Raw genomic sequence first — 57,671 nt, 5'->3', positions numbered from 1 at the left:
TATGTTGGTGATGAAGTTTTTGAGCTAATAAAAAATAAAGAAATGCCAAAAGGTGATCCAATAACCTTGGCGGAAGTGTCTGCGGTTTTAGGAGTAAAAAAAACAAGTGAATTAATACCACTTTGCCATCCTTTAACAATTGATCACACCGCAACAAAAATTATCATGAATGAAGAAGACAAATCTCTAGAAGTTTATTGTGTAGTTTCAACCTATGCAAAAACCGGGGTTGAAATGGAAGCTATCATGGGTGTTAATGCTGCTCTAATTACAATCTATGATTTAAGTAAAATAATTAATCCACACCTCAAGATAGATAATGTAAAATTATTAATCAAAGAAGGTGGAAAAAATGGGTTGTGGAAAAATCCTGATGGTCTACCAATTTTTTTAAAAGATTTATTTTAAAAATATAATGAAAGTGAAAATTGAGTTATTTGGTGCTGCAAGAGATTTCAGTGAACAAAATTTGTTAGAATTTGATTTAGATCAAAAATCAACAGTAAAGGACATTCGAAAAAAAATAATTCAATATTTAGATGAAAAATTTAATGGAAATGAAAACTATAAAAAAATTGTCAATTCTTCAGCATTTTGTACAGAGAAAAATAATATTGTTAGCGACAATTATAAAATAACAAATAACGAAAAAATCGGTATCATACCTCCTATAGGAGGAGGTTAATGCTTTATACAAAGATTGTAGATAATAAAGATAAAAAACTCTCAATAAAGGATGCAGAAAGATTTATATCTTCTGTTGAATTTGGGGCATCAATATTTTTTACTGGTACAGTAAGAAATCATAATAATAACAAAAGTGTAATTGGTATTACCTACGACAGTCATGATGAGCTCGTGATAAAAAGTTTTGAGGAAATATATGAAGAGGCAGATAAAAAACTTAATATTGAGGATAAATCTGTTTTTATAGAACATGCTAAAGGCTATTTAAATCTTGGAGAAATAAGTATTATAATTGCTGTTGCATGCAAACACAGAGATCAAGCATATGTTTTGTCTAGATATATTATAGAAGAAATTAAAAAAAGATCTCCTATATGGAAAAAAGAACATTACACAGACAATCAGAGCGATTGGTTAAAAGGTAACCCTCTAGTTCATGAAAAGATTTAAATACTCAGAAATAACACCAGAAAAAATTTATAAAAATAGAAGATCGTTTATTAAATCTATTGGATTAGGAGCAAGTTCTCTTGCAATCTCAACTATACCATTTGCAAATAAATCTTTTGCAAATGATAGATATAAATTAACAAGTTATAAAGATATAACCACATATAATAATTACTATGAGTTTGGCACATCAAAAAGTGATCCATATAGAAACTCAAAAATATTTAAAACTACACCATGGGAAATTAGTATCGAAGGTGAGGTTGAAAAACCAATTAAACTATCTATGGAAGAAATTTCTGAAATGTTTGTATCTGAGGAAAGAATTTACAGATTAAGATGTGTAGAGGGATGGTCAATGGTAATTCCATGGATGGGTTTTTCTTTGAGTGAATTGCTATCAAAAGTTAATCCAACTAATAAAGCAAAATTCGTTGAATTTGAAAGTGTATATGATCCTGCACAAATGAAGGGTCAAAGATACCCTGTTTTAAACTGGCCATACAATGAAGGTTTAAGAATTGATGAGGCAATGCATCCTTTAACTACTGTAGTTACAGGTTTATATGGCAAAAAACTTCCAAATCAAAACGGAGCGCCATTTAGAATTTTTATTCCTTGGAAGTATGGTTTTAAAAGTGCAAAAGCGATTGTAAAAATTAAATTTGTAGAAAATATGCCTACTTCGTCATGGATGTGGGCATCACCTAGAGAATATGGATTTTATTCGAATGTCAATCCAAATGTAGATCATCCTAGATGGTCACAAGCAACTGAAAGAATAATTGGCGAGGGAGTTTGGGCGCCAAGAGTAAAAACACTAATGTTCAATGGCTATGGAGATGAAGTTGCAAGCCTATACACTGGTATGGATCTTAAAAAATATTTTTAATGAAAAAATATTTAAAACCAGGTGTATTTATTTTATGTTCAATTCCATTTTTAATAATTTTATATAAAATTTTTTTAAATAATCTTGGCCCTGAACCAGTAAAAGAAATAACCCATTTTACGGGTGAGTGGACTTTAATATTTATTTGCCTAACATTATTAATGAGTCCACTCAAAAGATTTACAAAATTGTCTGTATGGATAAGTTTCAGAAGAACATTGGGTCTTTTTGTTTTTTTTTATGCAACACTTCATTTATTAACTTATGTGGGTTTAGATTATAGATTTAGTTGGTCTCCTATATTAGATGACGTTGTAAAAAAGAAATATATCTTCATTGGTTTTGCAGCATGGTTACTTTTGCTTCCTTTGGCTATTACATCTTCTCAGAAAATGGTTTTATTACTAAAAAATAATTGGAAAAAATTACATAGATTAATTTATGTAATCGCGATTTTTGGATCCCTTCATTATATATGGTTATCAAAAACTATTTTTTTTAGACCTTTGGTTTATTTAATAATTATACTTGTTTTGTTAGCTTTAAGAATTAAGATTAAAAAAAGGATTATAAATTATGGATGAAAATTTAAAAAAAGAAATTCAATCAGCTACTCTTGAAAGATTAATGAGTCATTTAGATGAAAGAAAAGATGTTCAAAATATTGATCTAATGAATTTGGCTGGTTTCTGCAGAAATTGTTTATCTAGATGGTATAGAGAAGAGGCGGAAAAAAAAGGAGTAGAGATATCTGATCCTGATGCCAGAGAGCATATATATGGAATGCCTTATTCTGAATGGAAAGAAAAATATCAGAAATAATTATTTTTCTTTAAGTCTTGGAAATAATTCAACAAAGTTACAAGGTTTGTGATTTATATCTAATTGATGTTTTAAGATTCCATCCCATGCATCAGTTACTCCTCCAGAAGATCCTGGTAATGCAAAGATATATTTGCCATTTGATAAAACTGCACATGCTCTTGATTGTATAGATGATGTTCCAACTGTTTTTAAACTAATTGTTCTAAAAACTTCACCAAATCCAGGTATTTTTTTATCTGCAATTTCTTCAATTGCCTCAGGAGTTATATCTCTACCAGTTAAACCTGTGCCTCCAGTTGTAATAATCACATCTATATCTTTATGATTAGTCCACTCTTTTAAAATTGAGACGATATCCTCTTTATTGTCTTTGCAAATTTTTCTCTCAATTAATTTATGATTAGCCTCAGCAATTTTATTTATAAGGATAGCACCTGATTTATCGTTATCAATTGTCCTAGTATCTGTTACAGTTAATAAAGCTATATTTACAATCATAATTAAAATTTAAGATGATTATACTTACAATATTTTTTTTTATAACTGCAATATTATATTCCAGTATTGGTTTTGGGGGCGGATCTACTTACCTCGCTTTGATGTTAATTTGGGATGTTCCCTTCTATATTTTTCCAATTATAGCATTAATTTGTAATATTATTGTTGTAACTGGTAATTCAATAAATTTTTTAAGAACAAAAAACATTAATATAAATTTACTCACACCTTATTTAATTGGATCTGTTCCATTTGCTTTTCTTGGAGCTTCTATTTCAATTGATAAAGATTTATTTGAGATTTTGCTGTTCTTTATTTTATTAATCGCGGGAATTTTTTTATTATTAGAGAGTAAATCCTTCAATGAAGATGAGATTGGAATTAAACAAGTTTCAAGATTTGTTTCTATTTTTATTGGTTCTATTATCGGGTTTATATCTGGATTAGTAGGAATAGGTGGAGGAATATTTTTAAGTCCAATTTTATTTCTTCTTAAAGCTGGTTATCCAAAACATATAACCAGTACCGCATCTCTATTTATATTAATTAACTCTATTTTTGGTGTAGCAGGACAATTAACTAAAGATATTGTTTTGTATGAATTTTTAAAATATTGGCCTCTTTTTATTACAGTATTAATTGGTGGGCAAATTGGAAGTTTTTTAAATATAAAATTTTTATCAAATAAAACCCTAGCTTTACTAACATCTTTATTAGTAATTTTTGTAGCTATGAGAATAGGAATTAGAATATTTATATAATTTTATGGTTTCCACCTTTTTTAACAAAGTAAATACCGATGCAAACAGCAATTAAAGCAATTAAAACTTTTGTAGTAATTAATTCTTTTAAAAATATGTAACCTAAAATAATTCCAAAAATTGGTATCAAATAAGAAACTTGAGATTGAAAAATTAATCCATTTGTTGTCAAAATTTTGAAACGTAACAACCAAGCAATACCTGTTGGAACAATTCCTAAATAAATAGCTGATATTAAAGAGTCTGTTCTTGGCATAGTTTGAAATGGTTGTTCAATTAAAAATGTTAATGGTAACAAAATAATTATTGCCCAAATTAAAATAGATCCAGTTACATTTTCATTTTTTTTCTTACTTATTTTTAATGTTAGCACTCCGCCTACAACATAACAGGTTGATCCAAGTAATATCAATAAAGCTGAGATAAAATTATTTTCATCTATTAAAAGATTATCAGAAAATAAATAAACTATTCCAGAAAACCCAATCAAAATTCCAATAGTTTTAACAAAATTGAATTTTTCATTTGTTGTATAAAAATGAGCGAGTACTGTGGAGCTTAAAGGAGTAGTTGACATTAATATAGCTGCCAAATTACTTTGAACTGATTTAACTCCATAAGCGATTAAGAAAAATGGTGCTACTAAATTAATAAACCCGATCATTGCAAACCAATGCCAATCTTTAGAAAAAGCTTCAACTTTAATATTTTTAAAATAACATAAAAGTAAAACTGGAATTGCTCCAAAAAATACTCTCAGAAAAGCAATTGTAACTGGGCCAAAAGAATAAGTTGCTATTTTAATATTAAAAAACGCAGAAGCCCATATAAGAGACAATATTGTTAATAAAAAGTAATCAATTAATTTTGGTTGTCTCATTCTGTTATCTCTTTTATCTCACCAGAAGTTAATGCAATTAAATCTTCAAAATTTATTTCGAAAACTGCATTAGGATGACCTGCGGCCGCAAAAATAGAAGAAAACCTATTTAAAGTTTCATCAATAAAAATTTTTATTTTCGTTAAATGTCCAGTTGGAGATACTCCACCTATTGTATATCCAGTAATTTTTTTAACTTCTACTGGGTTCGCCATTGAAACATCTTTTTCATCTAAAATTTTTTTTAATTTATTTAATGAACACCTTTTGTCTCCAGAAACTAGACATAAAACAAAACTATCTCCTGCTTTAAAAAGTAAACTTTTGACAATGGCCCCTACTTTGCAACCTAAAGCTGTAGCTGCATCGTTAGCTGTTCTAGCAGTTTGCTCCAAAACAACCACTTTAAGATCTGGGTTGAATTGTTTTAGCGATTTTTCTGCTCTTAAAACTGGCTCTTTGTTTAATATTGAATTCACAAGTTTAATAAATTTATAATTTTAGTGACTAATTACACTACTTATGTGAAAATTGCATAGGTGTTATTTATTAAATAAGCAATATTTTTAAGTATTTTTTTGCTAATTAGGCCAAACAAAATTACATAGGAGATAAAATGAGTGCAGCAAACGTTTTAAAATTTATCAAAGAAAAAGATGCAGAGTTTGTAGATCTAAGATTTACTGATCCGAGAGGAAAATTGCAACATTTAACAATGGATGCCTCAGTAGTTGATGAAGGTATGTTAAATGAAGGAGTCTTTTTTGACGGTTCGTCTATAGCTGGTTGGAAAGCAATTAACGAGTCTGATATGATTTTAAAACCTGATACTGCAAGAATGTTCATGGATCCTTTTACGTCTCATAATACTGTAGTATTGTTTTGTGATATTCTAGATGCAATTAAAAAAGATCCCTATGAAAGAGACCCGAGAGGTGTTGCTAAAAAAGCTGAGGAATATTTAAAAGCCTCAGGTATTGGTGATAAAGCCTTTTTTGGACCTGAGCCAGAATTTTTTGTATTTGATGATGTAAAAATCAAAAATGATATGAATGAGTGTGGATTTAAATTAGACAGTAAAGAAGGTCCTTACAATTCAGGTAAAGAGTATGAAAATGGAAATATGGGTCATAGACCTCAAATTAAAGGAGGATATTTCCCAGTGCCACCAGTTGATAGTGAACAAGACATGCGTGGTGAATATCTTAAAAATTTAAAAGAAGTTGGTATTAAAGTTGAAAAACATCACCATGAAGTTGCTCCTAGTCAGCACGAACTTGGCATGTATTTTAATACTTTAGTAAACCAAGCTGATAACGTGCAATTATATAAATATGTTGTTCAAATGGTTACACATTCATTTGGAAAAACTGCAACTTTTATGCCAAAGCCAGTTGCTGGTGACAATGGTTCAGGTATGCACATTCACCAATCTATTTGGAAGGGTGATACTCCGGTGTTTTCAGGCGATGCGTATTCTGGATTAAGTGAAACCGCATTACATTATATTGGTGGAATTCTAAAACACGCTAAAGCAATTAACGCTTTTGCTAACTCTACAACAAACAGTTACAAAAGATTAATTCCAGGTTTCGAAGCTCCAGTTCTCCTTGCATATTCAGCAAGAAATAGATCTGCTTCTTGTAGAATACCGATCACATTAAGCAAAAAAGGTGCAAGATGTGAGATTAGATTCCCAGATGCTGCAGGAAACCCATATTTAACTTTCGCAGCCATGTTGATGGCTGGAATTGATGGAATTAAAAATAAAATTCATCCTGGTGAGTCTTTTGATAAAGATTTATATGAATTACCACCTGAAGAAGTTAAAGCTATCCCAACAGTTTGTGGTTCTTTAAGAGAAGCAATGGAAAGTTTAGATAAAGATAGAGAGTTTTTAACTCAAGGCGGTGTCTTTACTGACGATCAGATTGATGCTTACATTGCTCTTAAGTTTGAAGAGATACACAAATTTGAACATGCACCTCATCCTGTAGAGTTTGAGATGTATTACAGTAGCTAATAAACTTTATTACTGTCTAGTAGTTGCAATTGTATCTTTGTTAACACCTTTTTTAACTACGTAATCCTGTGTGCCGTTCGCACCGGTTTCAACTTCTTTACGTAGTTCTTTAAAGAATGTTTTTTCCTTTAAAGAGTCTTTTAAGTTTTTAACAAGATTTTTAAACTCAAATTTGTTCATAAAGTATCTATACATTAGATATGCATATAATGCAATACAGATATGCGAATAATGGGAAAATGCAACCTATGATATTTTGAAAGACTCTCCGCAGCCACAACGCTCGGTTTCATTAGGATTATTGAATACAAATGAAGAGGACAATTCCTCCTTTTTATAATCCATTTCAGTTCCAAGCAGGTACATTATAGCGGCTGAGTCTACGAATACTTTCACGCCCTTATCTTCTATAATTTCATCATTAGGATTTAACTCTTTTGTGTACTCCATCACGTACGACATACCTGCGCAACCACCAGATTTCACTGATACTCTAACTCCGATAGAATCTTTTTCAGCATTAGACATTATCTCTTTTATTCGTAATGCTGCCTTATCACTTAATTTAATTATAGGGTTCATTATAAATTCAATTCCAATTTTGCTGCTTCTGACATCATATCTTTATTCCACGGTGGATCCCAAACTAACTCAAGATCAACGTCCTCTATACCTTCGACTTGCATTGCACCATCTTTTACTTCTTTAGGTAAACTTTCAGCTACAGGGCAATTTGGTGTAGTCAAAGTCATTTTAATTTTAGCAAACTTATCGTCCTCAACCTTAATATCATAAATCAAACCCAATTCATAGATATTCACAGGTAACTCAGGGTCATAAATTTTTCTTATTTCTTCAATGATCTGTTCTTTTTTTGACATAATTTAATTTTCCGTTTTTACTTCCTCTGTTTTTTCATCAAAAGCTGAAACCATTGTATGCCAAGATAAAGTTGCACACTTAACTCTCATTGGATATTGCTTGACACCAGATAAACACATTAGTTTAGTTTTTTCATCTTCACTCAAATACTTAGATTTTAATTCAGGATTTTCCTTAATCATTCCTAAAAAATCCTCAACTATCTCTTTAGCCTCATGCTCATTTTTTCCTTTAATTAAATCTGTCATTATAGAAGCTGAAGCCATTGAAATCGCACAACCACTCCCTTCGAAGGATGCATCTTCTACAATTTTTTGTCCATTTAGTTTTAAATAAATATGAACATTATCACCACAAAGTGGATTATTACCTTTAGCGTCTTTATTAAAACCTTCTGTCTTTCTAAGATTTCTAGGATTCTTACCGTGTTCTAATATAATTTCTTGATAAAGTTCTTTTAAATTCATTATAAATTAAATATTTTTTTACAGTTGTTAATTGACTCATTCAACTGATCTAAATCCTCTTTTGTATTATATATACCAACTGATGCTCTTGCACTTGCTGGAATATTTAATTTGTCATGTAGAATTTGACAGCAATGATGTCCGGCTCTTATTGCAACCCCGTCTTCATCCAAGATAGTTGCTATATCATGAGGGTGAACTCCTTCTATAGTGAATGATAAAACCCCTCCTTTATTTTTTGGATTTCCGATAAGTTTAACTGAATTATTTTTTTGTAATAGTTCTTGCCCATATTCAACTAAATCAGCTTCATGTTTCATGACATTTTCGATGCCAATGCTTTCTAAAAATTTTATTGATTGGTCAAAAGCAATTACTTGTGCTGTAGCCATAGTACCAGCCTCGTATTTATTAGGTAGTTCACCATAGGAAATCCTATCTTTTTTAACTTCATTTATCATTCCTCCACCACCTTGGTATGGAGGTAATTCTTCTAACCATTTTTTTTTGCCATATAGAACTCCCAAGCCTGTAGGTCCATACATTTTGTGACATGAAATTGCATAGAAATCACAATCTAAATCTTGCATATCTAGTTTTAAATGTGGTGCTCCTTGGCATCCATCGACTACAACAATTATTCCTTTTGAATGTGCAAGTTGTGTAATCTCTTTTACAGGTAAAATTGCACCTGTCACATTTGATAAATGGGTGATTGAAATTAACTTTGTTTTTGCAGTTATTTTCTTTTCTATTTCTTCAAGAGTAATTTCACCTTCTTCATTTATTTCAGCAAAATTAATTTTTATATTTTTTGACTTTCTTAAGAAATGCCATGGTACGTAATTTGAATGATGTTCTAGTTCTGTAATTAATACTTCATCACCTTCCTGTAAGTAGCTTTGACCCAATGTATTAGCAACTAAATTTAATGCTTCAGTAGCACCTTTTGTAAAGACAATTTCATTTTTATCTTTAGCGTTAATATATTTTTGAACAGATGTTCTTGTATTTTCATACAAATTAGTAGCAGCAACTGCAAGATAATGAACACTTCTACCAACATTTGAAAATTGTTTGGTATAAAATTCATTAATTCTATCCACAACTATCTTAGGTTTTTGAGATGAATTCGCACTATCTAAATAAACTAGATCATTATTTTGAATTTTTTCATCAAAAATTGGAAATTCTTTTTTTATCTGATCAATATTCATTCTTTAATTCCAATCATATTTTTTATTAAGTTTTTTATTTCTGAGTCAGTAATTTTTTCAACAACATCAAGAAGAAAACCATTGATTAATAGCTCTCTTGATTGCTGATAACTCAAGCCTCTAGACATTAAATAAAATATAGAATCTTCATTTAAACTGCCTGAAGCTGAACCATGCGAACATTTAACGTCATCAGCATAAATTTCTAGTTCTGGCTTGGCGTTAAACTCCGCTTCTTTATTTAACAATATTGCTTTACTCAATTGATATCCATCTGTTTTCTGGGCATCCGAATTTACAAATATTTTTCCTTGATACACTGCTTTAGAACTTTCATCTAAAACACTTTTAATTAGTTGATAACTTTTTGTATTTTCAGTTAAATGATTTATTATTGATCTGATTTCGTGATGCTTGTGATTATTCAATGAAAAAATACCATTTACAAAAGCCGATGCGTAAACTCCATTTAAATTACAATTTATCTCATTTTTAGAAAAATTTGATCCAGAGGATAAAATAAATGTTTCAGAAACACTGTTCTTATCTTGATCAATATTGTTAAAAGAGTACTTGATATTTTTATTTTCAAATTTATCTACTTTATAATTTTTTAAAATTGCATTTTCCTTTAATTCAAAGTTATAAAATATATTTAAAAAATTCTTTTCAGAAGTATCATTAAACAAATCAACTAATCTTAATGAGCTATCTTTATCTAGTTCAAAATTAAGTCGTAAATTAATGTTTTTAGACCAAATTTTTGTATTTGTTGTATGATAGATAATTAGAGGTTTTACTAACTGATAACCTTTTTTAACCAATATTTTAAAACATTTATTAGTAAAAGCATTGTTCAAGTCAGATAATGAATTACTATTTTTAAATTCATTAATAGTTTCTGATTGATCAATTATTTCTATTTGATCTTTTTTTTCATATTCAAAATCAATTTTTTCAATTCTACCATTTATAAAAACTATTTTGTTGTGCTCTAATCCATCTACAAATACAGATGTATCAACTTTATTAGTAGATGTTTGGTCATTATAGAAACTAAGTTCTCCAATATTATTTTTTATTATTTGATTCAAATCTGAAAATTTCCAATCTTCCTCTTTTCTATTTGGAAAACCTTTGTCTATGAAATTTTCTAAACAAAATTTTTTTATTTCAATATCTTTTTGGGATAAACTTAAATTTTTTATACTATTATCAAAATCTTTTTGTAATTGTTCTTTCATTTAATTAAAATTTTCATATCCTTTTTTTTCTAATTCCAATGCTAAATCTGGACCACCAGATTTCACAATTTTTCCATTCATTAAAACGTGAACAAAGTCAGGTTTTATGTAATCAAGTAATCTTTGGTAGTGTGTGATAATTAAAAATGAATTGTTTTTATCTCTCAACGTGTTAACTCCATCTGCAACAATCTTCAAAGCATCAATATCTAAACCAGAATCAGTCTCATCTAAGATCGATAGTTTTGGAGCTAACAACGACATTTGTAAAATTTCGTTTTTCTTTTTTTCTCCTCCAGAAAAACCAACATTTAGTTGTCTATTTAGTTTTTCTTCATCAAATTTTAATTCTTTAGATTTTTCTTTAACTAATTTTAGAAATTCAATAGCATCCAACTCTTTCTCTCCTCTCGCTTTTCTTACAGCATTCAAAGAAGTTTTTAAAAATATATTTGTATTTACGCCAGGAATTTCTAAAGGATATTGGAAAGCTAAAAATATACCCTTGTGTGCTCTTTCCTCTGTTTCAAGTTCAAATAAATCTTTTTCTTCAAAAAGAACTTCACCAGAAATTTCATAACCTTTTTTTCCAGATAGAATATTTGATAATGTACTTTTTCCAGATCCATTAGGACCCATAATTGCATGAACCTCACCAGGATTTATATCTAGCGATAGCCCATTTAAAATAGACTTTTTATCAATCGTTGCATTTAAATTATTTATTTTAAGCATTAGCCTACACTTCCTTCTAGACTGATACCTACAAGTTTTTGTGCTTCTACAGCAAATTCCATAGGCAATTGTTGCAATACTTCCTTACAAAAACCGTTAACAATCAAGCCAACAGCTTCCTCTGGATTTAATCCTCTTTGCTGACAATAATGTAATTGCTCTTCACTAATCTTGGATGTGGTTGCCTCATGAGCAATATTAGACTCAGAATTTTTATTTTTAATATAAGGAACAGTGTGGGCGCCACATTTGTTACCCATTAATAAAGAGTCACACTGAGTATAATTAGTTGAATTTTTGGCTTTTGAAGAAATATCAACTAAACCTCTATAAGTCATATCTGAACTTCCAGCCGATATTCCTTTCGAAATTATTTTACTTTTAGTATTTTTACCTAGATGTATCATTTTAGTACCTGTATCAGCTTTCTGATGGTTGTTAGTAATTGCTATTGAATAGAACTCGCCAATAGAATTATCTCCTTTAAGAATACAACTAGGATATTTCCAGGTAATTGCGGAACCTGTTTCAACCTGTGTCCACGAAATTTTTGAATTTTTTCCTTTGCACAAACCTCTTTTTGTTACAAAATTATAAATTCCGCCTTTACCATCTTTATCACCTGGATACCAATTTTGAACTGTTGAATATTTTATTTCCGCGTCATCAAGTGCAATTAATTCCACATTAGCAGCATGTAATTGATTTTCATCTCTCATTGGAGCCGTACATCCTTCTAGGTAACTTACATAACTTCTTTTATCTGCAATAATTAAAGTTCTTTCAAATTGACCTGTGTTTGATGCATTAATTCTAAAATAAGTTGATAGTTCCATTGGACATCTAACACCCTCTGGAATGTATACAAAAGATCCATCTGTAAAAACTGCTGAATTTAATGTAGCAAAAAAATGATCACTTGTTGGGATTACAGAACCTAAATATTTTTTAACCAACTCAGGGTGATTTTGAATTGCCTCTGATATAGGGCAAAATATAATTCCTTGTTTAGTTAATTCATCTTTGAAAGTAGTAGCTACAGAAACTGAATCGAATACAGCATCAACTGCTATTCCATTTAATCTTGCTTGCTCTTGCAAAGGAATTCCAAGTTTTTTATAAGTTTCTAAAAGTTTAGGATCCAGTTCATCTAGGCTTTTTGGTTTATCTTTCATACTTTTAGGAGCAGAGTAGTAATATAAATCTTGATAATCTATTTTTGGAAATTTAGGTTTCTGCCAATCTGGTTCTTTTAATACCTTAAATCTTTCAAAAGCTTTTAGTCTAAACTCAAGCATCCATTCAGGTTCTTTTTTTATATTTGAAATAAATTTAATAACATCTTCATTCAAACCTTTTGGAGCTTGAATATTTTCTATATTCGTAGAAAAACCATATTTGTAGTCTTTTAAATTATTTATTTCTTTTTGTCTGTTATCCATTCTAAACTCTTGTTTCTTTGTTGTTGTTTAATAAATCTTTCAGGCTTTTATTTTCAAAGAATGTGTTTATGTGTATCTCTAATTCGTCCCATAAATTATGAGTAATGCACTTTGTGGCTTTACCGTTACATCCTTTTTTAGACTCTTTTTTACATTGAACAGTTTTTACTTTTTCATCAACTGCATGAAAGATATTTGTTAATTTAATATCGTTCGGGTTTTTATTAAGAACATATCCTCCTTGAGTTCCTCTAATGCTTTTAACAATTTCATTTTTTTTTAATTTAGAAAAAATTTGTTCTAAATAATCTAAAGATATGCCTTGCCTTAAAGATATGTCTCTTAGTGATACTGGATTGATGTTATCAAACCTGGCTAAATCAACTAAAGCCATTACAGCATATCTTCCTTTTGATGTAAGTTTCATTTTTTACCCTTAAATTGTGGGTTTTTATATATACTTGACCAAAATGGTCAAGTTTAGAGTATAAAAAAAAACTAACATATTGTCGCTGACTTATGATAAACGTACATTTTTTTTGAGAATAATAATCAATATCGCTTATGGATAACAAAATTTTAGAAATATTTATACCTGGTCCTGCAGGAAGACTTGAGGCTAAATATTATAAAAGTAAAAAAAATACATCCCCAATTGCTTTAGTATTGCAGCCTCATCCTCAATATGGAGGAACTATGAATAATAAAGTGGTAGTAGATACTTTTCATACATTTATGGATAACGATTTTTCTGTTTGCAGAGTAAATTTTAGAGGTGTTGGAAAAAGTGACGGAGAATTTGATAATGGTCAAGGTGAACTTGCTGATGCTGCAGCGGCTTTAGATTGGTTAGAAAGAGAAAATTTCGACAATTCACAATGTTGGGTTTCAGGTTTTTCATTTGGATCTTTAATTGCAATGCAATTATTAATGAGAAGACCAGAAATAAACAGATTTGTAGCTATTTCACCTCAACCAAATGTTTATGATTTTTCCTTTTTATCTCCATGTCCAACTTCAGGCTTAGTTGTTTATGGTAAAAAAGATGAATTGGTACCAGTAGAATACCTTGCAGAGTTAGATAAAAGATTAAGTGCTCAAAAAGGAATTAAAGTAGAATTTAATGCAATATCAGAAGCTAATCATTTCTTTTCAAAAACAAGTGATGCTTTAGTTAAGAATCTTGATAAATATATTAAAAAAGAAACAGCACTTTATTAATTAAAAATTTTCTACTAATTTTCCACCAACCGTAAAATCTTTGCATCCAGTTGTTTTGCTAAAAGAGATTGGTAAATTTAAATATGATCTTATAGCTAAAAATGCAAATGCTTGAGACTCAATATAATCACCTTTTAAATTGTAATTATCTATAATTTCTAAAGTAATATTATGTTCATTAAACAGATATTTTTTAATACAATCAATTAAATAAATATTTTTTCTACCACCGCCACATAGTAAAAATGTAATACTATTTTTTTTACTGATATGTTTTAATCCTTCCGCAATCAAATATGCTGTAAAATTTGTTATAGTAGCACAACCATCTTCTAAAGATAAACCTCTAACAAAGGATACATCAAAATTTTTAACATCCAATGACTGGGAGTAAGAGTCTGTTTTAAAATTATCTATTGCCTGATTTAGAATTAATTGATCAACTTTCCCTACTTTAGATAGTTCACCATTTTCATCAAATTTTTTATTGGAATTGTTTCTTACCCATTCGTCAATTAAACAATTACCTGGACCTATATCAAAAGCAGAGAGGTTATTTTGAAAATTATCTGAACCATTACTAATTTTTGTGACATTTGCGATACCACCAATATTCAAGAAACCTATTGGAAATTTAATATTAAAATTTTTATTAATTTTTTTCGATAAAATATGATGAAAAATTGGTGTTAAAGGCGCACCTTGACCATTATTTTGAATATCTGCTTGTCTAAAATCATATATGACTTTTTTTTTGACTATTTGCGATAACAATTGCCCATCACCTAATTGATTGGTAATTTTCTCATTTGGGTTATGAAAAATTGTTTGTCCATGAAAACCTATCAAATCAATGGGATCTCTATACTTTTTTAATGATTGATTGACTGCATCTGCATGAAAAAGAGTTAAATTACGCTCTAATTCTCTTAATTTTTCTGAATTTTGTAAAAGATCTTTCTTTGTTAAAACTAAATCTCTTAATCGAACTAACTGATCCTGAAGATTTTTATCATACTCATAATAATCATCTAAAACGTTTGAAAATTCATTGTATCCATCTGAACTAATTATAGATAAATCAATACCATCCATAGATGTTCCGCTCATTAGTCCAATTGCAGTATATAATTTTTTTTTCATTGATATGTTTTTTAAAAAAAATTTGTATATTGTAACTATAAACTTATGAATAAATTTTTAAAAGAATTTAAAGATAGAGGTTTTTTCTATCAATGCACAAGTGAAGATGAACTATCTAAACAATTAGATGAAGAAAAGATAAAAGGTTACATAGGTTTTGATTGTACAGCTGAAAGCTTACATGTGGGTAGCTTACTGCAAATAATGTGTTTACGACTACTTCAAAAAAATGGACATCGACCAATAGTTTTACTTGGTGGAGGAACTACAAGAATTGGGGATCCGTCTGGTAAAGACAAAACTAGAAAAATATTAAGCGAGGATGAGATTGAAAAAAATATTAAAAATATCAAAAATATTTTAAAAAAATTTTTAGATAATGATGATCCGAATACTAAGCCAATTTTTGTAAATAATTATACTTGGCTTAAAGATTTAAATTATATTTCGTTTTTAAGAGATATCGGAAAACATTTCACGATAAATAGAATGCTAACATTTGATAGTGTGAAACTCAGATTAGATAGAGAACAATCTCTAAGCTATATGGAGTTTAATTATATGATTTTACAAGCGTATGATTTTCTTGAATTAAATAAGAAAGAAAATTGTGTCTTACAAATTGGAGGCTCAGATCAATGGGGAAACATTGTTAATGGTGTTGAGCTTATTAAAAGATATTCTAATAATCAAACCTTTGGTTTAACAACTCCATTAATTACGCTAGCAACTGGTGCTAAGATGGGAAAAACTGAAAGTGGAGCTATTTGGTTAGATGAAAAATACTTATCAGCTTATGATTATTGGCAATTTTGGAGAAACGTAGATGATAGAGATGTAATCAAATTTTTAAAAATGTTTACTGAAATTGAAATTAAGGAAATAGAAACAATTAAAGATAAAGACATAAATGAATTAAAAATACTACTTGCGAATAAAACCACAGAAATGTTGCATGGAAAGGAAGCAGCTAAAAATTCTGAGCAAGCAGCAAAAGAAGCTTTCTCCGGAAACACTCTAGGTTCGAACTTACCTAAAGTTTATATTCAATCAAATAAAATAGAAGAAAAAATAAATATAGTAGACCTTGTTTTTTTGTCTCAACTAGAAAACTCGAAAAGCGAAATCAGAAGACTTGTAAAAGGGAATGCGGTAAAAATTAATGACGAAGTTATTTCAGATGAAAAATTTGAAATCAATAAAAATTTATTTAAAGATAATTATCTTAAACTTTCCCTTGGAAAAAAAAGACATATTAAAATAGAATTAAATTAATTTTTTATTTTCTCTAAAGTTCTAGTAATAAACCTGGGTGTTAGAGTTTTTATAGGATTTACAGTAGTTTCTAAATCTTTAGGTGGGCCTTTAATTTTAAAACTTACTCCAAAAACACCATCTCCCACTTTCTTTCCAATCAATAGATCTCCAAGTAAAGGTATTGAAGCAATAGATCTATTAATTGTTGTCGCTGGAACCAAGGTTCCTCTTAAACTGATTAATTTATCCTTCTCAATGTATCCCTCCAATAAAATAGATATTGCTGGACCAATTGCATATAACTCTTGAATTTTCATAAGTTTATCTTGATTGGTAAAATTCATTTCGAAATCTGTAAATCTAATTCCCTCTCCTGTAAGTAAGTCTGCTATTCCTTGAAGAGATGCAAGAGCCAATAACTTGGCTAGTGCTGGAATTTCTTTAACTTTAAAATTATCAATTACTAATTTAGAAGTTGATACTCCATTTTTTTTTAAAGAGTAAAAATCCAGATATCCTTCCCTATCATCTTTAAATCCTTTAATAAATTTATATCTATCTACTAGTGGTTTTGCCTTAGATGAGAAAAGAGTAGTAATTTTCTCACCTTGCTCATTTGTTTTAATCGTAAATTTTATATTTTGTGAATTGTTATAAAAGGCCAAAATATCTGCCTCTTCTATTTTATTATTAATAATATTTATCTTACCATTTAAATCCTTAACAAAGTGTATTTTATCTAAGTAAACTTCTTCAAAATTTAATTCCATACGTACGTTATTTTCAAAAAGATTGTTTTCTTTTTTATCACTGGCATCTAGTAAATTCGAAATTAAAGAATTTGCATTAAATGAGGTACCATTAATTAAATAATTTTGGCCTTCTACTTTTTTTATGTTGTAATTATTTTTTTTGTTTTCTGTATCTAGATAATTAAAATTTGCCTGATCAATTTTTATTATTTGATTAGAATCGTTAAGAAATAAATTCTTAATTTTAATGTTATTATTTTCTTCATTAATAATAAAGCTATTTATATTAAGATTTTTTTTATTTTTTATTTCTCCATTAATTTGAAGATTCATTTTACTTTTATCTCTTTTTTTATAATTAATATTATCAATTTTAAATTTGGTATTTTTTAAATTTAAATTAGTATTAAAGCTTATTTTATTTTCATTTTTCTCAACAAAATAATCAATTTCTTCAAAAACTTTATCTATTTTAAATTTTCCAGAACCTGAAAAAGTTAGATTATTATTTTTAAAATTAATTTTTAATTTTTGATTATTTAAATTTATATTTTCATTAGTTTGAGGGAAGAAAATTTTTAAAAAATCTTGCTGCTCTAAAACTATATTTTTTAAAAATAATTCTGTATCTATACTTAAATTCTTATCTTTTTTATTTATAAAATATTTAATTTCATCTACTTCTCCGGTATCTAACTGAATTTGTCCCTCACCGTTAATTGATAAATTTTTGTCCTTATAATTTAAATTTAATTTATGATTATCTAGTAAAATTAGATCATTAACTTCTGGTAAATATTTATTAATTATTTTTAAATTTTTATATTTTAACTGAGTAATATTTATATCAGAATTTAAAATAATATTTTTAACTTTGAATTTTTCATCTATTTCAAAAGAAAATTCATTATTTGTTTTAAATTTAGCATCATCAACTATTATATTTTCAAAACTTAAATTAAATAATTTTAATATATTTGAATTTAAACTTGATTGATCGTTTTCAATAATAGCATCAATTAAAAAGCTATTTTTTTTCTTTTTAACATTAAGTTTTTTTGAAATAAAATTTACTTCTTCTGCTTTAAAATTTATTTCATCAAACTGATAATTATCTTTTTGAAAATTGAAATTAAAATTTATATTTTTAAAGTTACCCCTGTTTAAAAAATTAATACTTGCATCCTTTATCAAGCCTTCAATTATATAATCATTTTTAAGTTTGCCATTTTCATCAATGTTCAAACTCAGATTTATAATTACATGACCTCTTTTTACAATTTTTTCTAATATAAATAATTCAGGTTTATTATTTGTGGTCCGTATAAATTTAATTAAATCATTTAATAATATAGACTTAGTTGTTACCTCTATATTTGACGATGAAATCTTATTTTTAATTAAAGAACTTAAAGAAACTTGAGTTTTTATACTTTCTAACGCTAAAGGTGTTTTTGAAAAATATACTGTAGTGCCAACCGTTTTTGCATAAATTTTTAGTTTTAAAGGATCTAGAATTAATTTAATTTTTTTTAAATCTATATCGATATTTTTATTTATTAGTGAAATTCTTTTTTTAATTTGATTGTTAAATTTATCTGTCTCTATACCAACAATACTAAGGTAAACTGTCAAAATAACTAACACTGACAGAGGTAGTATAAAATATTTTAAAATATTATTTTTCATTTAGTTTATAAAGCGATTGTTCTAAAAATTCGTCGATATCACCATCTAATACTTTATCAGGACTAGTACTTTCAAAATTAGTTCTATTGTCTTTTACAAGTCTGTAAGGTTGAAGAACATAAGATCTAATTTGATGCCCCCACCCTATTTCAGATTTAGAACTTTCAACATTTTGATTTTCTTCCTCTCTTTTTTTAATTTCATAATCATATAATCTTGCTTTCAACATATTCATGCATGTTTCTTTGTTTTTATGTTGAGATCTCTCATTTTGACATTGGACAACAATTTTTGATGGAATGTGTGTTATTCTAACTGCGCTATCAGTAGTGTTAACGTGCTGACCGCCTGCTCCACTGGAACGATAAGTATCTATTCTTAAATCTTTTTCTAAAATCTCTATATTTATATTTTCATCTACAACTGGATAAATCCAAACACTTGCAAAACTTGTATGTCTTCTTGCCCCGGAATCAAATGGAGAGATTCTAACTAACCTGTGTATTCCCGACTCTTTTTTCAACCATCCAAAAACATAGTCACCATCTATTTTAATTGTTGCAGACTTTATACCAGCCTCGTCACCTCTATGTTCACTAATCAAATTTGACTTAAAATTTTTTTTATCAGACCATTTTAAATACATTCTTCTTAACATATCTGCCCAATCTTGACTTTCTGTACCTCCGGCACCAGCATGTATTTCTATGTAACAATTTAAAGGGTCTGCTTCATTAGATAAAAAACATTTAATTTCATTTTTTTTAACTTCATTTCTTAAATCTTTAATATTTTGAAGAACTTCTTTTTGAACCTGTAAATTTTCTTCTTCAAACGCCAGTTGATTTAAATCATCTAGATCTTTAAGTTTTTCAACATTATTATTTAAAGAGTTAGTTAAATCTTCATAAAATTTCTTTTCTTTAATTACTTTTTGAGAGTTATTTTTATCTTGCCAAAAATCGGCACTCAGCATTTGTGAATTTAAAGATTGCAGTTTTGAATGGATATTGTTTTTTTCAAAGATACTCCTGTATTTTTTGATTTATCTTTTCAACTTCTTCTTTAATATTTTGATAATTATTATCCATTAGTAAAACTTTAATATATTATTTGAATCTAATCTATCTGAATTTGTATAAAGTACTTTTCCATCAATCACATTTTCTTTTTTAAAAACCTCAATAATAGTATTCTTTGAGTTAAATTTTGCTTTTTGACCTGTTAAAGGGTCAACAACCATCATCAAAGTACCTTTAGCAGCCTTAAATGGTCTTGCATCATTTTTTTTAATAGAATCACTTATAAAACTTTTGAATATTGGCAAAGCCGTTTTAGATCCTGTTTCATATTTTCCTAATGGAGTTGGGTTATCTGAACCAACATAAACACCAACTAGTAAATTTGAGGTAAAACCTATAAACCAAGTATCTGTATTTTTATTTGTTGTTCCAGTTTTACCTGCAATATTTAAATTTAAATCTTTTAGTTTTTTAGCTGTACCTCTTTGAACAACTCCTTCTAAAATTGATGTTATTTGAAAAGCTGTTTCTGGAGAAAAAATTTGAGTATAGTTATTTTTAATCTCTGGATAATCGTTTGTTAAATAAGAAATTTGATCACAATTAATACATTTTCTTTTATCATTATTAAAAATAGTATTTCCTTCACTGTCCTGAATTCTATCAATCAGTATTGGTTCAACAAGTTTTCCTCCATTAACAAAAACTGAATAAGCAGATGTAAGTTTTAATAAAGTTGTTTCAGCAGATCCCAAAGATATGGATAAAAGTTCTTCTGGATTATCATAAATTTTTAATGCTTTTGAAAAATCAACTATTTTTTCTACACCAAGATTTTGGGCTATTCTTACTGTCATTAAATTTCTAGATTTCTCCAAGCCAACTCTTAAAGTCGAAGGTCCGTAAAATTTTTTTCCATAATTTTCTGGTTTCCACATTTTTAAATCATCCCCCTGATCTAAAACCAGTGGTGCGTCTAGAACTAATGATGTTGGTGTAAATTTATTCTCTAAAGCTAATGCATAAACAAATGGTTTAAAAGCTGATCCAGGCTGTCTTTCAGCTTGAGTTGCTCTGTTAAATTCACTTTGTTTAAAACTAAAACCACCACTTAGTGCTAAAACTCTTCCAGTAAATGGATCCATCACAACAATTCCACCATTTACCTTTGGTAATTGTTGTAAGTTAAAAATATTTTCTTTAAGTTTTTTAACATAAATAATATCACCAGGTTTTAATAATTTATTAAATTCTTTTTTTGTCCAAGAAATACTCTGATATTCAATAACACCTTCGATATTATCTTCTGTTTCTATTTCTGCTGAAAATTTATTTATCTTTTTGACTATTGCTAATTTCCAATTAATTGAATTTTCTAATTTATACTTTCCTAAACCTTTTTTCCATTCTGAATTATAAATCTTGTTAGTAAGTGGTCCTCTCCATCCCTTTCTTTTGTCATATGCTATTAATCCATTTCTAAGTGATTTTGTTGCGATTGTTTGTAAACTTAAATCTATTGGAGTATTGATATTAAAACCTTGTTTGTAAACTTTATCATAGCTCAAAGTTTCAATTACACTTTTTCTCACATCTTCAATAAAATATTGAGCATCTTCTAAATAAATTTTTTTATTTTTTTTTAAAATTATTTCCTCTTTTGTAAGTTTCTCATACCATTCTGAAGTTAAATAATTATTATCTAACAAATTTTTTAAAACTAAATTTCTTCTAAATTTTGCTATATCTGGATCTCTATAGGGATTATATCTGCTGGGTGCTTTTGGCAAAGCTGCTAATAAAGCAGCTTCTGAATAATTTAAATCTTTAATAGATTTATCAAAATACTCTAGGCTTGCAGCAGCTACTCCATATGCTCCACTTCCAAGATAAATTTGATTTAGATAAAGTTCTAGAATTCTTTCTTTAGATAAAGCTCTCTCTATTCTAAAAGCTAGAATTGCTTCCTTAATTTTCCTATTTAAACTTACTTCATTTGTTAGTAAAAAGTTTTTTGCTACCTGTTGAGTAATTGTGGATGCTCCCTCTAACCTTTTAGATGATAAAATATTTGAAATATTATTTATTACAGCTCTAATAACACCTTTAGCATCAACACCTGGATGTTTGAAAAAATTTTTATCTTCAGCAGATAAAAATGCGTTAATTACATTTTTTGGAATTGAATTAAATGGAACAAATACTCTTTTTTCCTTTGAAAAATCTGCCACCAAATCACCATTACCAGAGTAAACTTTGCTGGAAACAGGAGGTTTGTAACTTTTAAGAAATTTATAATCTGGTAAATCATTAGAATAAGTCCATAAAACACTTATTATCGAAATTGCTGATAATAGAATAAAAGAAGTAATTAAAACAAAGATATTTCTTAAAAATTTATTCATTTTAATTTCATTATATCTTGGAATTTGTTAAAGATATGGCAAGAAAATTAAACAAAATTTTAATATTAAATTACTAATGAAATCAACATTCACAAAATTATGGAAAAAAATTTATATATCGATGCTTCGCATCCTAACGAAACTAGAGTTGTTCTTAAATCAGGCGAAAATATTGAAGATTACGAGTACGAAGGTTTAAAAAATAACTTAATTAAAAATAATATTTATTTAGGTAAAGTAAGTAGAATTGAACCCTCTTTGCAAGCAGCCTTTGTTGATTTTGGAAGAGAGAGGCATGGGTTTTTGTCTTTTAATGATATTCAATCAGATTATTATCAGATACCAAAAGCAGATTTAGAAAGAATTAAAGAGGAGGAGGAAAAAGCAAGAGAAGAACTTTCAAGAGAAGTTGAGGCTAAAGAAGAGGAAAACATTGCTGAAGGAAAACTAGAAATTGATGATCCTATAGAGAAGATATCAGAGGAACAAATAGAAGAAGATTCAAGTAATAAAGAAAATATTACTGAAAAAGAAAATTTAGATGATGGAAAAGAAAAAAAGAAAGAGCACAGATTTAAATTTAAAAGATATAAAATTCAAGAAGTAATAAAACCTAACCAGGTAATTCTTGTACAAGTTTTAAAAGATGAAAGAGGTCAAAAAGGTGCTGCATTAAGTACATTTATTTCAATTGCTGGTAAATATATAGTATTAATGCCAAACACTCCTAAAGGAGGAGGTATATCAAGAAAAATATTTAATCCTGCTGATAGAAAAAAAATAAGAACAATTTTAAATGAAATTGAAATACCTAAGGAGATGGGATTAATTGTAAGAACTGCTGGAAGCAATAAAACAAAAAATGAAATAAATAGTGATTTAACAACTTTGATCAATTCTTGGAGTCAAATAAAGGAAAATGCAATCAACTCTATCGCTCCCTCTTTAATTCATCAAGAAAGTGAAATAATTAAAAGAACTTTAAGAGATATGTTTGATGAAAATACCCAAAATATAATTGTAGAGGGTAACGACGGTTATAAAAAAGCTCAATCGTTCATGAAAACTATGATGCCATCAAATGTGAAGAAAGTAAAAAAATATAGAGGAAAAATTCCACTATTTATTCAAGAAAATATTGAACAAAAATTAAATCAAATATTTGAATCTGAAATTAAACTTAAATCAGGAGGATATTTGGTTATTAACCCAACAGAGGCTTTAGTTTCTATTGATATAAATTCTGGAAGTTCAATAAAAGGAAAAAATGTTGAAAGCACTGCTTTAGATACGAATATCGAGGCTGCTGAAGAAATTGCAAGACAAATTAAAATAAGAGATTTGTCTGGTTTAATCATTATAGATTTTATTGATATGCTTGGTTACGGAAATAGGAGATTAGTAGAAAGAAAACTAAAAGAAAAATGCAGATCAGATAGAGCAAGAATTCAAATTGGAAGAATAAGTAATTTTGGTCTTTTGGAAATGTCAAGACAAAGGCTAAGAGAAAGTGCAATTAAATGGAAAGTTACATTAACTGATGAATCTTTTGCTCAAAAACTACTAAAAATTGTTGAATTAAAAGCAGTTATTAATAAAGCTAAATTTGTTGAATTAAAAGTATGTGAAAAAGTTTCAGATTTCCTTAAAGAAAATTTTGTTGAAGATTTAACTTATTTTGAGAAAAAAAATAAAATGAAAATAGATATTATTAGTGACAATTCTTTGATTATACCCGAGTACATCATAGATATTAAAAATAAATCAAAAAAAACAATTGAATTAATAGAATATTATGAAAAATTAAAAAATTTGGAAATACAAAATAAAGAAAGTAAGTTAGCAGTAAATAAAGTAAAGAAAAAAATTAATAAAAAAACTTTTAAGAAAAAAAGATATTTTAAAAAAACTAAATAATTCCTTTGGATGGAGAAGATGGATTGCCCATTAAAATTTTATCTATTCTTCCAGATTTAAAAGATTGTCTTCCAGCAATGACTGCATTTTTAAATGCAAGTGCCATCTCGAAAGGCTTTTTAGCTTTAGCAATTGCAGTATTAACCAGAACTCCGTCACATCCTAATTCCATTGCAATTGTAGCATCTGAAGCTTGACCTAAACCAGCATCAATGATTAATGGAAGTTTTGTTTGTTTTCTAATTATTTGAATATTAATTTTGTTTTGAATGCCTAGTCCTGATCCAATTGGCGCAGCTAAAGGCATAATAGCATCAGCACCTGAATTCTCTAAACGCTTAGCCATTAAAGGATCATCATTGCAATAAACCATAACCTTAAAACCCTCCTTAGCTAAAACTTCTGTTGATTTTAAAGTTTCTATCATGTCAGGAAATAAATTTTTTTTATCTCCTAAAACTTCTAATTTAACTAACTTCCAACCACCTATTTCCCTAGCTAATCTCAAAGTTCTCAAAGCTTCTTTTGAATTAAAGCAGCCTGCTGTATTTGGTAAATATGTAATTTTTTTTGGATCAATATAATCCATCAATAAAGGCTTTTTTTTATCTGAAATATTTACCCTTCTTACAGCAACTGTTACGATTTCTGCTCCAGAAAGTTTAATTGCTTTTGCGCACTCAGTCATGCTTTTATATTTTCCTGTTCCAACAATTAATCTGGAATTAAATTTTTTATTCGCAATAATCAGACTATCTTTTTTCAAATTAACCACCTCCAATAAAATGAACTATTTCAATTTTATCATTTTTATTCAAATTAATTTTGTTAATTTTTTTTTTATCTATTATTTCTTCATTAAGCTCAATAGCTACTTTATTTAAAGGAATTTTTAGATTTTTTAACACTTCAGAAAGGTTGGAATCTTGCTTTATAGATTTGATTTTGCCATTTATTTTAATTTTTATTTTTTTTATTTTTTTCATCGTATATAAGTGCTGAATGAATAATAAAATAATTATTATTAATGGTCCAAATCTTAATCTATTAGGAGAAAGAGAACAATCACAATATGGATCAATTACTTTTGATCAACTTAAAAAAAAATGTTCAAAAAAAGCAGGAGAAATCGGTATTGATGTTGAATTTGCTCAATCTAATGTTGAAGGAGAGCTTGTTAATATAATTCAAGATGCTAGGAAAAAATTTGATGGCATGATAATAAATGCCGCTGCATTTACTCATACCTCTGTGGCTATAAGAGATGCTTTAGATTTATTCAAAAAACCAATAATCGAGTTACATTTATCTAATATTTATAAAAGAGAGGAATTTAGACATAAATCACTTATAAGTGGTGTCGTTACTGGGGGAATTTTTGGATTGGGTGCTGAAGGATATATTTTGGCCATAATTTCATTACAAAAGACTTTGCAAAATGAAAATAGATAAAAAAATAATTAAAGAATTAAGTGATTATTTAAAAGAATTTAATCTTACTGAAATAGAGATAACTGAAAAAGATACAAAAATTAAAGTATCAAAAAATAATGTTTCAATTAGTAACCAGCCACAAGTTATTTCGCCCTCAACATCCACAACAGGTTCGCCACCTAATCAAACTCAAAATATTAAATCAGGAATTGAAATTACCTCACCTATAATTGGAACAGCCTATCATGCACCAGAACCTGGTGCTAAAAAGTTTGTTGAGATTGGAAAAAAGATTAAAAAAGGTGATACAATAATGATTGTTGAGGCAATGAAAACAATGAACCATGTCCCTTCAACAGCAGATGGCGTAGTAAAAGAAATTTGTGTTGAAGATGGTCAACCCGTAGAATTTGGTCAAACTATTATTATCCTTGAATAAATAATGTTTAAAAAAATTTTAATTGCAAACCGTGGGGAAATTGCGGTTAGAATTATTAGAGCCTGTAAAGAATGGGGAATATCTACAGTAGCTGTTCATTCAGATGTAGATAAAGAAAGTATGCATGTCAGAATGGCTGATGAAAGTGTGTGTATTGGTTCTCATCAACCTGCAAATAGTTATTTAAATATTCCAGCATTAATGTCAGCAATAGAACTTACAAATGCTGATGCTGTTCATCCTGGCTATGGTTTTCTTTCGGAAAATGCGAATTTTGCAAGAATTTTAGAAGAGAATAAAATTAATTTTATAGGAGCTTCATCAAAACATATTGAAATGATGGGTGATAAAATTCAAGCAAAAAGAATAGCTAAAGAAAATGGATTGCCTGTTATTGAGGGCTCTGAGGGAGGAGTAAAAAATGTTTCTGAAGCAAAAGAACTATGTAAAAAAATTGGTTTTCCTTTGTTAATCAAAGCCTCAGGTGGAGGTGGAGGTAAAGGTATGAAAATAGTTTATAAAGAAGAAGAATTTGAAACGTTGTTTTCAACTGCAAAATCAGAAGCACAAAAATACTTTGGTAATGATGAAGTTTATATTGAAAAATTTTTTCAAAATCCAAGGCATATTGAGGTTCAAATATTAGCTGGAAAAAATAGAGCAGTTCACCTACATGAGAGAGACTGTTCGGTTCAAAGAAGACATCAAAAATTAATAGAAGAAACACCAAGTCCAGTTTTAAATGATGAAATAAGAAAAGATTTATTTGAAAGAACAGTCAAAATGGTAGCAAAAATAGGTTATATGGGAGCTGGGACTGTTGAATTTATATATGAAGATGGGAAATTTTATTTCCTTGAAATGAATACAAGAGTTCAAGTTGAACATCCTGTAACCGAGATGGTCACTGGTATTGATATAATTAAAGAGCAAATTTGGATTGCTTTTTCAGGAGAAACAGCTTTAAAACAAAGTGATGTAAATCCTAGAGGACATGCAATTGAATGTAGAATAAATGCTGAAGATGCTAGTAAAAACTTTCAGCCTTCCCCTGGAGTTATTAGTATGTGTCATCAACCATCTGGTTTTAGAACTAGAGTTGATGGTTCAATATTCCAAGGATATAAGGTAACACCTTATTACGATAGTATGGTTTGTAAGTTAATTTGTCATGGTAGAAACAGAACAGAAGCAATTCAAAGAATGAATAGATCTTTAGATGAGTTTGTAATAGAAGGCATTACCACGACTATTCCACTTCATAAAAAATTGCTAAATCATAAAAAATTTATTAATTCAAATTTTAATGTAAGTTGGTTAGATAAAGACCCGATAGTTTAATAACAACTAACAAGCCAAACATCATAAACAGGATGATCGAAAGGTGTTATTGAAGGGCTGGATGAAAACATCCAACCATTAAAAACAAAAACCTCATCATTACTTTTATTTGTTAAATCCCTAACCTGAATATATGCAGTTATTTCTGGATTATCATCAAATTCTGAATTTTTACACTTGAGGCTTTTAATAGATAAATCTTTAAATTTTTTTAATTCTCCATTTTTTAGTTTAAGCAAGGTATTTTTAGAACTTATTTTGTCTAAAATTTTTATATCAGTAAAATTTCCCTCTAAATTAATTTTTGAATTTGAACTAAAAACTAAACAAAAATAAAATAAAAAAACTAAATAAATTAATTTAAAATTATTCTTTCCAACTTGAGTATTTCTTTTTAACACCATCTTTATTTTTATTTGGATAATATGCTGCGTCAGTTCCAGTTAAATTTTCTTGATGCGGTTTTTGCCAGTTATATTTTTCTAATGTGTGTTTTTTCTCAATTTTATTAGGCGTAAAATGTATCCAAGAATACCATTCTACTGGAATTTTTGATGCATCAATTGTGTTTGAATAGATAACCCATCTTTTACCGTTTTTACTCTCATAGTATTTATTACCTAACTCATCAGTACCTACTAGTTTTCCAAAAAAAATAGTTTTTAGTCTTGTTCCAAAGGTATCTTGATTCCACCATGTGAAAATTTTTTTTAAGAGTGTCAACATAATATTTTTTTATTTATTCAATTAAAAATTGTAAAATTTAAATTAGACTAAAATATGAATATGTATATAAATTAATTGATTCATTATTCAAATTAAAATTATAATTGAGGTCAAATGGCAAAGTATTTAGTTGAAACTTATTATACCTGTACATTTAAAGTAAATCATTATTTAGATGATATTAATGAGGTAGAGTTAAAAAATTTAGAAAAAAGAGATGATGGCAAATTTGAAGTTTTAGACGTAAAACTTGATAACAGAAAAACAAAAAGTTTAGACCCTAAAAACAATAATGTCCTTAAAAATAATAAAGTAGATGCAGTTTCTGAAATAGACAAAAAAAGCCCAATAAATAAAGAAAATATAATAACAAGTATTAACACTGCTAACGAGAAGTCCGGCAAAAGGTTTAGCATGCCTGACAGAAGAAAAGGATATATTCAAAAAGCTACTATTGGTGATCACAAAGTTTACCTTCATACGGGAGAATATGAAGACGGAAAAATTGGAGAAATATTTATTGATACTAGTAAAGAAGGTGAGCTTGTAAAAGCTTTAATGAATAATTTTGCAATTGCTGTTTCTCTTGGACTTCAATATGGTGTTCCGTTAGATGAGTTTATAAGTGCATTTGTAGGTACAAAATTTGAACCATCTGGAAAAGTCCATGGAAATGATAGAATTTTAAGCGCTACATCAATTTTGGATTATATTTTTAGAGAATTAGCTATTTCATATCAGAATAGAGAAGATCTGGCCCATACTCCAGCTATTGGAGGAAATGATGCCATCAATGCAGAAGATCAAAGCTCTGAAGATCAAAATCAATTATTGAAAATTGTAAAAGACATTACCAGTAAAGGTTTCGTTAGAAATAATTATAAAAAAAATCTAGTTGATCTTTCAGATGTAAAAATAAGTTTAAAAGGTAAAAAATAAGTTATTTTTTTGTTTTTAAAGCTAAGTTTAATTCTTTCAATTGATCTGGATTTACCTCAGATGGTGAATTCATCATCAAATCTTGTGCATTTTGGTTCATTGGAAACATAGTTACTTCCCTAATATTTTTCTCATTAGCTATTAACATTACGATTCTGTCAATACCAGGTGCTATTCCTCCATGTGGTGGTGCGCCATAACTAAGTGCATTAATCATACCACTAAATTTTTCATCTACTTGCTTTTTATCATATCCCGCAATCGAGAAAAGTTTATACATGAGTTCTGGTTTATGATTTCTAATTGCTCCTGAAGATAATTCTATACCATTACAAACTATATCGTATTGATAAGCAAGTATATCTAATGGGTTTTCAAAATCTATTTCCCTTAAATCACCTTGAGGCATTGAAAATGGATTGTGACTAAATTCAATCTTGTTTGTTGATTCATCTTTTTCAAACATTGGATAATCTACAATCCAGCAAAATGCGAAAACATTTTCATCTATTAAATTTAAATCCCTTCCGATTTTATCTCTTGCTAGTGCAGTAATTTTTTCTAATTCATCTTGTTTTCCACAAGCCATGAAAATACTATCCCCTATTTCACAGTTTGTTTTTTTCATGATTTCAACCAATGCATCTTGAGAAAAGAATTTTCCTATAGGTCCTTTTGCTGAAATATCTTCATCTTTTTCAAAAGTAAAATAAGCTAAACCAGAAGCTCCTTCTTCTTTTGCCCATTTATCAATATTATCAAAAAAACTTCTTGGCTTATCTTTCGTATTTTTTGTAATAATACATCTTACTTTAGATCCAGATTTTACTAATTTTTTAAATATTTCAAATGAAACATCTTTTCTTGTAAAAATTTCAGTTATATCATTTACAATGAGTGGGTTTCTTAAATCTGGTTTATCAGTACCATATTTAAGCATTGCTTCCTTGTATGAAATCTTTGGAAATTTATCAAACATCAGTTTTTTAGTTGAAAAATTTTTAAACGTATTAACCATTAATTTCTCAACTACATTAAATACATCTTCCTGCTCAACAAATGACATTTCTAAATCTAATTGATAAAATTCTCCAGGACTTCTGTCCGCTCTAGCATCTTCATCTCTAAAACAAGGTGCAATTTGAAAATATCTGTCAAAACCTGAGACCATTATTAGTTGTTTAAATTGTTGAGGAGCTTGAGGTAATGCATAAAATTTTCCAGGATTTAAACGACTTGGCACTAAAAAATCTCTAGCACCCTCTGGGCTAGATGAGGTTAAAATTGGTGTTTGAAATTCTAAAAAACCCAATTTAGTCATTTCATTTCTGATGTATGAAATAACTTTAGATCTTAAAATAATATTTTCATGAATTTTTTTTCTTCTTAAATCTAAAAATCTATATTTTAATCTTATTTCTTCAGCATATTCTTGATCACTAAAGATTGGCATAGGTAGTTCTTTACAAGTCCCTAAAACTTCATACTTCTCAATAACAATCTCTATTTCACCTGTGTCTATTTCTGAATTAATTGTTTCTTTAGATCTATTAACTACTTTTCCCTCAACTTTAATTACAGTCTCTAATTGCATTTTTTCTAAATCAGAAAAATATTTATTATCTTTATCAATTATACATTGGGTAACTCCATAATTGTCTCTCAAATCAATAAATAATATATTCCCATGGTCTCTTTTTTTATTTATCCAGCCTGAAAGAGAAATTTTTTTATCTACATCCTCTTTTCTTAATTCATTACACTTGTGTGTTCTGTATTTATTCAATTAAACCTCTAACGCTTCTTTTATAATTTTAAAATCGATTGGTTTCTTTCTTTTTAAACTAATTTCGTCGATTTTATATATGAAATCAGAAATTTTGCCATAAGTTCTATCAATTCTCTTAATTATAAATTCAATAAGTTTTTGGTCTATAGATATTTGACGATCAGAAAGATTTTTTAATATTAATGCATAAATCAAATCGTCACCAGGTTTTTCAATTTGAGATAAAATAAAATTGGCAGATCTTGAATTAAGATCATTTAATTTAAATTTAAAGTCAACTATTGGTATTTTTGAAGTTACTATTAAATACTTATTATCCTGATCTATTATATTTATAAGTGTAAATAATAAGTTTTCATTTATTTTTTTAGTTAAATCCTCAACAATAATATTTTCATATATTTTAATTTGTTGAAGAAAGTCATTATTAATATCTTCTGCATTAATTTTAATTCCTCTATGCTTTTCTAAAAATATATTTATTAAATGACTTTTTCCTGAAAACTTTTCACCTATTAAGTTTATAAAATTTTTATCCCATTTTGGCCAACTATTTAAAAGATTAAAAGAGTGTTCGTTGCTGTTTGAAACATAAAAATCCTGATCTTTAAAATTTTGATCATAATCAAATTTAAGTATTTGCTGATTAAGATTTGTCATTTAAAACCCAAATTTTATTTTTAATTTCAAAATCATAATTTTGATCACGCATAACTTCCAAAAACTTATCAGGTGTTCCGTTGAAAATAACTTTATAAAAATTATTTCGATTATCGAACTTATAAATTGAAAAATTATATATCAAATCCATCTTAGATAAAATTTTTTCAAATTTATTAATTTTTATATTATTAGAATTATCAATAGAAATATTTAAAGATAACTTTACTGAAGTATTGATTTGATTTTGTGATTTCCAAAAATCTTCGTAGACTAATTTTAAATTATCAATAAATTTAAATAACTCTTTTTCATCATCAAAATTAACCTCATTATAATTTAAATTTTTTAAGTTATTATTTTGATTAAAAAAAATTTTGTTAAATACTCTTATTTTATTATTATTCTTAAACACAATCATTATAATCTGATCATTTATATTGTATTTATTTATAATTTCTTTGAAGTCATAATTTTCTAAATTATTAACATTTTGTTTTATCAATCTAAAATCATCTAAATCTTCAGTAGGTAAAATATAATTTAAAAGACTGTATTTTTTATTATTTAAATTCCAAGCAGAAAATAACTTATTCTCAGAGAACATTAAAACTTGGTTTTTATTTTGATCAACAAGTACGGGGATGAATAAAAAATCTTTTTTCACAGGTAAAGATGGAAAAATATTTTTTGTTTCTAATAAATCAAATATATTTTTTTTATTAAATGAAACATTTAGGGCAAGATAATAAATTTCATCAATAAACTTTTCTTCCTTAATTGAGAAAGTTTCTATCATTCCTTTTATTTGATTAATTGATGTATTTTTTAATTTTTCATGATCTTTACTTTGGACAATTGACAAAATAAGTTCATTAAATGCCTTTACAAACCCTTCATCGATAATTTCATTTTTATTAAAATTTATTTCAAAAGGTGTTGATATTTCAATATCATTTATAGAAAACGTCTTTGCATAACCTTTTTCTGTGGAAAAGAAAATATTTATTAAAGCAAGAAATAAAAAAAAATTATATAAAAGCTTTAAATTACTAAGTAGAGAAATAAATTTCATAAAACATATTAATGAATAAAAAAAAATTTACCTATAAAAAAAGTGGAGTTAATATTAAAGCGGCAGATAAGTTTATTGATTTCATTTCTACATTTTCAGCAAAAAAAAGAGGCAAAAAAAAGTTCTCTAATATAGGAGGGTTTGGTTCAATAACAAATATACCAGGTAATATTAAACAACCTAGAATCGTTGCTTGTACTGATGGTGTTGGAACTAAAGTTGAAATTGCTAATACATTAAATAAATTTGATACTATTGGTATTGATCTAGTTGCTATGAGTGTAAATGATTTAATTGTTCAAGGAGCTAAACCTTTACTTTTTTTAGATTATATCTCAATAAATAAAATTGATCTTAAAAAACTTAAAGCAATTATAAAAGGGATTAATAAAGGCTGCAATCAATCAGAGTGTGAACTTGTTGGTGGAGAAACTGCTGAAATGCCAGGTACTTATGAAAAAGGTAAATTTGATATCGCAGGTTTTGCTGTAGGAGTTGTAGGAAAGGATAGAATTTTAAATAAAAATAAAATAAAAAAAAATAATCTTATAGTTGCAATTCCTTCTAGCGGTTTACATTCTAATGGGTATTCTCTTGTAAGATATTTACTAAAACAAAAAAAAATAAATATTAAAAAAAATAAATTTTTAAAATCTGAGCTTCTCAGACCAACTAAAATATATGTTAAAGAAATAATGAATTTAATAAATAACAACTTAATCAATGGCTGTGCAAATATAACTGGGGGAGGTTTATCTGATAATATTAAAAGAATTATACCAGATAAACTCTCTGCATATATAAATTTAGATAAAATTAAAACTGCTAAAATATTTAATTGGCTTAAAAATAATGGAATTTCCGATAAAGAAATGCTTAAAACATTTAATTGTGGAGTTGGTTTTTGTCTTATTGTTGAAAGTAAAAATTTAAAAAAAATAAGTAAATTTTTTTCAAAAGAATACAAACCATATGTTATTGGAAAAATTTTAAATGGTAAAAACAAAGTTAGGTTAAATGGTTGTATCAACTGGTATTAATAGAGTTAGAACAGCTGTATTTATTTCAGGAACAGGTACTAATTTAAAATCTTTAGTTAAATTTTCTAAAACTAAATTATCTCCTATATCAATTAACTTTATTTTTTCAAATAACTCTAAGGCAAAGGGTTTAAATTATGCTAAAAAAATTAAAATTAAAAAAAAGGTTTTAAATTTTAAAAATAAAAAATTAAGTGAAAATAAGCTACTTGCTATCTTAAAAAAAAATAATATTGAAATGATTTGTCTGGCTGGATTTATGAAAATTTTGTCAAAAAATTTTATTAAAAAATTTAAAGGAAAAATTCTAAATATACACCCATCTTTACTGCCTAAATATAAAGGATTAAATACTCACCAAAGAGTATTAAATAATAAGGAAAAATACTCAGGATGCACTGTTCATTTTGTAAATTCTAAATTAGATTCTGGAAAAATTATTCTACAAAAAAAAGTCAAAATCTCAAAAAAAGAAACTGTAGTTTCTCTTGCTAAAAAAATTTTAGTTCAAGAACATAAATTGTACCCAAAGGCTATATTGAAAATTTTTAATTATTAAAGAAAAAATCTATTTCAATTTTAGCATTTTCAATACTATCTGATCCATGCACAGAATTTTTATCTATTGAAATTCCATATTTTTTTCTAATAGTGCCTTCTTCTGCATTTTTTGGATTAGTGGCACCCATTAATTCTCTATTTCCTAAAACTGCATTATCTTTTTCAAGAACCATCACAACAATTGGGCCCGATGATAGATAATTACATAAATCATTATAAAATGGCTTGGTTTCATGTACTCTATAAAATTTTTCAGCTTCTGATTTTTCAATTTGGATTTTTTTTTCTTTTAAAATTTTAAAACCATTAGTTTTAAACATCTCTTTGATTTCATTTTCTAGATTTCTCTCAACTGCATCTGGTTTTATAATTGATAAGGTTTTTTCTAAATTACTCATAATGGTCCTCTATTAGTTTGTTTAATAATCTCACTCCATAACCTGTTGCACCACCAGAATTTAATGCTCCACCATATTTTGAAAAAGCCATTCCAGCTATATCCAAATGTGCCCAAGGAGTTTTGTTTAAAATAAATCTTTGTAAAAATTGAGCAGCGGTTGTTGATCCTGCTCCTCCAACATAATTGATATTTTGCATATCTGCATTTTTAGAGTCAATTAATTTATCAAAATTTTTATTTAATGGCATTCTCCAAACTTTTTCTTCTACACGCTCTCCTGCATCAATTAATTGTTTACTTAATTTGTCATCATTTGAAAATAAACCTGCATATTCAGAACCAAGAGAAACAATGATTGCACCAGTTAAAGTTGCAAGATCTACTATAAATTTTGGTTTAAATTTTTCTTCTGTGTAAGTTAATGCGTCTGCTAACACCAATCTTCCTTCTGCATCCGTATTTAATATCTCAACAGTTTTTCCACTATAAGACTTCACAATATCTCCTGGTCTTTGTGCGTTTCCTCCTGGCATATTTTCAACTAAACCAACAACACCTACTGCATTTACTTTTGCTTTTCTTAAGGCTAAACTTTTCATTAAACCAACAACAACAGCAGATCCAGCCATATCATATGTCATGTCCTCCATGAACTTAGCAGGTTTTAAAGAAATACCTCCTGTATCAAAACAAACTCCTTTTCCAACAAAAGCCAGAGGTTTAGATCTGTCTTTTAAACCATTCCATTCCATAGTTACTAAATAGGATCCTCTAATACTTCCTTGACCTACACCTAACAATGTATTCATTCCTAGTTTTTTTAATTTTTTTTCATCATAAATGACTATCTTTAGTCCATATTTTTTTAGAGATTTTAATCTTCGCGCATATTCATCGGGATGTAAAACATTTCCAGGCTCAGACACCAAGTCTCTAGTGAAAAAAGTACCTTCCTCTATAGAATTGAATTTAACTTGATCCCTAGTAGAAGTTTTATTTTTACCAATAACATTTACTAAAAAATTTTTCTTATTTTTTTTAGATTTATATTTTTCAAATTTATAAGATTTCAATCTCATTCCATGCAAAAAGTATCCAACAGAATTTTTTAATCTGTTAGGTATTGTGTCTGAATTTAAAACAAATTCATTTTGACTATTTTCTTTGAACAAGTCATAAAATTTTGCACCTAAATTTTCTAAATCCGAACTTGTAATATGTTTTTTTAATGAAATTAAAATTATTTTTCTTTTTGAGTTAATATCAAAAATTAATATTTTTTTCTTAAGATCTTTAGTTTTTATAAGATCCTTAATATAAGAAAATTCTGGTTTTGAAAGATACTTTTTTGAAGTTAAAATATTAAATTTTTCATCAATAAATAATAATAAATTAGAGGAGTTTCTTTTTAATGAACTGTTTTTATAGTTAATTACGATTGGCATAAATTTTAAATACACTCTATAAGAGTAGAGTGGTATATATTGTCAAAATTAAGATTTTTCAATGAAAAAGATATTGTATAGAAAATTGCTATTAGACTATATGAGCTTTTTTTTAATAGCCCTAATAAGCTCAAGTACAATTATATGGGTTTTTCAGGCGGTGAATTTTCTAGATATAATGATTGAAGACGGTAGAGACTATATGGTTTATATAAATTACTCACTGTTAAATTTTCCAAAAATATTAAGTAAATTATATCCTTTTGTACTATTTTTTAGTTTATTTTATGTATTATCTAAATATGAACTTAATAATGAATTAATTATTTTTTGGAATTTTGGGGTTGATAAATTTCAGTTTGTAAATTTCATTCTTAAAGTATCGCTCTTTTTATTTTTTATTCAAATTATATTTACAAGTTTTGTAGTACCTAAATCTCAAAATGTTGCTAGATCTTTTTTGAGAGATTCAAATGTTAATTTTTTAGGAAATTTTATTAAACCAAAAAAATTTAACGATACTATAAAGGGTGTAACAATATATAGTGAAAAAAAGGATGAAAATGGTTACCTTTATAATCTCTTTATCAAAAAAGACATTAGTAGAGAAAACTTTGAAATTACTTATGCAAAAAAAGGTATTTTTACACAAGCAAACTCTAATCCATTATTGATTCTCTTTGATGGCGAAACAATATCAAACAAGAATAGAAAAATAACAAATTTTAGTTTTTCAAAGTCAGATTTTTTATTAGGTAATTTAAAATCAAATACAATCACAGTTAAAAAAACACAAGAATTATCCACGTTAGATATTCTGCAATGTATAGTGCACTTATATAAAATAGATTTTGATTTATTAAAAAATAAAAATCTACAAATTAATAATTGTAGAGAAAAAAATTTAATTAATATTTTAAAAGAATTTTACAAAAGATTAATTATACCAATTTATATACCAATTTTAATGTTAATTCCTTATTTTTTAATATTGTCCTCAAAAGAGAATAGTAATTATTCTAAATTAAAACTTCTTACTTTTTTAACTGGGGTGATGACAATTATTTTTTCAGAAACAACTATAAGATTTATATCCTTTGAATTAATAAAGAATTCATTATTATTGGTTTCTCCATTTTTAATATTTGTTTTTTTATATTTGTTATTTTTTTTCAAGCTTACATTTAAATTTAAAAAGATATGAGTACATATATAAAGTTTTTTATTACTCTTTTTTTTAAGTCACTTTTATATGTTCTTTCAGTTATGATTTGTTTAGTTTTTATTTTAAACCTATTGGGTGAGTTAGAATTTTTTAGAAATACTAATGCTGATATTTATTTTACATTATTTTTAGCATTCATAAATTCTCCTTCAATGATATTTGAGATGTTTCCGTTTATTTTTTTAATAACATCACAGTTATTCTTTATAAAGTTGTTGAATAACAACGAGCTAGACACATTAAAATATTCAGGTTTAACAAATTCAAAAATTTTGGGCATATTAACTACTGTATCATTTTTTTCAGGTATATTAATTGTGTTGGTATTTTATAATTTTTCATCAAATCTCAAAAATATTTACCTAGAACTAAAGTCTCCATTTACAAATGATGGAAAATATCTTGCGGTGGTTACAAAAAATGGTTTGTGGATTAGAGATAAAGTTGGAGAAAATACCATTGTTATAAATTCATCAAAAATAGATAATAATTATTTAATAGATAATTTTATAACTATTTTTGATGACAAATATAATGTTTTAAAAAATATAAACAGTAACAAGATAGATATTACAAATTATGAATGGTTGGTTTATGACCCGAAAATTTATAAAAAAAATAATTATGAAAATAAAGAATTTATAATTTTAAATACAAATTTTAATTATAAAAGAATTCAATCTTTATTCTCTAATCTCACTTCTTTAAGCGTTTTTGAGCTTTATGAGCTTAGAGAAAATTATAAGAAATTAAATTACTCTATAACAGATTTAGATCTACAATTATTAAAATTAGTTACTAATCCATTTTATTTAGTTTTGATGAGCTTGTTTTCAGGAGTATTAATGATTAAAATTAAGAAGGTAAGCAGTACAGCAATGAAAATTTCTTTTGGATTGTTTTTTTCTGTAGTTATTTATTATATAAACAATTTTTTCTTTGTTTTGGGTAGCACAGAAAAACTATCAATAATATTTTCAATTTTTACTCCTCTAATAATGCTTACTTTTATAAATATTTTTATGCTAAATAGAATCAATGAAAAATAATTTTTTTTCAAAAATTTTTTGGATTTTTATCTTGTTTGCACTTTTACCTTTTAAAAGTAATGCAGAACAATTTAATTTCAAAGTAAGTGAGATTGAAATTTTAAATAATGGAAATCTATTTAAAGGTCTAAATAGAGGAATAATAGAGACAGATAATGGGTTAATTATTGAAGCTAATAAATTTGTTTATGACAAATTACAAAATATACTTAATGCAAGTGGAGAAGTGAATGTAAACGATACAATAAATAAATATAATATATTTTCTGACAAAATTACTTATAAAAAGAATGAAGAAGTTATATTTTCTACTGGCAACTCAAAAGCAATAGATAATAATCAAAAAATTATTAAAGCAGATAATTTTACTTATGATAAAAAATTAGACATTCTAAATGCTAAAAAAAATGTGTTTGTTCAGGATGGCATAAATAATTATGAATTAACTTCCGAAGAAATTACATATAACAAAAAAAAAGAAGAATTATTTTCTACTGGAAAAACTGAAGCAATAATAGAATCTAAATATAATTTTGAGGGTGAAAATATTCTATTTCTTTTAAAGTCAAAACAACTAAGTTCAGAGAGTAAAATAAAAATTAAAGATTCTAACTCGCAAATTTACTTACTAGATGAATTTCTTTATTTAATAGATGAAGAAATTTTAAAAGGCAAAAATATCCTCACAATATCCAACTATGGGCTGCCTAAGAGTGATAAAGCTTTTTTTTCTGAAGGTATAATTAATTTAAAAAAAAATAGTTTTGCTGTAAAAAATCCAAAAATTGAAATTCATAATGGTGTATTTGGTAATGAAGAAAATAATCCAAGAATATATGGAGTTTCTTCGACTGGTAATAATAATAAAACTACAATTAATAAAGCTATATTTACAAGCTGCAAAAAAGATGACGGCTGTCCTCCTTGGTCAATTAAAGCTGATCAGATAGAGCATGATAAAAACAAAAGACAAATAAATTATAAAAATGCCTTTCTGAATGTTTATGATATCCCAATATTATATTTTCCAAAATTTTTTCATCCAGATCCATCTGTTGAAAGACAATCTGGATTATTAAAACCAGCCTTAAATAATTCAAATCTTCTTGGAAGTTCATTAACAATACCTTATTTTAAAGTAATTTCTAAGAATAAAGATTTTACTTTTGCCCCAACATGGTTTGATAATAAAATATTAATGGCACAAAATGAGTATAGACAATCAAATGAAAAATCTAAGTTTATTGCGGATTTTGGTTTTGTTAATGGATACAAATCTTCATTAAGTAAAAAAAAAAATAATTTATCTCATTTGTTTGCAAATTTTGATTTAAATCTTGATCTAAAGGAGTTTGATTCAAGTAAACTTACAATGTCAATTGAACAAGTCTCTAATGATACTTATTTAAAAATATTTGATGCACATATAACAAAATCAATTTTGAGACCTGATAATTTTGATATTCTAAATAATAAACTTAAATTATCTTTGGATCATGAAAGATATAATTTTGAGGCTGGTATAGAGTCATATGAGGACTTACAACTGGAAAATAATGACAGATATCAATATGTTTTACCATACTATAATTATAGTACAATATTAGATAATCAATTTTTCAACAGCACTATTGGTTTTAAATCTTCAGGAAGCAATAATTTAAATAATACAAATGATTTAAAGACTAATATAATTAATGACATTAGTTTAAATTGGCAAAGTTATATTTCTAATTTAGGTTTTTTGAATAGCTATAGTGTTGATGTAAAAAATTTAAATTCATTAGGAAAAAAAAATTCAGAATATAAATCCTCTCCTCAAGTAGAATTCGTAAGCATATTTACAGCCAATACAAGTATACCTTTAATAAAAGAAGAGAAAAATTATACAAACTTTTTAACTCCAAAAGCATCGTTTAAAATAAATCCTAGCGATATGAAAAATTATTCTACATCTGACAAAAAAATCAATGTTGGAAATATATTTTCGAACAACAGACTCGGTTTTGAGGATACATTAGAATCAGGAAAATCTCTTACTTTAGGAGTCGACTATAAAAGAGAAAATAATGATTTAGACAAAATAAATAATTATTTTGAAGTTAAGCTTGCAACGGTCTTGAGAGATAAAATAGAGGATCATATCCCTAAAACAAGTACTTTAAATAAAAAAAATTCAAATTTATTTGGCTCAATTTCAAATAATTTTTCAGATCAATTGAAATTAAATTATAACTTTGCGATAGATAACGACCTGAATAAATTTGAATACAATGACTTTAATGCAACATTGTCAATTAATAATCTTGTTACTACGTTTAATTTCATAGAAGAAAATGGTGAAATAGGTGATACGAATGCTTTTGAAAATTCAATTAGCTATACATTTGATGAAAATAATTATTTATCATTTAAGACGAGAAGAAATCGAAAATTAAACTTAACTGAATATTATGATTTAGTTTACGAATATAAAAATGATTGTTTAACTGCTGGAATAAAATATAAAAAATCTTATTATCAAGATAGGGATTTAAAACCAACAGAAAATTTATTGTTTACTTTAACTTTATTTCCTTTAACAACATATGAATATGTTGCCGATGAGCTTCTAGAAAATTAAGTTTTTACATGAAAGTTAAACTGTTAATTATATTTATATTTTTAAATTTATTTAATATGTCCTATGGTAAAGAAAATAGGATACTTTTTAAAATAAATAACGAAATCATTACTTCAGTCGATATCCTTCAAGAAGTAAAATATTTATCAATTATTAATAAAGATTTTAATAAAACTGAAAAAAATCAAGCCATAGAAATAGCTAAGAATTCTTTAATAAGAGAAAAAGTTAAGCGTATAGAATTATTAAAATATCATGAAGTAATATCAATAGAGGAAAAAATTATAGAAGAAATAATTGTAAATTACTTTTCTCGTTTAAACATTAATTCTTTAGATCAATTTGAGGTTTACTTTAATCAAAAAAATATTGACACAGTATTGATTAAAGAAAAAATTGCTATTGAGATACTTTGGAATCAATTAATCTATAGAAAGTTTTTTGAGAAAGTTAAAATAGATGAAAATCGAATTAAAGTTAATTTAAGTAAAAAAGAAAATCAAAAAGAATTTTTGCTTTCAGAAATTGTGTTTGCTGTTGATAAAAATGAAAAACTTGAAGATAAATTAAATAAGATAAAAAAAACAATAAACGAAAAAAATTTTTCTCAAGCTGCGTTAATTCATAGTATATCTGACTCATCTAAAGAGGGGGGTAAGTTAGGTTGGATTAAAGAAACGGTTCTAAATAAAAAAATAAAGAAAGAGTTAAATAATATTGAAACTGGAATGTTCACAAATCCGATATTAGTTCCAGGTGGTTTTTTGTTATTATATATTGAAGATACTAAGATAAGCAAAGTACCTATAAATAAAGATAATGAAATAAAAAAAATTATAAACCAGCAAACAAATGAACAACTAAATAGATATTCAAATATTTATTTCAAAAAAGTTAAGAAAAATATTTTAATAAATGAATTCTAAATATATTTTAATTGTAAGTGGAGAACCAAATAGTATTTTCTCAGAAATACTTTTTAAAGCTTTAAAGAAAAAAAAATTTAAAAATCCAATTATACTTATTTCATCTAAGAAAATAATAGAACTTCAAATGAGGTACTTAAATTTTAAAAAGAAAATAAGAGTATTAGATTTTAGAAAATTAAATAAATATAAACTTGATAATAAATCAATTAATTTAATCAACGTTAATTATAATCAAAAGCGACCATTTGAAAAAATTACAACAAAGTCAAATAATTTTATTAGTGAATCATTTAAATTAGCAATTAAAATTGTAAAAAAATATAAAATTGTTAAATTTATAAATGGTCCAATTGTAAAAAAAACTTTTTTACAAAAAAAATATCTTGGCATTACAGAATATATTTCAAAAAAGTTTGATATTGTGAATAATGCAATGTTGATTTACAATAAAAATCTATCAGTTTGTCCTTTGACAACTCATCTTCCCTTGAAATCTGTAGCACGTAAAGTTACTAAAAAAAATATTCTTGATAAAACAGAGCTAATAAATAATTTTTATAAAAAGAGACTTAATAAAAAACCAAAAATTGCCATTCTAGGTCTTAACCCACATTGTGAGAGTATTAGTAAATTTAATGAGGACGAAAAAATCATTAAACCAGCTATCAAACAACTAAATAAAAAAGGGTTTAATGTTTCGGGACCTTTTTCAGCTGATACTTTTTTTATTAAAAAAAATAGAAAAAAATTTGATGTAGTTTTAGGAATGTATCATGATCAAGTATTAACACCAATAAAAACATTATATGAATATGATGCTATTAATATTACTTTGGGTCTACCTTTTATACGTATCTCACCTGACCATGGACCTAATGAAAAAATGCTAGGAAAAAATTTATCTAATCCCACAAGCCTAATTCAAGCAATTAAATTTTTGGATAAAAGTTGATAAAAGCTAAAAAAAGTTTAGGTCAAAATTTTTTAATTGATAAAAAAATTTTAAAAAAAATTACAGATACTACTGATATTGAAAATAAAATTATTCTTGAAATCGGTCCTGGTACTGGAAATCTGACTTCCTATATTCTTAAAAAAAATCCAAAAAAATTATTTGTTATCGAAAAAGATAATAAGCTTGCAAAAGATCTTGAAAATAAATTTAATAATCAGATAACAATTATTAATGATGATGTTTTAAAAATAAACGAAACCGATCTTTTCAAAGAGAAGGTAATAGTCTTTGGGAATTTGCCTTATAATATTTCAACTGAAATTCTAAGTAAATGGATAATAAATTTAAAGGAGAATTTTTGGTTTGAAAGTTTGATTTTAATGTTTCAAAAAGAAGTTGCTGATAGAATTATTGCTGAGTTTAATACCCCAAATTATGGAAGATTATCAATTATCTCTAATTGGAAATTAAATATAAAAAAAATATGTGATATCAAGCCTGAAGCATTTTATCCAAAACCAAAAATTGATAGTACTTTATTATACTTATTACCTAAGAAAAATTTTATTAAAATAAATGATCCTACTTATTTGGAAAAACTTACAAGAATTTTTTTTAATCAAAGAAGAAAAATGTTAAAAAAACCCTTTAATCAACTTTTTAATGGAGATCAAAAAGTTTTAGATAAGTTGAAAATTGATTTAAATTTAAGACCACAAAACCTTAATTTAGATACTTATTACAAATTAGCCTGTGAATATGAGAAATTAAGAGGTTAGTTTCTCAACATGACTTCTTATATAATCAGGATCATAATCTTTAGATCCATTGGTGATTACTGCATCTATTAAATTAATTATTTTTAAATAGCATTCATTTAAATCATTATTAATAACAACATAATCATAATTTATCCAATGCAAGACATCCCTTTCGAACTGTTTCATTCTTTCTTCAGCTATAAATTTGTCATTTGCGTGTCTTTTAGACAATCTTTCAAATAAAACTTCTTTACTTGGGGGAAGTATAAAAAAGGTAATTAGTTTATAATCTAGTTTTTTATTTTTAATTTGGTCGGCTCCCTGCCAATCAATGTCAAATAAAACATTCTTACGTTTATTTAATTTATCAATAACTGGTGTTCTCGTTGTACCGTAAAAATTATTGAAAACTTTTGCGTATTCAAGAAACTCTTCATTTTTAATAAGTCTTTTAAATTCTAACTCATCAACAAAGAAGTAATCCTCATTCTTCTTTTCATTAGGTCTTGGTTGTCTGGTAGTATGTGATATTGAAATTTCAAAATTATCTTCTTCAGACAATTTTTTAACTAAAGTGGTTTTACCTGCTCCAGAAGGAGAAGATAAGATTATCATTACTCCATCTTTTTCTGATGGCATTAAAATTTCTAGTTAGCTTTTCCTTCGATAAACTTAACTGCATCACCCACAGTTAAAATCTTCTCAGCTTCACTGTCTGAAATTTCAGATCCAAATTCTTCCTCAAAAGCCATCACTAATTCTACAGTATCCAAACTGTCAGCACCCAAATCATCAATAAAACTTGACTCCTCAGTTACTTTGGCTTCATCAATACCTAAGTGGTCTGCTACAATTTTTTTAACTTTACTTGAAACATCTTCTGACATATTGATCCTTTTTGTTATAGATTCTTAATAGTTTAAAAACCTATTTTGTCAAGCCATATACATGCCCCCATTAACATGCAAGGTCTCTCCATTTATATAGCTTGATTGACTTGAACATAAAAAAAGTACAGCATTTGCAATATCATCCGGTTCTCCAAGTCGTGCGGATGGTATTTTTGATATTATAGCCTCTTTATATTTATCATCTAATTTATCCGTCATTGCTGTTTTGATAAAACCAGGTGAAATACAATTTATATTTATATTTTTCTTAGCATATTCTATTGCCAAACTCTTAGACATTGCAATTATACCTGCTTTGGAAGCCGTGTAATTGGACTGTCCTAAATTACCTGTATGTCCAACAACTGAGGTAATATTAACAATCTTTCCTGATTTATTTTTAAGCATTTTTTTAATTGCTGATTTGCTCATTAAAAAAGTTGATGTTAAATTTACATCAATCACTTTTTTCCATTCATCCAGGCTCATCCTTATTGCTAAATTATCTTGAGTGATCCCTGCATTATTAACTATACAATCTAGACTGCCGCCAAGTTCTTTGGTTGCGTGTTCAACAAACTCCTCAATTTTATCACTTTGAGAAATATCAAACTTTAATATTTTAATATTTTCATATTTACTTTTTAGTTCCTCAAGTTTTTCTATTCTTGTGCCTGAAGCTAAAATATTTGCTCCAGCTTGATTTAATTTTTCAATTATTGAATTCCCTATTCCACCTGAAGCACCTGTAACGATAATATTTTTATCTTTTAAATCTGTCATATTTTAAGACCTTCAATATCACTTTGAGAATTAAGTGTGTCAATTTTAACATTTCTATTAATTCTTTTTACCAAACCTGACAAAACTTTCCCAGGTCCAATTTCTATAAAATGATCTACATCATTTTCTATCATATTTATTACACTTTCTCTCCATCTAACTCTATTCTCTATTTGCTTAATTAATAGATTTTTTAGTTCATCTGGGTCTTTGATTTCATTGGCAGTTACATTTGAAATCAATTTATTTTGACCATTTTTAAAATTAAGTTTATTTAACTCTTCTGTCATAATTTTTGTAGCATTATTCATTAGTTCACAGTGAAAGGGTGCACTTACAGGAAGTTTAATATTTTTAATTGAATTATCCTTTAAAATTTGAATCAATTTTTCTAAATCTTCAGTTTTTCCACTCAAAACAATTTGACCATCAGAATTGTCATTTGCAATTTGTGCTTTTAAATTTTCTTTATTTTCTGTCAAAATTTTTTCAATCACGTCAACTGTTGAGCCTAATGCCGCAACCATCCCTCCCTGTCCTTTAGGCACAGCGTTTTGCATTGCACCTCCTCTAATTCTTAGTATTTTTAAAGTATCTGAAAAATCTAAATATCCTGCGCATGACAAAGCTGAATATTCACCTAAAGAATGTCCAGCAAAGTACTTCGCTTTATTTAAATCTAAGTTAAATTCATTTTTTGCTAATTTAAATATTGAATAGCTTATTAGATATATTGCTGGCTGTGTATTGGCTGTTAAATCTAGCTCTTCTTTTGGTCCTTCTAGAATAAGCTTAGAAATAGAAAAATTTAGCGTGTCATCTGCCTGTTTAAAAAGGTCTTTTACTATATTAAATTTATCATAAATCTCTTTTCCCATTCCCACTATTTGAGATCCCTGACCTGGAAAAATTACTGAAAACATATAAAAAAAACTAATATTTTTGCCTTTTTAACTATTGTAATTGAACTTTTATAATAGTATATCCTCACTTTTTATTAAAGAACTTAAATGAATTTATACGAACATACTATTATAGCTAGACAAGATACTTCTCCGAGTGAATTAAAGCAACTTACTGAAAAATATTCTAAAATTGTTGAAAAAAATGACGGCGAAGTTGTTAAAACTGAAAATTGGGGATTACTAAATTTATCTTATCTAATTAAAAAGAATAAAAAGGGTAGCTACATACACTTTAAAATAAAAGGCAAAGGTAATGTTATCCATGAATTAGAAAAAAATGAAGCTATAGATAAAAAATTACTGAGATATCTGACAGTCAGAGTTAAAAAATTTGATTTAGAAACAAGCTATTTTGGAAAAAAAGATGATAGCGAAAAAAAAGAAAGTACTAAAAACTAATGCCAAAAAGACAAAGCGGAAATAAAAAAGGTAAACAAAGTAACTTTGCAAAATTGAGTATTTTTCAACCTAACAAATATAAATTTAAAAAAACTTGCCCATTATCAGTCAAAGGTGCTCCAGAGGTAGATTATAAAAATATTAAACTTTTAAAAAAATATGTATCAGAAAATGGTAAAATTCTACCTTCACGAATAACAAATGTTTCTCAAAAGAAACAAAGAGAACTTTCTCTTTCAATCAAAAGAGCAAGAAACTTAGCATTAATATAAATGAAAGTAATACTATTAGAAAACGTAAAGAGAATAGGGTCTATTGGTGAGGTAATAGATGTAAAAAGAGGATTTGCTAGAAACTTTCTAATTGCTAATAAAAAAGCTCTTTATGCATCAAAAGAAAATATAAAAGAAGTTGAAAAAATTAAAGCTGAATTATCTAAAAAAGATAACGAGAAGAAAAAAGAAGCCTCTCAAATTGCTGAACAAATTAATGGTAAAGAGTATTCTGTAAAAAAACTAAGTACAGAAAATAATGAATTATATGGTTCAGTTAAACCAACTGAAATTTCAAAACTTATTCAAGAAGAAAACAAAATTGATATAAAGCCTTCAACAATACAACCAGTTGAAGAAATAAAAGCTTTAGGAAAATTTAAAGTTAAAATTTCTTTACACTCAGAAGTTGATGCTGAAATTATAATCAATGTTTCTTCAGCCGATACTATTCAATAATTATACATTCTTTTCCCCAGTAGAAATATACAATTTGATTTAATTATTTTTCATGTAAATTTATTTTCATGGAAAACAATTTAAGTATAGTTAAAGATCAATTTAAAGAGTTGCCAAATAACATTGAGGCAGAGCAAGCAGTTATAGGATCTATTCTTGTAAGTAATGATATTTTTGATGAAATAAATACAATAATTTCAAGTATTAACTTTTATGATCCTATGCATCAAAAAATATTTGAGGCAATTGAAAGTCTTATCTACAAAGGAATGTTAGCTAACCCAATAACTTTAAAAAATTATTTTGAAGATGAAAAAGATGATATAAATGTTCCAGAATATTTAGTTAAAATTACAAAATTTTCTACATCAGTTAGACAAGCAATAGAATACTCAAAAATAATTTACGATATGTTTGTAAGAAGAGAATTAATAAAGATTTCTGAACAAACTATTGATAGTGCGAAATTGAATGATCTAGATACTAACGGACAATCTATAATCGAAAGTTCTGAGAAATTGTTATTTGATTTAGCTGAAAAAGGTTCTTTCAATTCCTCTTTAGTAAAATTTGATGAAGCAATGAAACAAACAATTGAAATGGCTTCAGCTGCCTATAAGAATGAAGAGGGAATCGTTGGTGTTCCAACTGGTTTAAGAGATTTAGATGATAAGCTTGGTGGTTTACATCAATCAGATTTAATTATTATCGCTGGTCGACCATCAATGGGTAAAACCTCACTTGCAACAAATATTGCATTTAATGCTGCTCAAAAACTACAAGAGACTGGTAGGAAATCATCCATAGCCTTCTTTTCACTTGAAATGTCTTCAGAACAATTATCTACAAGAATTATATCTGAACAAGCTAGAATTAGCTCTAATGATATTAGAAGAGGAAGAATATCTGACGATCAGTTTGATAAGTTTTTAGAAACATCAAAAAATATTTCTGAGTTACCTCTTTATATTGATGAAACTCCAGCAATAAGTATTGCTGCTCTGAGTAATAGAGCAAGACGAATTAAAAGGCTTTTTGGCCTTGATATGATTGTAGTCGATTATATCCAATTAATGAAAGGAACTACATTCAATAAAGATGGAAGAGTTCAAGAAATTTCACAAATCACTCAAGGACTTAAGGCAATAGCCAAGGAACTCTCTGTTCCTGTGGTTGCTCTTTCGCAGCTCTCTAGACAAGTAGAACAAAGAGATGATCATAAACCGCAATTAGCAGACTTAAGAGAATCTGGATCTATTGAACAAGATGCCGATGTTGTAATGTTTGTTTATAGAGAAGGATATTATTTGCAAAGAAAAGAGCCAAGAGAAGCAACAGTTGAACACGCTGAATGGCAAGCAAAAATGAATGAAGTTGCACATTTAGCTCAAATTATAATTGGAAAACAAAGACATGGTCCTATTGGTAATGTAACTCTCGAATTTGAGGAAAGATTTACAAAATTTAAGGATACTCAATTAAGTTAAATTCCAATATAAAGAGCTTGAATGATAGCTCATTTTTATCAAAACGTTATCCTCAAAAATCCAAGAGCAATATTTGTATTGTTAATTATTGCTATTTTAAGTTTTGGATACTCTTCAAAAAATTTTAGGCTAGATGCTTCATCAGAAACCCTATTAATAGAAGGTGATCCAGATTTAGCTTACTTGAAAGAAATCTCTGAAAGATATGGATCTAAAGAATTTTTAATTCTTACCTATACACCTAATGAGGGAATGATAACTGACTCATCGATTAACAACTTATTAAGTTTAAAATATAAAATTCAGAGCCTCAATTGGGTCCATAGTGTAATTACATTATTAGACATTCCACTTTTAAATAATTCAGAAGCTCCCCTTCAAGAAAGACTAGAAAGTTTCAAAACATTAAAAGATGAAGATGTTGATAGAGATCGAGGTTTTAAAGAAATTTTAAATAGTCCCGTTTTTCGAAATTTTGTCATTAGCAAGGATGGTAAAACCAGTGGAATTATTGTTAACATTAAACAATCTCAAAAATTAGAAGATATAGAAAATAAATCAAAAGAGGAAATTGAACTAATTAAAGATGAAATCAAAAAACAAAACCACCTGAATATTTTAGAAATTAGACAAGTTATTCAAAGTTATGGTGATGTTGGAAAGATTTATCTAGGAGGAATACCAATGATTGCTGATGATATGATGACCTTTATCAAAAGCGATATAATTGTTTTTGGTTTAGGAGTTCTATTATTTATAATTGCTACTTTATGGTTTGTTTTTAGAAACCTTCTTTGGATTGTGGTTCCTATAAGTAGTTGTCTTTTTTCTGTAACAATTATGATTGGATTACTTGGATTACTAGGATGGAAGGTTACAGTTATCTCATCAAATTTTATTGCACTGATGTTAATTTTAACAATGGCAATGAATATTCATATGAGCACAAGGTTTCTTCAACTTAAAAAAGATTTTCCATCAAAAAATAATTTTGAAATTATTTCCTTAACCACTTCAAAAATGTTTTGGCCAATTCTTTATACTGTCCTAACGACAATTTTCGCCTTCTTATCTTTAATTTTTAGTGAAATAAAACCTGTTATTGATTTTGGCTGGATGATGACCTTTGGATTGATTACATCATTTATCATTACATTTACTTTGCTACCTACCCTTTTAAACTTTGCACCTACAAAAAATATTTCAGTTAAAAAAGAACAGAAATCTAAAATTACAAATTTACTTAGTTTAATTTCTATAAATAATAAAAACTCTATTTTTTTAATAACTGGAGTAGTTGTAATTTTTAGCATTTTTGGAATAAGTAAGCTTGAAGTTGAAAATAGTTTTATAAATTACTTTGATAAGAATACTGAAATTTACAAGGGTATGAAGCTTATAGATGAGGAGCTGGGTGGAACCACTCCTTTAGAGGTTATTATAAAATTTCCTGAGAAAGAAAAGGTTAAAAAATCTGAAGAAGATGATGAATTTGAGGATTGGGGCGATGAGGAAGATAATGATGATGAAAAATACTGGTTTACCAAAGATAAAATTGATCTAATTACATCTGTTCATAATTACTTAGATAGCTTACCTGAAATTGGCAAAGTTCTATCTTTTTCATCTATTATTGAGGTTGCTACTCAATTAAATAATAATAAACCTCTAGGCACTTTAGAAATGGGAGTTCTTTACTCTAAAATTCCTCAGAGTATTAAAACTGAAATCATTGACCCTTATCTTTCTATCAAAGATAATGAGGCTCGAATTAGTTTAAGAATTATAGACTCGCAGGAAGATTTAAGAAGAAATGATTTAATAAATAAAATTAATTTTGATCTTGAAGATAAATTTGGTTTAGAAGAAAAAGATTATAAACTGGCAGGTGTATTAATATTATTTAATAATTTATTACAAAGCTTATTTAAATCTCAAATTTTAACATTAGGATTGGTTATGATTGGGATATTTTCAATGTTCATAATCTTATTTAGAAATATTAAGCTTTCATTGATTGGGGTTGTTCCAAATTTTATTGCTGCATTTTTTATACTAGGAATAATTGGATCGTTAGGAATACCTTTGGATATGATGACTATAACTATTGCAGCAATTACAATAGGAATTGCTGTAGATAACAGTATTCACTATATTTACAGATTTAAAGAAGAGTTTAATAAAATCAAAGATTATAACAAGACTTTAAAAACTTGTCATTCAACTGTTGGGGTTGCTATACTAAACACTTCAATTACTATTGTTTTTGGATTTTCTATTTTGGTGTTATCAAAGTTTATCCCAACAATTTATTTTGGTGTGTTTACAGGATTAGCTATGTTGTTAGCTATGATATCAGTATTGACTCTCTTGCCTTCATTAATTTTAATTATTAAACCTTTTGGCAAATCATCTTAATGTTAAAAATCATAAAAGATTTTTATATTGCAATATCAATAATTGATTTAATTTATTTAATTTTAACAATCCTTTCATTGATAAGTTGTTACAAAAAGGGTTTCATTTTAAGTATTCTCTCAATGGCTAAATGGTTGCTGGCTTACATAATTACATTAATTCTATTTCCAAAAATTAAACCCTATGTAAAAGACATAATTGATAATGAGTATGTGCTCGATGTTGGTTTAGGAATAGTAATATTTGTAATTGTTATCTTTTTGGTTTTATTGATTAATAAAGGAATCAGTAAAGCAGTCAGATATACGGGAATCGGTGGCTTAGATACGACGTTTGGATTCTTTTTTGGTTTCATAAGAGCTTACATTATTTCTGTATGTATCTTTTCAGGTGTTCATATTGTTTATAATTACGATAAATGGCCAATAAATTTTGGCAAATCATACGTCTTTCCATATTTAGAAAAAGGTAGTAGTTATCTGATAAAAGAATTTCCTAATGAAAAAACATATCAAGATTCTAAAGAAAAAATTACAGATCTATAATCCAAGACTAAAGGAAGAATGTGGGGTTTTTGGTATTAGCAATGCAAAAGATGCTTCAGCTCTAACAGCACTTGGGCTACATGCTCTACAACACAGAGGTCAAGAAGGTTGTGGAATAGTTACCTTTGATGGAGAAAAATATTATTCTGAAAAAAGATTTGGTTTAGTAGGTGATAATTTCAACAAAGAAAAAGTGCTTAACAATCTTAAGGGAAATTATGCGATTGGCCATAACAGATACAGTACAACTGGAAACAATATATTAAGAAACATTCAGCCTTTTTTTGCTGACACCAATGCAGGTGGTATTGGAGTTGCGCATAATGGAAATCTTACGAATTCAATTGCTTTAAGAAATAAACTAGTTGAAGATGGAGCTATATTTTACACTACTTCAGATACTGAAACGATTGTTCAATTAATTGCTAAATCAAAAAGGGCAAAAACAATTGACAAAGTAATTGATGCAATTTTTCAAATTCAAGGTGGCTATGCATTAGTGATGTTAACCCAAAACTCATTAATTGGGGTTAGAGATCCTTATGGCATTAGACCTCTGGTAATCGGTAAGCTTGGTAATAGTTATGTCTTGGCATCTGAAACTTGTGCATTTGATATAATTGGTGCAAAATATGTAAGAGAAGTTGAAAACGGTGAAATAGTTTTAATTGAAAATAATGAACTAAAAAGTATTAAACCCTTCCCTGCTAAAAAAGTTAGACCTTGTGTATTTGAATATATTTATTTTTCAAGACCAGACAGTTTGATTGGAGGAAAAACGGCTTATGAACATCGAAAAAATATTGGTATAGAACTTGCAAAAGAAAATGATACTGATGCCGATATAGTGGTTCCAGTCCCAGATTCTGGAAATGCTGCTGCTATGGGTTTTGCTCAAGAACTAAAAATTAATTTTGAACATGGGTTAATTAGAAATCATTATGTTGGAAGAACTTTTATTGAACCTAGTCAGAAAATTAGAAGCTTAGGAGTTAAATTAAAATTAAATGCAAATCAAACAACAATTAAAAATAAAAAAATAATTCTAATTGATGACTCTCTTGTTCGAGGAACAACGTCCTATAAAATTGTTAAAATGCTTTACGAAGCTGGTGCAAAAGAAGTTCATGTAAAAATTGCGTGCCCTGAAATAAGATACCCAGATTTCTATGGTGTAGATACACCAACAAAAAAAGAATTGTTAGCAGCAAATAAAACAAATGAAGAAATTTGTGAATATATTGGAGCTAAATCTTTAAGATTTTTATCAATTGAAGGATTGTATAAAGCTATTGGTTTTGAAAATAGAAATGAAACTTATCCTCAATTAACAGATCATTATTTCACAGGTGAATATCCTGTTAAATTAGTAGACGAATTAGGAGATAATAAAATAACCCAGTTATCTTTACTAAGCACTGGATCAAATAATTAAGTTATGAAAACAGTTAATTTTACTGAAATGAAAAATGGAACTAAGGAAGATTATGAGCTTCTTGAAAAATTTGAGAAAAACTTTGAAAGACAAACAGCTGAGAGAGTTTTAAATTATTTATCTAAACAAACTACTACTTTAGAAGGATACAAAATCACAAGACTAGAACACTCCTTACAAGCTGCAACAAGAGCTTTTAAAAATAAAGAAAGTGATGAAATGGTTGTTGCAACTTTACTACATGATATTGGGGATGATCTAGCGCCAATGAATCATTCTCAATATGCTGCATCAATTCTGAGACCTTATGTTTCAGAAAGAACTTATTGGATTATTCTTCACCATGGTCTTTTTCAAACTTATTACAGTGCGCATCATTTGGGTGGTGACAGAAATGCAAGAGATAAATTTAAAGACCACAAGTATTATCAAGACACGATAGATTTTTGTGAAAAATATGATCAGTGTTCTTTTGACCCTGATTACAAAAGTATGACTTTGGATGATTTTAAGCCATTAGTTAAAAAAATATTTGCAAAAGAGCCTTATTATTATCTTTAAATTTAGATATAAATCACTATTTACAGCGCATGATAGATACAAAAGAAAAAATTATTAATTATTTTAAATCAGGTATTAAAGAACCCAAAAATTTTAAAATCGGGATCGAGCATGAAAAGTTTTTATTTAACAATTCGGACAATAAAAGGATTGATTATTCAAAAATAAAAGAAATGTTTACAGCCCTGCTTGAATTTGGCTGGAATCCAGTTTTTGAAAAAGAAAATATCATTGCTCTTAATAAAGGTGGAAAAAATATAACTCTTGAACCAGGTAATCAGATAGAATTATCAGGAGATAAATTAAATCATATGCACGAAGCTTGTGCAGAGTCACAAGATTATTTATTTGAACTTAAACAGGTGACAAAAAAATTAGATATAAAAATTGTTAGCGCAGGATTTGATCCTATTTCTAAATTAAATGAAATCCCAGGCAACCCTAAGCAAAGATATGAATTAATGACTAAGGATATGCCTCTAGGTGGTGAACTTAGTTTAGATATGATGTATCGAACATGCGGTACACAGTTAAATATAGATTATAGTTCAGAAGATGATTTTATTAAAAAGTTTAGAGTAGCAAACTCAATTGTACCTATTGCAATTGCTTTGTTTGCTAATTCCTCAATTGTGGAAAAAAAAAATAGTAACTATTTATCTTATAGATCTAAAGTATGGCAAAGTACTTCTAGAGGTGGATTGCCTAAATTATTTTTTGAAAATATGAATTTTGAAAAATATGCTGATTTTGTAATTAACTTTCCTATATTATTTATACAAAATAAAGATCAGTATATTTCGGGTAGGAAATATATTTTAAAGGATTTTATGGAAGGAAAAATCCAAGAAATTGGGAATAGACTTCCAACTGAAGCAGACTTAACAACTCACTTAAGCACAATATTTACTGAGAATAGAGTTAAAAAATATATTGAATTAAGATCTATGGATACCTGTGGTTGGGATTGTTTGTGTGCGGGACCAGCTTTCAATATTGGAATGCTTTATGGAAATTTAGATGAAGTTCATGAACTAATTTCTAAATGGGATAAAGATAAAATAATCAATGCCTATTTAGAAGCACCAAAAAAAGGGTTTAATACTCAATTAATGGGTAAAGATCTTCTTTATTGGTCATCTATACTTTTAGAACTTTCAAGAAAAGGTTTAGAGAATAGAGATGTTTTAAGTAAAAAAGGTAATAACGAGACTATATTCCTTAATCATCTACAAAAAGTAATTGATAACAAGACAACAAACGCAGATCATATGATTAATAAATTTTCAAAAAACGAAAATTTAGACGAATTGTATGATAAATAAAATTGTTGCTGTTCAAGGAAACCATCCTTCTAGACTAAATCCTTTAACGGATACAAGTGTTTTTTTAGCAAACGAAATTCAAAACAAAAAATATAAAATTTTCTATTACGACCCAAAAGACTTATCAGTTGTTAATTCGGGAGTTACAGCTAAAGGTTTTTTTATTAAATTTAACTACAGCCAAAAGAAATTCTATAAAATCACGAAAAAACAAAATCTAGAATTAAGTAAATGTAAATTTATTCTAATTCGCCAAGATCCACCTTTTAATCTTGAGTATATTTCAACAACATACATTTTGGATACAATTAATACTAAAGTTAAAATAATTAACAACCCTACGTCTGTAAGGAATATTTCTGAAAAATTGTATTCATCTAAATATCAAAAATACATGCCAGCTACTATTTTTACTCAAAATATGGATGAAATTAAAAAATTTTTCAAAAAAAACAAAAAAGTCATTTTAAAACCCATCCATAGTTTCAGTGGAAATGATATTCATTTACTAACTAAGTTTAATTCAAAATTAGTAAATAAATTTATAAAAAAGCATGGTCATATCATGTGCCAAAAGTTTCTTCCTAAAATAAGTAAGGGAGACAAAAGAGTTTTTATTATTAATGGAAAAGTATGTGGTGCAATTTCAAGGGTTCCAAAGAAAAATTCAATTTTAAGCAATATGAGTAAAGGAGCAAAACCAACCAATATAAGATTAACAAGTAAAGAAATTAAAATTTCAAAGCTAATTGCAAAAGATTTAAAAAAAGAAAATATTTTTTTTGCAGGAATCGACTTTATAGATCAAAAACTCAATGGAGATATAAATGTTACATCTCCAACTGGACTTAAAACACTTTATGATCTATCGGGAAAAAATTTAGCTAAAACTTTTTGGAGAGAGCTAAAAGCGTGAAAAATCTAACTAATCAACAAAAAGGCTCTTTAATGGCATTTGTTGCTATTATGTTTATAACTCCTGACTCATTACTAATTAGATTATCAAATATTGATACTTGGGGGATGCTTTTTTATAGAGGAGCAATACCATTTTTTGTAGTTTTAGTAGGTCTTCTTTTATTTTATAAAAATAATTTCTTAAAAGCTTTATTTAAAATTGGTTATCCAGGTATTTTTTATGTAATTAGTTTTTCCATATGTAATATTACTTTTATTATCTCAATACAAAACACCAATGTAGCAAATACTTTATTAATGGTAGCTCTTGCGCCTATGCTATCAGCAATATTGGGAGCTATTTTCCTAAAAGAAAAACCTGATAATAAGACTTGGATCGCTATAATAATTACCTTTATTGCTTGTGTTTATATTTTTTACGACTCATTAAGTCTTGGTAATTTTTATGGTGATTTATTTGGCTTAATAACATCCTTTGGATTAGCCTGTAACGCAAACATAGCAAGATATGCAAAATCAACCGACTTAGTGCCTGCTGCTGTAATAGGAAAATCATGTGTTGCAATATTTGCCTTTTTCTTTGTAAAAGACTTTGCTTTAGTGGGAAATGATCTTTTTTATATACCTTTAATGTGTGTAATGTGCGTAGCTATACCATTTGTTTTGGTAACTATAGCACCAAGATTTATAACTGCTGCTGAAGTTAATCTTTTTTTTCTTTTAGAGACAATTCTTGGACCTTTGTGGGTTTGGATGGTAATAAAAGAACAGCCTTCTCCTGAAACGATCTATGGAGGCATTGTTATCATTATCACGATAGCAATTCATTCTTTACTAGCCATAAAAAAAACACAAACCAAAACTACCTAGCGAAGAATTATTAAATTTTAAAAACAAAAACATGCAAAAAGAAGTAAAAAAGTCTTGGGCTCTATTTATTGGGATAGGAGTAATGATGATTGCTCATGGATTGCAAATGCAAATAATGGGTATTCGGTCAGTATTTGAAGATTTTAGTGTTTTTACAACTGGTATCTTTATGTCAGGATATTATGTTGGCTACTTTATAGGCTCAAAAACTACTCCTAATTTTGTTTCAAAAGTTGGTCATATAAGAGTATTTGCTGCATTCGCTTCGCTTGCATCTTTGAGTGCTTTAGTAGCAGTTGTTTATGTAAATCCACTTATGTGGACAATTAGTAGATTTATAACAGGTATAAGTTTAGTTAGTTGTTATGTGGTTACTGAGAGCTGGTTAAACGATAGAGCAACTAATAAAAATAGAGGGCAACTTTTATCTGCATACATGATGGTAATTTATTTTGGTTTAGCTCTAGGTATGCTTCTACTTAATATAAGTAAATGCTGACCTAGAGCTAAACCAAAATAAATTACCATCATGTATGCAGATAAA

64 protein-coding genes (1 of these 64 running past the window's edge) are annotated in these 57,671 nt (G+C 27.3%); 35 read left to right on the top strand and 29 right to left on the bottom strand.

From position 1 onward, the window contains the following. The 6 genes in view from moaC to AMO08_RS04160 are tightly spaced (at most 7 nt apart) and all read left to right on the top strand, a layout consistent with a single transcriptional unit that may run on beyond the window. Window positions 1-408, top strand: the 3' portion of a protein-coding gene (gene moaC / locus AMO08_RS04185) for a cyclic pyranopterin monophosphate synthase MoaC (protein WP_075485487.1). It extends 138 nt beyond the left edge of the window; 408 of the gene's 546 nt are visible here — the last part of the coding sequence; its start codon lies beyond the left edge, outside the window; the stop codon is at window positions 406-408. Between the two features lie 7 nt (window positions 409-415). Next, the gene (locus tag AMO08_RS04180) at window positions 416-685 is read left to right on the top strand and encodes a MoaD/ThiS family protein (protein ID WP_075485485.1); all 270 of its coding nucleotides are present in this window, start codon (window positions 416-418) and stop codon (window positions 683-685) included. Next, the gene (locus AMO08_RS04175) at window positions 685-1,137 is read left to right on the top strand and encodes a molybdopterin synthase catalytic subunit (RefSeq protein ID WP_075485483.1); all 453 of its coding nucleotides are present in this window, start codon (window positions 685-687) and stop codon (window positions 1,135-1,137) included. The genes AMO08_RS04180 and AMO08_RS04175 overlap by 1 nt, the downstream gene beginning before the upstream one ends. Beyond that, a complete protein-coding gene (gene msrP, locus AMO08_RS04170) occupies window positions 1,124-2,029 on the top strand; it encodes a protein-methionine-sulfoxide reductase catalytic subunit MsrP (protein WP_075485481.1) in 906 nt (301 codons plus the stop codon). Before AMO08_RS04175 ends, msrP begins: the two co-directional genes overlap by 14 nt. Next, complete coding sequence (locus AMO08_RS04165) at window positions 2,029-2,613, top strand: protein-methionine-sulfoxide reductase heme-binding subunit MsrQ (protein WP_075485479.1); 585 nt, start codon at window positions 2,029-2,031, stop codon at window positions 2,611-2,613. Before msrP ends, AMO08_RS04165 begins: the two co-directional genes overlap by 1 nt. Beyond that, window positions 2,606-2,851 carry a DUF1244 domain-containing protein gene (locus AMO08_RS04160; protein ID WP_075485477.1) on the top strand — a complete coding sequence of 82 codons (246 nt, stop codon included), beginning with the start codon at window positions 2,606-2,608 and terminating at the stop codon, window positions 2,849-2,851. Before AMO08_RS04165 ends, AMO08_RS04160 begins: the two co-directional genes overlap by 8 nt. Here the strand turns inward: AMO08_RS04160 and AMO08_RS04155 are convergent, their stop codons facing one another. Then, a complete protein-coding gene (locus AMO08_RS04155) occupies window positions 2,852-3,352 on the bottom strand; it encodes a molybdenum cofactor synthesis domain-containing protein (RefSeq protein WP_075485475.1) in 501 nt (166 codons plus the stop codon). It abuts the gene before it with no gap. A 14-nt stretch (window positions 3,353-3,366) separates the two neighbouring features. Here AMO08_RS04155 and AMO08_RS04150 point away from each other — a divergent pair, with 14 nt between their 5' ends. Next, window positions 3,367-4,113, top strand: coding sequence for a sulfite exporter TauE/SafE family protein (locus AMO08_RS04150; protein ID WP_075485473.1), 747 nt, complete (start codon window positions 3,367-3,369; stop codon window positions 4,111-4,113). Here AMO08_RS04150 and AMO08_RS04145 read toward each other — a convergent pair. Further along, a complete protein-coding gene (locus AMO08_RS04145; RefSeq protein WP_075485471.1) occupies window positions 4,106-4,993 on the bottom strand; it encodes a DMT family transporter in 888 nt (295 codons plus the stop codon). The genes AMO08_RS04150 and AMO08_RS04145 overlap by 8 nt on opposite strands. Next, window positions 4,990-5,472, bottom strand: coding sequence for a YbaK/EbsC family protein (locus tag AMO08_RS04140; RefSeq protein WP_075485469.1), 483 nt, complete (start codon window positions 5,470-5,472; stop codon window positions 4,990-4,992). Before AMO08_RS04140 ends, AMO08_RS04145 begins: the two co-directional genes overlap by 4 nt. Window positions 5,473-5,609: 137 nt before the next feature. Here AMO08_RS04140 and glnA point away from each other — a divergent pair, with 137 nt between their 5' ends. Continuing rightward, the gene (glnA, locus tag AMO08_RS04135; protein WP_075485467.1) at window positions 5,610-7,016 is read left to right on the top strand and encodes a type I glutamate--ammonia ligase; all 1,407 of its coding nucleotides are present in this window, start codon (window positions 5,610-5,612) and stop codon (window positions 7,014-7,016) included. 9 nt (window positions 7,017-7,025) lie between these two features. Here glnA and AMO08_RS05790 read toward each other — a convergent pair whose 3' ends face one another. The 9 genes from AMO08_RS05790 to AMO08_RS04095 all read right to left on the bottom strand — a co-directional run bounded on the left by AMO08_RS05790 (window position 7,026) and on the right by AMO08_RS04095 (window position 13,430). Next, window positions 7,026-7,196: a hypothetical protein gene (locus AMO08_RS05790; protein WP_023855029.1), complete on the bottom strand. Its 171-nt coding sequence runs from the start codon at window positions 7,194-7,196 to the stop codon at window positions 7,026-7,028. A gap of 66 nt (window positions 7,197-7,262) precedes the next feature. Further along, entirely contained in the window at window positions 7,263-7,598 is a 336-nt protein-coding gene (locus AMO08_RS04130) for a HesB/IscA family protein (RefSeq protein ID WP_075485465.1), read from the bottom strand. Next, the gene (locus AMO08_RS04125) at window positions 7,598-7,897 is read right to left on the bottom strand and encodes an SUF system Fe-S cluster assembly protein (protein ID WP_075485463.1); all 300 of its coding nucleotides are present in this window, start codon (window positions 7,895-7,897) and stop codon (window positions 7,598-7,600) included. Before AMO08_RS04125 ends, AMO08_RS04130 begins: the two co-directional genes overlap by 1 nt. 3 nt (window positions 7,898-7,900) lie before the next feature. Next, window positions 7,901-8,365, bottom strand: a complete 465-nt coding sequence (gene sufU / locus AMO08_RS04120; RefSeq protein ID WP_075485450.1) for a Fe-S cluster assembly sulfur transfer protein SufU — start codon at window positions 8,363-8,365, stop codon at window positions 7,901-7,903. After that, on the bottom strand, window positions 8,365-9,582 hold the full coding sequence (locus AMO08_RS04115; RefSeq protein ID WP_075485448.1) for an aminotransferase class V-fold PLP-dependent enzyme: 1,218 nt from the start codon (window positions 9,580-9,582) through the stop codon (window positions 8,365-8,367). The genes sufU and AMO08_RS04115 overlap by 1 nt, the downstream gene beginning before the upstream one ends. Then, window positions 9,579-10,826 carry a Fe-S cluster assembly protein SufD gene (sufD, locus tag AMO08_RS04110; RefSeq protein WP_075485446.1) on the bottom strand — a complete coding sequence of 416 codons (1,248 nt, stop codon included), beginning with the start codon at window positions 10,824-10,826 and terminating at the stop codon, window positions 9,579-9,581. Before sufD ends, AMO08_RS04115 begins: the two co-directional genes overlap by 4 nt. Beyond that, on the bottom strand, window positions 10,827-11,561 hold the full coding sequence (sufC, locus tag AMO08_RS04105; RefSeq protein WP_075485445.1) for a Fe-S cluster assembly ATPase SufC: 735 nt from the start codon (window positions 11,559-11,561) through the stop codon (window positions 10,827-10,829). Next, window positions 11,561-13,003: a Fe-S cluster assembly protein SufB gene (sufB, locus tag AMO08_RS04100; protein ID WP_075485443.1), complete on the bottom strand. Its 1,443-nt coding sequence runs from the start codon at window positions 13,001-13,003 to the stop codon at window positions 11,561-11,563. The genes sufC and sufB overlap by 1 nt, the downstream gene beginning before the upstream one ends. Window position 13,004: 1 nt before the next feature. After that, entirely contained in the window at window positions 13,005-13,430 is a 426-nt protein-coding gene (locus AMO08_RS04095) for an Rrf2 family transcriptional regulator (RefSeq protein WP_072091208.1), read from the bottom strand. 149 nt (window positions 13,431-13,579) lie between these two features. Here AMO08_RS04095 and AMO08_RS04090 point away from each other — a divergent pair, with 149 nt between their 5' ends. Continuing rightward, a complete protein-coding gene (locus AMO08_RS04090; protein ID WP_075485502.1) occupies window positions 13,580-14,224 on the top strand; it encodes an alpha/beta hydrolase in 645 nt (214 codons plus the stop codon). On the opposite strand, the gene AMO08_RS04085 is transcribed toward AMO08_RS04090, so the two are convergent. Further along, window positions 14,225-15,367 (bottom strand): anhydro-N-acetylmuramic acid kinase, encoded by a 1,143-nt coding sequence (locus AMO08_RS04085; protein WP_075485441.1) that lies wholly within the window; start codon window positions 15,365-15,367, stop codon window positions 14,225-14,227. Window positions 15,368-15,412: 45 nt separating this feature from the next. On the opposite strand from AMO08_RS04085, the gene tyrS reads away from it, so the two are divergent. Then, window positions 15,413-16,642, top strand: coding sequence for a tyrosine--tRNA ligase (tyrS, locus tag AMO08_RS04080; RefSeq protein WP_075485439.1), 1,230 nt, complete (start codon window positions 15,413-15,415; stop codon window positions 16,640-16,642). Here the strand turns inward: tyrS and AMO08_RS04075 are convergent. The 3 genes from AMO08_RS04075 to AMO08_RS04065 form a co-directional block, all read right to left on the bottom strand. Further along, window positions 16,639-19,065, bottom strand: a complete 2,427-nt coding sequence (locus AMO08_RS04075) for an AsmA-like C-terminal region-containing protein (RefSeq protein WP_075485437.1) — start codon at window positions 19,063-19,065, stop codon at window positions 16,639-16,641. The two genes, tyrS and AMO08_RS04075, sit on opposite strands and share 4 nt — an antisense overlap. Next, window positions 19,055-20,156, bottom strand: a protein-coding gene (gene prfB, locus AMO08_RS04070) for a peptide chain release factor 2 (protein ID WP_425304634.1) whose coding sequence is annotated in 2 segments (ribosomal slippage) — window positions 19,055-20,086 and window positions 20,088-20,156 — 1,101 coding nt in all. Because the reading frame shifts where the segments join, the coding sequence is not laid out codon by codon here. The genes AMO08_RS04075 and prfB overlap by 11 nt, the downstream gene beginning before the upstream one ends. After that, entirely contained in the window at window positions 20,156-22,492 is a 2,337-nt protein-coding gene (locus tag AMO08_RS04065) for a penicillin-binding protein 1A (protein WP_075485433.1), read from the bottom strand. The genes prfB and AMO08_RS04065 overlap by 1 nt, the downstream gene beginning before the upstream one ends. Before the next feature lie 99 nt (window positions 22,493-22,591). Here AMO08_RS04065 and AMO08_RS04060 point away from each other — a divergent pair, with 99 nt between their 5' ends. Continuing rightward, a complete protein-coding gene (locus AMO08_RS04060) occupies window positions 22,592-24,409 on the top strand; it encodes an Rne/Rng family ribonuclease (RefSeq protein ID WP_075485431.1) in 1,818 nt (605 codons plus the stop codon). On the opposite strand, the gene AMO08_RS04055 is transcribed toward AMO08_RS04060, so the two are convergent. Then, window positions 24,402-25,175, bottom strand: a complete 774-nt coding sequence (locus tag AMO08_RS04055; protein ID WP_075485500.1) for a thiazole synthase — start codon at window positions 25,173-25,175, stop codon at window positions 24,402-24,404. The two genes, AMO08_RS04060 and AMO08_RS04055, sit on opposite strands and share 8 nt — an antisense overlap. Before the next feature lies 1 nt (window position 25,176). Beyond that, entirely contained in the window at window positions 25,177-25,395 is a 219-nt protein-coding gene (gene thiS, locus AMO08_RS04050; RefSeq protein ID WP_075485429.1) for a sulfur carrier protein ThiS, read from the bottom strand. 16 nt (window positions 25,396-25,411) lie between these two features. Between thiS and aroQ the strand changes: the two genes are divergently transcribed. Genes aroQ through accC form a run of 3 tightly spaced genes read left to right on the top strand, consistent with a single transcriptional unit; the run spans window position 25,412 to window position 27,623 of the window. Then, window positions 25,412-25,861: a type II 3-dehydroquinate dehydratase gene (gene aroQ, locus AMO08_RS04045; protein WP_075485427.1), complete on the top strand. Its 450-nt coding sequence runs from the start codon at window positions 25,412-25,414 to the stop codon at window positions 25,859-25,861. Next, entirely contained in the window at window positions 25,848-26,282 is a 435-nt protein-coding gene (locus AMO08_RS04040; protein WP_075485425.1) for an acetyl-CoA carboxylase biotin carboxyl carrier protein, read from the top strand. The genes aroQ and AMO08_RS04040 overlap by 14 nt, the downstream gene beginning before the upstream one ends. Window positions 26,283-26,285: 3 nt before the next feature. Next, entirely contained in the window at window positions 26,286-27,623 is a 1,338-nt protein-coding gene (gene accC, locus AMO08_RS04035; protein ID WP_075485423.1) for an acetyl-CoA carboxylase biotin carboxylase subunit, read from the top strand. Here accC and AMO08_RS04030 read toward each other — a convergent pair. Further along, on the bottom strand, window positions 27,620-28,027 hold the full coding sequence (locus AMO08_RS04030; RefSeq protein WP_075485421.1) for a DUF2155 domain-containing protein: 408 nt from the start codon (window positions 28,025-28,027) through the stop codon (window positions 27,620-27,622). The two genes, accC and AMO08_RS04030, sit on opposite strands and share 4 nt — an antisense overlap. Then, window positions 27,990-28,349: an NADH-ubiquinone oxidoreductase subunit NDUFA12 family protein gene (locus AMO08_RS04025; RefSeq protein ID WP_075485419.1), complete on the bottom strand. Its 360-nt coding sequence runs from the start codon at window positions 28,347-28,349 to the stop codon at window positions 27,990-27,992. The genes AMO08_RS04030 and AMO08_RS04025 overlap by 38 nt, the downstream gene beginning before the upstream one ends. A gap of 114 nt (window positions 28,350-28,463) precedes the next feature. Here AMO08_RS04025 and AMO08_RS04020 point away from each other — a divergent pair, with 114 nt between their 5' ends. Beyond that, on the top strand, window positions 28,464-29,288 hold the full coding sequence (locus tag AMO08_RS04020) for a TSCPD domain-containing protein (protein ID WP_075485417.1): 825 nt from the start codon (window positions 28,464-28,466) through the stop codon (window positions 29,286-29,288). 1 nt (window position 29,289) lies between these two features. On the opposite strand, the gene aspS is transcribed toward AMO08_RS04020, so the two are convergent. From aspS to AMO08_RS04005, 3 genes are read right to left on the bottom strand one after another with little or no spacing between them, the layout of a single operon-like run. Beyond that, window positions 29,290-31,074 (bottom strand): aspartate--tRNA ligase, encoded by a 1,785-nt coding sequence (aspS, locus tag AMO08_RS04015; RefSeq protein WP_075485415.1) that lies wholly within the window; start codon window positions 31,072-31,074, stop codon window positions 29,290-29,292. After that, window positions 31,075-31,737, bottom strand: a complete 663-nt coding sequence (locus AMO08_RS04010) for a P-loop NTPase family protein (protein ID WP_075485413.1) — start codon at window positions 31,735-31,737, stop codon at window positions 31,075-31,077. Then, entirely contained in the window at window positions 31,724-32,812 is a 1,089-nt protein-coding gene (locus AMO08_RS04005; RefSeq protein WP_075485411.1) for a DUF2066 domain-containing protein, read from the bottom strand. The genes AMO08_RS04010 and AMO08_RS04005 overlap by 14 nt, the downstream gene beginning before the upstream one ends. 11 nt (window positions 32,813-32,823) lie before the next feature. Here AMO08_RS04005 and purM point away from each other — a divergent pair, with 11 nt between their 5' ends. Both purM and purN read left to right on the top strand, forming a co-directional pair. Beyond that, window positions 32,824-33,852, top strand: a complete 1,029-nt coding sequence (gene purM / locus AMO08_RS04000; protein WP_075485409.1) for a phosphoribosylformylglycinamidine cyclo-ligase — start codon at window positions 32,824-32,826, stop codon at window positions 33,850-33,852. After that, a complete protein-coding gene (purN, locus tag AMO08_RS03995; protein ID WP_075485407.1) occupies window positions 33,830-34,411 on the top strand; it encodes a phosphoribosylglycinamide formyltransferase in 582 nt (193 codons plus the stop codon). The genes purM and purN overlap by 23 nt, the downstream gene beginning before the upstream one ends. Here the strand turns inward: purN and ndk are convergent. Both ndk and AMO08_RS03985 read right to left on the bottom strand, forming a co-directional pair. Further along, the gene (gene ndk / locus AMO08_RS03990) at window positions 34,401-34,811 is read right to left on the bottom strand and encodes a nucleoside-diphosphate kinase (RefSeq protein WP_075485405.1); all 411 of its coding nucleotides are present in this window, start codon (window positions 34,809-34,811) and stop codon (window positions 34,401-34,403) included. The genes purN and ndk overlap by 11 nt on opposite strands. Then, on the bottom strand, window positions 34,804-36,258 hold the full coding sequence (locus tag AMO08_RS03985) for a leucyl aminopeptidase (protein WP_075485403.1): 1,455 nt from the start codon (window positions 36,256-36,258) through the stop codon (window positions 34,804-34,806). The genes ndk and AMO08_RS03985 overlap by 8 nt, the downstream gene beginning before the upstream one ends. 61 nt (window positions 36,259-36,319) lie before the next feature. Between AMO08_RS03985 and AMO08_RS03980 the strand changes: the two genes are divergently transcribed. From AMO08_RS03980 to rsmA, 6 genes are read left to right on the top strand one after another with little or no spacing between them, the layout of a single operon-like run. After that, the gene (locus AMO08_RS03980; RefSeq protein ID WP_075485401.1) at window positions 36,320-37,462 is read left to right on the top strand and encodes an LptF/LptG family permease; all 1,143 of its coding nucleotides are present in this window, start codon (window positions 36,320-36,322) and stop codon (window positions 37,460-37,462) included. Next, complete coding sequence (locus AMO08_RS03975) at window positions 37,459-38,532, top strand: LptF/LptG family permease (RefSeq protein ID WP_075485399.1); 1,074 nt, start codon at window positions 37,459-37,461, stop codon at window positions 38,530-38,532. Before AMO08_RS03980 ends, AMO08_RS03975 begins: the two co-directional genes overlap by 4 nt. Further along, window positions 38,522-41,155 carry an LPS assembly protein LptD gene (gene lptD, locus AMO08_RS03970; RefSeq protein ID WP_082255021.1) on the top strand — a complete coding sequence of 878 codons (2,634 nt, stop codon included), beginning with the start codon at window positions 38,522-38,524 and terminating at the stop codon, window positions 41,153-41,155. Before AMO08_RS03975 ends, lptD begins: the two co-directional genes overlap by 11 nt. Before the next feature lie 56 nt (window positions 41,156-41,211). Next, window positions 41,212-42,081 (top strand): peptidylprolyl isomerase, encoded by an 870-nt coding sequence (locus AMO08_RS03965; protein WP_179850744.1) that lies wholly within the window; start codon window positions 41,212-41,214, stop codon window positions 42,079-42,081. Continuing rightward, window positions 42,071-43,036 (top strand): 4-hydroxythreonine-4-phosphate dehydrogenase PdxA, encoded by a 966-nt coding sequence (locus tag AMO08_RS03960; RefSeq protein WP_075485395.1) that lies wholly within the window; start codon window positions 42,071-42,073, stop codon window positions 43,034-43,036. The genes AMO08_RS03965 and AMO08_RS03960 overlap by 11 nt, the downstream gene beginning before the upstream one ends. After that, on the top strand, window positions 43,033-43,818 hold the full coding sequence (gene rsmA, locus AMO08_RS03955) for a 16S rRNA (adenine(1518)-N(6)/adenine(1519)-N(6))-dimethyltransferase RsmA (RefSeq protein WP_082255020.1): 786 nt from the start codon (window positions 43,033-43,035) through the stop codon (window positions 43,816-43,818). The genes AMO08_RS03960 and rsmA overlap by 4 nt, the downstream gene beginning before the upstream one ends. Here rsmA and gmk read toward each other — a convergent pair. Genes gmk through fabD form a run of 4 tightly spaced genes read right to left on the bottom strand, consistent with a single transcriptional unit; the run spans window position 43,807 to window position 46,396 of the window. After that, entirely contained in the window at window positions 43,807-44,439 is a 633-nt protein-coding gene (gene gmk, locus AMO08_RS03950) for a guanylate kinase (RefSeq protein ID WP_075485393.1), read from the bottom strand. The two genes, rsmA and gmk, sit on opposite strands and share 12 nt — an antisense overlap. 8 nt (window positions 44,440-44,447) lie before the next feature. Beyond that, complete coding sequence (locus AMO08_RS03945) at window positions 44,448-44,687, bottom strand: acyl carrier protein (RefSeq protein WP_008544320.1); 240 nt, start codon at window positions 44,685-44,687, stop codon at window positions 44,448-44,450. A 48-nt stretch (window positions 44,688-44,735) separates the two neighbouring features. Beyond that, window positions 44,736-45,473: a 3-oxoacyl-[acyl-carrier-protein] reductase gene (gene fabG / locus AMO08_RS03940; protein WP_075485391.1), complete on the bottom strand. Its 738-nt coding sequence runs from the start codon at window positions 45,471-45,473 to the stop codon at window positions 44,736-44,738. Beyond that, window positions 45,470-46,396, bottom strand: a complete 927-nt coding sequence (gene fabD, locus AMO08_RS03935; protein ID WP_075485389.1) for an ACP S-malonyltransferase — start codon at window positions 46,394-46,396, stop codon at window positions 45,470-45,472. Before fabD ends, fabG begins: the two co-directional genes overlap by 4 nt. A gap of 87 nt (window positions 46,397-46,483) precedes the next feature. Between fabD and rpsF the strand changes: the two genes are divergently transcribed. The 12 genes from rpsF (at window position 46,484) to AMO08_RS03875 (ending at window position 57,626) form a co-directional block, all read left to right on the top strand. Continuing rightward, complete coding sequence (rpsF, locus tag AMO08_RS03930) at window positions 46,484-46,837, top strand: 30S ribosomal protein S6 (protein ID WP_075485387.1); 354 nt, start codon at window positions 46,484-46,486, stop codon at window positions 46,835-46,837. Beyond that, window positions 46,837-47,109, top strand: coding sequence for a 30S ribosomal protein S18 (gene rpsR / locus AMO08_RS03925; RefSeq protein ID WP_075485386.1), 273 nt, complete (start codon window positions 46,837-46,839; stop codon window positions 47,107-47,109). Before rpsF ends, rpsR begins: the two co-directional genes overlap by 1 nt. Beyond that, the gene (gene rplI, locus AMO08_RS03920; RefSeq protein ID WP_075485381.1) at window positions 47,110-47,568 is read left to right on the top strand and encodes a 50S ribosomal protein L9; all 459 of its coding nucleotides are present in this window, start codon (window positions 47,110-47,112) and stop codon (window positions 47,566-47,568) included. It abuts the gene before it with no gap. A 68-nt stretch (window positions 47,569-47,636) separates the two neighbouring features. Next, window positions 47,637-49,055, top strand: coding sequence for a replicative DNA helicase (locus tag AMO08_RS03915; RefSeq protein ID WP_075485379.1), 1,419 nt, complete (start codon window positions 47,637-47,639; stop codon window positions 49,053-49,055). 21 nt (window positions 49,056-49,076) lie between these two features. Beyond that, the gene (locus AMO08_RS03910) at window positions 49,077-51,473 is read left to right on the top strand and encodes an efflux RND transporter permease subunit (RefSeq protein WP_075485377.1); all 2,397 of its coding nucleotides are present in this window, start codon (window positions 49,077-49,079) and stop codon (window positions 51,471-51,473) included. Beyond that, window positions 51,473-52,018, top strand: a complete 546-nt coding sequence (locus tag AMO08_RS03905) for a CvpA family protein (protein WP_075485375.1) — start codon at window positions 51,473-51,475, stop codon at window positions 52,016-52,018. The genes AMO08_RS03910 and AMO08_RS03905 overlap by 1 nt, the downstream gene beginning before the upstream one ends. Beyond that, window positions 51,972-53,453 carry an amidophosphoribosyltransferase gene (gene purF / locus AMO08_RS03900; RefSeq protein WP_075485364.1) on the top strand — a complete coding sequence of 494 codons (1,482 nt, stop codon included), beginning with the start codon at window positions 51,972-51,974 and terminating at the stop codon, window positions 53,451-53,453. Before AMO08_RS03905 ends, purF begins: the two co-directional genes overlap by 47 nt. Before the next feature lie 3 nt (window positions 53,454-53,456). Continuing rightward, on the top strand, window positions 53,457-54,014 hold the full coding sequence (locus AMO08_RS03895) for an HD domain-containing protein (protein ID WP_075485363.1): 558 nt from the start codon (window positions 53,457-53,459) through the stop codon (window positions 54,012-54,014). Window positions 54,015-54,043: 29 nt separating this feature from the next. After that, window positions 54,044-55,339: a glutamate--cysteine ligase gene (locus AMO08_RS03890; protein WP_075485360.1), complete on the top strand. Its 1,296-nt coding sequence runs from the start codon at window positions 54,044-54,046 to the stop codon at window positions 55,337-55,339. Then, the gene (gshB, locus tag AMO08_RS03885; protein WP_075485358.1) at window positions 55,329-56,255 is read left to right on the top strand and encodes a glutathione synthase; all 927 of its coding nucleotides are present in this window, start codon (window positions 55,329-55,331) and stop codon (window positions 56,253-56,255) included. The genes AMO08_RS03890 and gshB overlap by 11 nt, the downstream gene beginning before the upstream one ends. Then, window positions 56,252-57,127, top strand: a complete 876-nt coding sequence (locus tag AMO08_RS03880) for a DMT family transporter (protein ID WP_075485356.1) — start codon at window positions 56,252-56,254, stop codon at window positions 57,125-57,127. The genes gshB and AMO08_RS03880 overlap by 4 nt, the downstream gene beginning before the upstream one ends. A gap of 31 nt (window positions 57,128-57,158) precedes the next feature. Next, window positions 57,159-57,626, top strand: coding sequence for an MFS transporter (locus AMO08_RS03875; protein WP_075485354.1), 468 nt, complete (start codon window positions 57,159-57,161; stop codon window positions 57,624-57,626). The last annotated feature ends 45 nt before the right edge of the window (window positions 57,627-57,671 follow it).

The sequence above is a fragment of the Candidatus Pelagibacter communis genome (assembly GCF_001180205.1).
GTDB lineage: Bacteria > Pseudomonadota > Alphaproteobacteria > Pelagibacterales > Pelagibacteraceae > Pelagibacter > Pelagibacter ubique_O.
This window is presented reverse-complemented; position numbering and strand designations above follow the sequence as displayed.

Coding starts and splice junctions, on each gene's coding strand:
- AMO08_RS04180 (WP_075485485.1), top strand. CDS start 416: ATGAAAGTGAAAATTGAGTTATTTGGTGCTGCAAGAGATTTCAGTGAA.
- AMO08_RS04175 (WP_075485483.1), top strand. CDS start 685: ATGCTTTATACAAAGATTGTAGATAATAAAGATAAAAAACTCTCAATA.
- msrP (WP_075485481.1), top strand. CDS start 1,124: ATGAAAAGATTTAAATACTCAGAAATAACACCAGAAAAAATTTATAAA.
- AMO08_RS04165 (WP_075485479.1), top strand. CDS start 2,029: ATGAAAAAATATTTAAAACCAGGTGTATTTATTTTATGTTCAATTCCA.
- AMO08_RS04160 (WP_075485477.1), top strand. CDS start 2,606: ATGGATGAAAATTTAAAAAAAGAAATTCAATCAGCTACTCTTGAAAGA.
- AMO08_RS04155 (WP_075485475.1), bottom strand. CDS start 3,352: ATGATTGTAAATATAGCTTTATTAACTGTAACAGATACTAGGACAATT.
- AMO08_RS04150 (WP_075485473.1), top strand. CDS start 3,367: ATGATTATACTTACAATATTTTTTTTTATAACTGCAATATTATATTCC.
- AMO08_RS04145 (WP_075485471.1), bottom strand. CDS start 4,993: ATGAGACAACCAAAATTAATTGATTACTTTTTATTAACAATATTGTCT.
- glnA (WP_075485467.1), top strand. CDS start 5,610: ATGAGTGCAGCAAACGTTTTAAAATTTATCAAAGAAAAAGATGCAGAG.
- AMO08_RS05790 (WP_023855029.1), bottom strand. CDS start 7,196: ATGAACAAATTTGAGTTTAAAAATCTTGTTAAAAACTTAAAAGACTCT.
- AMO08_RS04130 (WP_075485465.1), bottom strand. CDS start 7,598: ATGAACCCTATAATTAAATTAAGTGATAAGGCAGCATTACGAATAAAA.
- AMO08_RS04125 (WP_075485463.1), bottom strand. CDS start 7,897: ATGTCAAAAAAAGAACAGATCATTGAAGAAATAAGAAAAATTTATGAC.
- sufU (WP_075485450.1), bottom strand. CDS start 8,365: ATGAATTTAAAAGAACTTTATCAAGAAATTATATTAGAACACGGTAAG.
- AMO08_RS04115 (WP_075485448.1), bottom strand. CDS start 9,582: ATGAATATTGATCAGATAAAAAAAGAATTTCCAATTTTTGATGAAAAA.
- sufD (WP_075485446.1), bottom strand. CDS start 10,826: ATGAAAGAACAATTACAAAAAGATTTTGATAATAGTATAAAAAATTTA.
- sufC (WP_075485445.1), bottom strand. CDS start 11,561: ATGCTTAAAATAAATAATTTAAATGCAACGATTGATAAAAAGTCTATT.
- sufB (WP_075485443.1), bottom strand. CDS start 13,003: ATGGATAACAGACAAAAAGAAATAAATAATTTAAAAGACTACAAATAT.
- AMO08_RS04095 (WP_072091208.1), bottom strand. CDS start 13,430: ATGAAACTTACATCAAAAGGAAGATATGCTGTAATGGCTTTAGTTGAT.
- AMO08_RS04085 (WP_075485441.1), bottom strand. CDS start 15,367: ATGAAAAAAAAATTATATACTGCAATTGGACTAATGAGCGGAACATCT.
- tyrS (WP_075485439.1), top strand. CDS start 15,413: ATGAATAAATTTTTAAAAGAATTTAAAGATAGAGGTTTTTTCTATCAA.
- AMO08_RS04075 (WP_075485437.1), bottom strand. CDS start 19,065: ATGAAAAATAATATTTTAAAATATTTTATACTACCTCTGTCAGTGTTA.
- AMO08_RS04065 (WP_075485433.1), bottom strand. CDS start 22,492: ATGAATAAATTTTTAAGAAATATCTTTGTTTTAATTACTTCTTTTATT.
- AMO08_RS04060 (WP_075485431.1), top strand. CDS start 22,592: ATGGAAAAAAATTTATATATCGATGCTTCGCATCCTAACGAAACTAGA.
- thiS (WP_075485429.1), bottom strand. CDS start 25,395: ATGAAAAAAATAAAAAAAATAAAAATTAAAATAAATGGCAAAATCAAA.
- aroQ (WP_075485427.1), top strand. CDS start 25,412: ATGAATAATAAAATAATTATTATTAATGGTCCAAATCTTAATCTATTA.
- AMO08_RS04040 (WP_075485425.1), top strand. CDS start 25,848: ATGAAAATAGATAAAAAAATAATTAAAGAATTAAGTGATTATTTAAAA.
- accC (WP_075485423.1), top strand. CDS start 26,286: ATGTTTAAAAAAATTTTAATTGCAAACCGTGGGGAAATTGCGGTTAGA.
- AMO08_RS04030 (WP_075485421.1), bottom strand. CDS start 28,027: ATGGTGTTAAAAAGAAATACTCAAGTTGGAAAGAATAATTTTAAATTA.
- AMO08_RS04025 (WP_075485419.1), bottom strand. CDS start 28,349: ATGTTGACACTCTTAAAAAAAATTTTCACATGGTGGAATCAAGATACC.
- AMO08_RS04020 (WP_075485417.1), top strand. CDS start 28,464: ATGGCAAAGTATTTAGTTGAAACTTATTATACCTGTACATTTAAAGTA.
- AMO08_RS04010 (WP_075485413.1), bottom strand. CDS start 31,737: ATGACAAATCTTAATCAGCAAATACTTAAATTTGATTATGATCAAAAT.
- AMO08_RS04005 (WP_075485411.1), bottom strand. CDS start 32,812: ATGAAATTTATTTCTCTACTTAGTAATTTAAAGCTTTTATATAATTTT.
- purM (WP_075485409.1), top strand. CDS start 32,824: ATGAATAAAAAAAAATTTACCTATAAAAAAAGTGGAGTTAATATTAAA.
- purN (WP_075485407.1), top strand. CDS start 33,830: ATGGTTGTATCAACTGGTATTAATAGAGTTAGAACAGCTGTATTTATT.
- ndk (WP_075485405.1), bottom strand. CDS start 34,811: ATGAGTAATTTAGAAAAAACCTTATCAATTATAAAACCAGATGCAGTT.
- AMO08_RS03985 (WP_075485403.1), bottom strand. CDS start 36,258: ATGCCAATCGTAATTAACTATAAAAACAGTTCATTAAAAAGAAACTCC.
- AMO08_RS03980 (WP_075485401.1), top strand. CDS start 36,320: ATGAAAAAGATATTGTATAGAAAATTGCTATTAGACTATATGAGCTTT.
- AMO08_RS03975 (WP_075485399.1), top strand. CDS start 37,459: ATGAGTACATATATAAAGTTTTTTATTACTCTTTTTTTTAAGTCACTT.
- lptD (WP_082255021.1), top strand. CDS start 38,522: ATGAAAAATAATTTTTTTTCAAAAATTTTTTGGATTTTTATCTTGTTT.
- AMO08_RS03965 (WP_179850744.1), top strand. CDS start 41,212: ATGTCCTATGGTAAAGAAAATAGGATACTTTTTAAAATAAATAACGAA.
- AMO08_RS03960 (WP_075485395.1), top strand. CDS start 42,071: ATGAATTCTAAATATATTTTAATTGTAAGTGGAGAACCAAATAGTATT.
- gmk (WP_075485393.1), bottom strand. CDS start 44,439: ATGCCATCAGAAAAAGATGGAGTAATGATAATCTTATCTTCTCCTTCT.
- AMO08_RS03945 (WP_008544320.1), bottom strand. CDS start 44,687: ATGTCAGAAGATGTTTCAAGTAAAGTTAAAAAAATTGTAGCAGACCAC.
- fabG (WP_075485391.1), bottom strand. CDS start 45,473: ATGACAGATTTAAAAGATAAAAATATTATCGTTACAGGTGCTTCAGGT.
- fabD (WP_075485389.1), bottom strand. CDS start 46,396: ATGTTTTCAGTAATTTTTCCAGGTCAGGGATCTCAAATAGTGGGAATG.
- rpsF (WP_075485387.1), top strand. CDS start 46,484: ATGAATTTATACGAACATACTATTATAGCTAGACAAGATACTTCTCCG.
- rpsR (WP_075485386.1), top strand. CDS start 46,837: ATGCCAAAAAGACAAAGCGGAAATAAAAAAGGTAAACAAAGTAACTTT.
- rplI (WP_075485381.1), top strand. CDS start 47,110: ATGAAAGTAATACTATTAGAAAACGTAAAGAGAATAGGGTCTATTGGT.
- AMO08_RS03915 (WP_075485379.1), top strand. CDS start 47,637: ATGGAAAACAATTTAAGTATAGTTAAAGATCAATTTAAAGAGTTGCCA.
- AMO08_RS03910 (WP_075485377.1), top strand. CDS start 49,077: ATGATAGCTCATTTTTATCAAAACGTTATCCTCAAAAATCCAAGAGCA.
- AMO08_RS03905 (WP_075485375.1), top strand. CDS start 51,473: ATGTTAAAAATCATAAAAGATTTTTATATTGCAATATCAATAATTGAT.
- purF (WP_075485364.1), top strand. CDS start 51,972: ATGAAAAAACATATCAAGATTCTAAAGAAAAAATTACAGATCTATAAT.
- AMO08_RS03895 (WP_075485363.1), top strand. CDS start 53,457: ATGAAAACAGTTAATTTTACTGAAATGAAAAATGGAACTAAGGAAGAT.
- AMO08_RS03890 (WP_075485360.1), top strand. CDS start 54,044: ATGATAGATACAAAAGAAAAAATTATTAATTATTTTAAATCAGGTATT.
- gshB (WP_075485358.1), top strand. CDS start 55,329: ATGATAAATAAAATTGTTGCTGTTCAAGGAAACCATCCTTCTAGACTA.
- AMO08_RS03875 (WP_075485354.1), top strand. CDS start 57,159: ATGCAAAAAGAAGTAAAAAAGTCTTGGGCTCTATTTATTGGGATAGGA.